The following is a 55,805-nucleotide window of genomic DNA, read 5'->3' on the forward strand; positions in this document are numbered from 1 at the left end:
CTGCGCCAGCGCGATAAAGGCCTTCATGTCGGTGGCCTTGACCGACGGGTGGATGCTCATCACGTTCGGCACCGAGGCCAGGTTGGTGATGGGGGTGAAGTCCTTGGTGGCATCGTAGGACAGGCGCGGGTACACCGCCGGGTTGATGCCATGGGTCGAGGCCGTGGCGATGCCCAGCGTGTAGCCGTCCGGTGCGGCCTTGGACAGGAAGGTGGTGCCGATGCTGCCGCCGGCGCCGCCGCGGTTGTCGACCACCACGGCCTGGCCTAGCTGCTGGCCGAGCTTGTCGGCGACGATGCGCGCGACGATGTCGGTGGTGCCGCCGGCGGGGAACGGCACCACCAGCGTGATCGGCTTGGTGGGGTAGCCGGACTGGGCGGCGGCACTGAACGACAGGCCGGTGGCGAGGGCGGCCGAGGCGGCGGCGAGGACGCGGAGAAGGTGGCGACGTTGCATGATCTTGGTGGCGAAAGGTATCAAGGAAGAGACAAAGGCGTTTTCACGATTCTGCTCGTGCAAGCGGGACCCTCGCAAACGAAATAAAATCCCTAGCTCATTCCATTTGGTCGTGAAGTAGAGGTGATTTATGCGACGCCTATGTCCGTCGCTGACCGAGTTGCACGCCTTCGAGGCGGCGGCGCGCCACAACAGCTTTACCGTAGCCGCCCGCGAGCTGCATGTCACGCAGGGCGCGGTCAGCAAGCAGGTGCGCAGCCTCGAGGCCTACCTCGGCGTCGAGCTGTTCCAGCGGGTGCGCCAGCGGCTGGTGCTGACTCCCGCGGGCGAGCGCTACCTCGAGCGCATCGCGCCCAGCCTGAACGAGCTGGAAGCCGCCACGGTGGAATTGATGGCGGGGCAGGGGCGGGGCGGCGTGCTGCATATCGCCAGCATGCCGACGCTGGGCGCCAAGTGGCTGATCCCGCGCCTGCCGCAGTTCTTCGCGCGGCATCCGGAGGTGACGCTGGAGTTCGTGCCGCATGCGCAGGGCTACGATTTTTCCGAACCCGACCTCGATGCCGCGATCCGCTTTGGCGATGGCGTCTGGCCCGGCAGCCTGGCCGACTACATGACCGGCCGCGAGGTCCTGCCGGTATGCCGGCCGGGCCTGCTGGCGTCCGAGCCCGACGGCGTCGCGCCGACCCCGGCGGCGTTGCTGCGCTATCCGCTGCTGCACCACACCACCGTCCCGGAGGCCTGGCCCGACTGGTTCGCCACGCTGGGGCTGCCCACGCGCGACGCCTGGAGCGGCGCGCGCTTCGACCAGTTTTCGCTGCTGACGCAGGCGGCGCTGTCGGGACTGGGCATCGCGCTGATCCCGCGCTGCCTGATCGAACAAGAGCTGGCCACCGGCGCGCTGGTGGTGGCGCATCCGGCGCAGGTGCTGGCCAAGAAGGGCTATTACCTGTGCTATCCGGAGCAGAAGCAGCACCTGCCGGCGCTGCGCACGTTCAGGGCGTGGGTGATGGAGGGAGCGGACCTGGCGCGGCCCGGGTGAGCCGGACGGACTGAGGCGGCCGATGAGGCTGGCACGCCGGCGGTTTGCTCCCCTCTCCCGCGCGCGGGAGAGGGGCCGGGGGAGAGGGCAGGCGCGTGCAAGACTGACACGCCTGACTTCGTGGACGCTCAGGCCCTCTCCCCACCCCTCTCCCGCAAGCGGGCGAGAGGAGCCGGGTTCGCGCGGCGACGGCTGCGGCGCGCGTTTCGAGTCTTACTTCGACAGCACCTTCATCGCCTGCTCCAGCCCCGCCAGCGTGACCGGGAACATCCGTCCCTTCATCAGCTGGTTGATCACCGTGATCGACTGCCGGTACTGCCACAGCCCTTCGGGCTCCGGGTTGAGCCAGACGAAGTGCGGAAACTGCTCGGTCATCCGGTTCAGCCATACCGCGCCGGCCTCGGCGTTGTTGTACTCGACCGACCCGCCCGGCTGCAGGATCTCGTACGGGCTCATGGTGGCGTCGCCGACGAAGATGATCTTGTAGTCGGGCGTGTACTTGTGCAGCAGGTCCCACGTTGCCAGCTTCTCGGCGTGGCGGCGGCGGTTGTTCTTCCACACGTAGTCGTACAGGCAGTTGTGGAAGTAGTAGTACTCGAGGTGCTTGAACTCGGTCTTGGTGGCCGAGAACAGTTCCTCGACGCGCTTGATGTGGTCGTCCATCGAGCCGCCCACGTCCATCAGCATCAGCACCTTGACCTTGTTGTGGCGCTCGGGCCGCAGCTTGATGTCGAGCAGGCCGGCGTTGGCCGCGGTGGAGTGGATGGTGTCGTCGAGGTCCAGCTCGGTGTCGGCGCCTTCGCGGGCGAAGCGGCGCAGCCGGCGCAGCGCGACCTTGATGTTGCGCGTGCCCAGTTCGACCTGGTCGTCATAGTCCTTGTAGGCGCGCGCCTCCCACACCTTGATCGCGGTGCGGTTGCCCTTGGACGGGCCGCCGATGCGGATGCCCTCGGGGTTGTAGCCGCCATGGCCGAACGGCGAGGTGCCGCCGGTGCCGATCCACTTGTTGCCGCCCTCGTGCTTTTCCTTCTGTTCCTCGAGCAGTTGCTTCAAGCGCTCCATCAGCTTGTCGAGGCCGCCCATGGCCTCGATCTTGGCTTTTTCCTCGGCCGACAGCTCGCGCTCCAGCGTCTTCTGCAGCCAGTCGAGCGGAATGTCGGACTTCCAGTCGACCAGGCTCTCCACGCCCTTGAAGTAGGCGGCAAAAGTCTGGTCGAACTTGTCGAAGTGCTTCTCGTCCTTCACCAGCGTCATGCGCGACAGGTAGTAGAACTCGTCGATGGAAGGCGTGATGACCTGCGCCTTGAGCGCTTCCAGCATGGTCAGGTATTCCTTGACCGACACCGGCAGCTTGGCGTGGCGCAGCGAGAAGAAGAAATCGATCAGCATGGTGCCTCGCTTTCAGTCGGCGCGGCGCGTCAGCGCGGGCGCTCGAGCTGGAATTGCAGGTGTTGCCGCACCGCCGGCCATTCGCTGGCGATGATCGAGAACACCACGGTGTCGCGCAGCGTGCCGTCCGGCATGCGCATGTGGTTGCGCAGCACGCCGTCCTGCCTGGCGCCCAGGCGGGCGATGGCGGCGCGGCTTTGCTGGTTCATCCAGTGCGTGCGGAACTCCACCGCAATGCAGTCGAGATGGTCGAAGGCATGGCCCAGCAGCATCAGCTTGCACTCGGTGTTCAGCGGCGTGCGCTGGACCCGGCGCGCATACCAGGTCGAGCCGATTTCCACACGCCGGTTGGCCGCGTCGATGTTCATGTAGGTGGTCATGCCGGCCAGCTCACCGGCCGCGTCGCGCACCGCGAACGGCAGCATGGTGCCGCGTTGCTGCAGGTCCAGGCGCCGCGCGATCTCGGCCTCCATGCGCTCGGGCGCCGGCACGCTGGTGTACCAGAGCTTCCACAGCTCGCCGTCGGCGCAGGCGGCGCGCAGGCCGTCGGCGTGTTCGGGGCGCAGCGGTTCCAGCGTGGCATGCCGGCCCGCCAGGGTCACGGGGTTGGCAAAAGCGGTCGTGTCGGTCATCGGGCTTGGCCGCGCGCTCAGCGGTTGGCGCGGTTCATGAACACCAGGCGCTCGAACAGGTGCACGTCCTGCTCGTTCTTCAGCAGCGCGCCGTGCAGCGGCGGGATCGCGGCCTTCTTGTCCGGGCTCTTCAGCGCCTCGGGCGGGATGTCCTCGGCCATCAGCAGCTTGAGCCAGTCGATCAGCTCGGAGGTCGACGGCTTCTTCTTCAGGCCCGGCAGGTTGCGCATCTCGTAGAACGATTCCAGCGCTGCGGCAACCAGCTCGCGCTTGATGCCGGGGTAGTGCACGTCGACGATCTGCTGCATCGTCTCGGCATCGGGGAACTTGATGTAGTGGAAGAAGCAGCGGCGCAGGAAGGCGTCGGGCAGTTCCTTCTCGTTGTTCGAGGTGATGATCACCAGCGGACGGTGCTTTGCCTTGACCAGCTCGCGGGTCTCGTAGACATAGAACTCCATGCGGTCGAGTTCGCGCAGCAGGTCGTTGGGGAATTCGATGTCGGCCTTGTCGATCTCGTCGATCAGCAGCACCACCTGCTCGTCGGCCTCGAAGGCCTGCCACAGCACGCCCTTGACGATGTAGTTGCGGATGTCGTGGACGCGGTCGTCGCCCAGTTGCGAATCGCGCAGGCGCGACACCGCGTCGTACTCGTACAGGCCTTGCTGCGCCTTGGTGGTCGACTTGATATGCCATTGCAGCAGCGGCATGCCCAGCGCGGCGGCGACTTCCTCGGCCAGCATGGTCTTGCCGGTGCCGGGCTCGCCCTTGATCAGCAGCGGGCGCTGCAGCGTGCGCGCGGCATTGACGGCCAGCTTGAGGTCGTCGGTGGCAACGTACTGGTCGCTGCCTTCGAAGCGGACCGGCTGGGAGGAGGCTTGGGCGTTGGCGGTGTTTGACATGAGGCAACCTGAGGTGGCGGCCGCTCGGGCGAGGGCCGGGTTGGCGTGCTGGGCGCGGTCTCTTCGCGCTGTGATGCGCGCTTTCGTTATGGAAAACTGGGTCCGTGGCGGGCGCCCGCGTGCCGCTGGCGGAGCGTCCGCGAACGGTCGTGCGGATTCCCGGGATGGGCCAGTATAAAAGACCTTTGCGGTTCGTGTTGGGGCGCGCCGACAGGGTTCCGCCGGCACTGGCCGCTGGCTGGACTGGCAGGTGCCGGCTGCGGTACAATGCGGCGGTTTGACGCGCCCCCACGTCCAGTTCTCCAGTATCCGGCAGTCCGCGTTCAGAAGTCCCAGCGGCCCTTCCGGGTCGCGGCGATTGCGCGAGGTGGTTCCAGAATGGTGTTCCACACCCCGGCAAACCGACCGGAAGCGACATCTCTGGCGGGTTGCACCCCGGCCATCCGACTGGCTGCCCTGGTTGCTCCGCAGAAGCATTCTGAAACCGTCTCCGCCCGGCAGGGCAGGTCACACGGTTTAACTTCCAATCCGCAAAGACAATGAAAAAGCTCCTCACGATGGTGGTGCTGGGCGCGGCTGCAACGGCCGTGCAGGCACAGGAAGTCAAGGGCAATGGAGACGCTGCCAAGGACAAGGTTGCAATGTGCATCGGGTGCCACGGCATTCCGGGCTACCGTGCGTCCTTCCCCGAGATCTATGAAGTGCCGCTGCTGGGCGGCCAGAGCGCCAAGTACATCGAGAATGCGCTGAAGGCCTACCAGAAGGGCGAGCGCAAGCACCCCACCATGCGCAGCATTGCCGCGACGCTGACCGAGCAGGACATCGCCAACGTGGCGGCGTACTACTCGCAGCAGACCGCCGGCACGCAGAACAATTCCCTCAAGTAAGAGACCCCACATGAAGACGCTCAAGACGCTTTCGTTCGCGCTCGGCGCACTCGTGCTGGGTGCTGCCGCCATGCCGGCCTCGGCCGCCGACCTTGCCAACGGCAAGACCCTGGTCGAAAAAGGCAACTGCGTGGCCTGCCATGGCGCCGGCATGAACAAGCCGATCTCGCCCGACTACCCCAAGCTGGCCGGCCAGCATGCCGACTACCTGTATCACGCGCTGATGTCCTACCAAGTATCGGGCAATGCGCTGGTGGGCCGTTCCAACGCGATCATGGCGGGTCAGGTCAACGCCAACCCGGCGGTCACCGACAAGGATGGCAAGCCGCGCCCGTTCACCCGCAAGGAGCTGAAGGACATGGCCGCCTACATCGAGTCGCTGCCGGGCGACCTGGTGCTGAAGAAGTAACGGCGACGGCCGCGGCGCTGGCCGCCTGCACGCAAGCAAGCCGCTTCACTGGAAGCGGCTTTTTTTTCGTCCGCGGCCCGCGTTCAGGCCCGCCGCAGCCGCTGGGCCATGCCTGGCGAGATCCAGCGGCCACGGTCGCCTACCACCAGCCCATCGACGCCGGCGAGCCCGCCCGCCAGCCGGTCCCAGGCAGCCTGGCCGGCCACCATCAGCGCCGCGCCCATCCCGTTGACCGCCGCGGCGGTCGGCGCCACCAGCGTCACCCCGCGCGGTCCGGCAGACGGCAGGCCGGTGGCGGGATCGAGCACATGGTGATAGCGCCGGCCATCGGCGACAAAGCAGCGCTCGTAGTCGCCGGAGGACGCCACCACGGCATCGGACACCTGCAGCACGCCTAGCAGCCGTGCCGGCGCGAGCGGGTCGCGCACGCCGATGCGCCAGTCGCGTCCCTGCAACTTCCCCATGGCCAGCACATCGCCGCCACCGTTGACCATCGCATTGGCCAGGCCATGGCGGCGCAGCACCTGCATGCCCGCGTCCAGGATCGGCAGCTTGGCAATGCCGCCCAGGTCCAGGCGCATGCCAGCGCGGGCCAGCATGGCCTCGCCGCGGCGGGCGTCGAGCATGACCTGCCGGTAGTCCACCAGCGCTCGCTCGCGCGCCAGTTCGGCGGCGTCGGGCAAGCGGTTGCCATCCGTGCCGAAGCGCCAGCCGGCGAACGCTCCGACGGTGATATCGAAGGCGCCGCGGGATCGTGCCGAAACCGCCGCGGCGGCCTGCAGCACCGTCATCAGTTCCGGCGCCACGCGCACCGGATGGCGGCCCGCCGCGCGGTGCAGGGCGCTGACCTGGCTGTCGGGCCGGTAGCGGCTCATCAACTGCTCCAGCCGCATCATCTCTGCAAAGGCCGCGGCGATGGCCGCCTGCGCTACGCCGTGGCGGTCGCCTTGCACGACCATGTCCACGCGTGTGCCCAGCAAGCGGCGCGATGCATGCGTGACCGTGGGATCGGCCAGCGCGGGCCGCACGAACATCGCGGTGGCGAGCAGCGGCACGCTCGCGGCGCCGCGAACGATGGCGCGGCGCCTGTGGTCGATGTGGTCGATGTGGTCGATGTGGGGAATGGAAGGCTGCGTGGGCAGTAGGGCCTTGAAGCGCATGGCGAGGATGGTGTCGATCGCGAAAGCGGCAGTGGGACTTGCCGTGCCGCCCATTCTGTCCGCGGCGCTGGCCAAAAACATGCATCGCGAATGAATATTCAAGAGAACCATGACGATCATCAACCTCGATCGCGCCAACTGCTTCGACCATCTGTAGCCGGCAGCAGCAAGCCACCACAAGACAACTCAAGCAGAAAGCCGGCGGAGCTGACTCCGCCTTTGCCATGACGGTTCGAGGAACGAAGATGACCAGGCATACGCAGCATCCCCTGCCACCCCACGATGCACCGGCCGCGCCCGGACGGCGGCGCTTTATCCATACCGCGGCGCTCGCCGGCGTTGCCGGTGTGGCCGCCTGCACCGACAACGGCGGCGCGCCGGTGGCAGCCACGCCGGCCAGCGGCGCCGGTGCCCATGCCACTCCGGCGGGCAGCACCGCCGCCGGCGCGGTGCACCTGAAGCCAGGCGAGCTGGATACCTACTACGGCCTGTGGAGCGGCGGCCATGCCGGCGACATGCGCGTGTTGGGCCTGCCCTCCGGGCGCGAGCTGCACCGGATTCCGTGCTTCGTGCCGGACGCGCTGACGGGGTGGGGCATCACCAATGAATCGAAGCGCGTGATGGGCACCCGCCCCGATGGCAGCCTGCAATACACCGTCGGCGATACCCACCACGTGCACGCCTCGTATAAGGACGGCAACTACGACGGCCGCTATGCGTGGATCAACGACAAGATCAATGGCCGGCTGGCGCGCGTCCGGCTCGACTACTTCATCTGCGACAAGATCACCGAGCTGCCCAATGTGCAGGGCTTCCACGGCATCTTCCCGGACAAGCGCGATCCCGTCGACGCCAGCATCAACTACACCACGCGCGTGTTCTGCGGCGCCGAGTTCGGCGTGCCGCTGCCCAATACGCCGACCGAAGACGGCAGCAAGTACCGCTCGCTGTTCACCTGCGTCGACGCCGAGTCGATGGCGGTGCGCTGGCAGGTGCTGATCGACGGCAACTGCGACCTGGTGGCGACCTCGTACGACGGCAAGCTGGCCGCGACCAACCAGTACAACGTGGAAATGGGCGTGCGCTTCGAGGACATGATGTCGGCCGAACGCGATGCCTGCCTGTTCTTCAACATCGCCCGCATCGAGGCGGCGGTCAAGGCCGGCAAGTTCAAGACTATCGGCGACTCCAAGGTCCCGGTGGTCGACGGCACGCATGCCGCCAATCAGGATCCGGCCACGGCGCTGACCGCCTACGTGTCGGTGCCCAAGAACCCGCACGGTGTCAACGCCAGCCCCGACCAGAAGTACTTCATCTGCGCCGGCAAGCTGTCCCCCACCGGCACGGTGATCGAGCTGGCCAGGGTGCTCGACTGGTTCGACGGCAAGCTGGCCAGGCTGGACGACGCCATCGTCGCTGAAGTCGAGCTGGGCCTGGGGCCGCTGCATACCGCCTTCGACGGCCGCGGCAATGCCTACACCACGCTGTTCCTGGACAGCCAGGTGGTCAAGTGGAACATCGACGCGGCGATCCGCTTCCACCGTGGCGACAAGAGCGCCAGGTACGTGGTGGACCGGATCGACGTGCAATACCAGCCTGGGCACCTCAATGCCTCGCAATCCGAAACCGTGGCCGCCGACGGCAAGTTCCTGGCGGTGGGCTGCAAGTTCTCGAAGGACCGCTTCCTGCCGGTGGGTCCGCTGCACGCCGAGAACGAGCAGCTGATCGACATCTCCGGCGACAAGATGGTGCTGCTGGCGGACCATCCCGTGCACAGCGAACCGCACGACTTCATCATCTTCCGGCGCGAGCTGCTGCGGCCCAAGCAGGTCTACGCGCTCGACGAATTCCCGCTGGCGATCAAGGATGCGCAGGAATCGGGCGTGTTTCGCAACGGCCGCAAGGTGACGGTGAAGCTCACCTCGCAGGCGCCGGTGTTCAGCCTGCGCGAGATCAAGCTGAAACGGGGCGACGAGGTCACGCTGATCCTGACTAACCTGGACAAGATCGAGGACCTGACGCACGGCTTTGCGATCCCGAAGTACAACATCAACTTCATCGTCAATCCGCAGGAGACGGCGTCGGTGACCTTCGTTGCCGACAAGCCCGGCGTGTTCTGGTGCTATTGCACCCACTTCTGTCACGCGCTGCATCTCGAGATGCGCAGCCGCATGATCGTCGAGGCCTGAGCCGGCTTGGCGTAGCGTTGCGCGCGGCGCATCGGCCTCGCGCAGCGCTACGGCTGCTGCCTTTCCATGATGCTGGCTATCTTCAAAGGACTCGTCGCGGTCCTCGCCGCGTGGCTGCTCTCGCTTGGCCTGCTCTCGCCTGCGCATGCGGGCGCCTACGAGGCCGAGCTGCCGCCGCAGCTCGCCACCGCCCCCGACCTGTGCGCGCTGGTGCCATGCGCGCAGGTGTTGCCCGGCGCCACGCATTTTTCGTCGCGCATGGGCCAGCCGCCCTATGTCGAGGGCTATCGCACCGGCCCCGGCGGCAAGCGTGAGCTGGTCGGCTACGTCATGCTGTCCACCGATATCACCGATACGCCGGCGTACTCGGGCAAGCCGGTGGTGACGCTGATCGGCATGGATACGCAGGGCCGCTATGCCGGCATCAGGGTGCTGAAGCATTCGGAGCCGATCCTGTTGCTGGGCATTCCGGAAGCGGCGCTGCTGGATTTCAACCGGCAGTACGTCGGCAAGTCGGTCACCGACAAGATCGAAGTGGGGCAGTCGCGCCCCGACGAAGGCGTGGTCGGCGTCGATGCGATTTCGGGCGCCACGGTGACGGTGATCGCGCAGAACCAGGTGCTGACCACGGCGGGTGCGGCGGTGGCGCGGCAGGTCGGCATCCTGGCGCCAACCCAACGCGCGCCGGCTCGCTACGTTGAAAGCGGCATGCACTATAGCTGGCCGCAACTGGTAGGGATGGGCGCGGTGCAGCGCCTGCTGGTGCAGCCGGCGCAGGCCGGCATAAGCGGCGGCCTGCGGGGCGGCGGCGGGCCGTTTATCGAGTTGTGGTTCGGCGACCTCAACCATCCCGACATCGCGCGCAGCGTGCTGGGCGATGCCGGCTGGCAGGGCCTGCGCGCGCAGCTGCGGCCGGGCGAGCACGCCATCTTCGTGATCCGCACCGCGGGCACCGAGTCGTTCAAGGGTTCGGGCTTCGTGCGTGGCGGCATCTATGACCGGGTGCAGGTGCGCCAGGACGCCGACGCCTTCACCTTCCGCGACCTCGATTACCTGAACCTCTATGGCGTGGCCGCGCCGGGCGCGCCGGTGCCGACCGAGTCGGCGATCTTCGTGGTCCGTTCCCCAGCCTTTTCCGCGGCGTATCCGTGGAAGCTGTCGTTCCTCGGCAACCGGGTCGACCGCGCCACCGGCACGCGCAGCTTTGCCAGCTTCGACGCGCCGTACTGGCTGCCGGCGGCGCTGTTGCAGGGTGGCCGCCCCCATATCGACGTGCCCGAAGCACCGTGGCGCAAGGTCTGGCGCCGGCAGGCCGGCACCATCGCGCTGTTCGTGGCGCTGCTGGGCGCGGTCACGCTGGTCTACGCGCTGCGCGAGCGCCTGACACGGCGTGCCACCCACAAGAACAAGTGGCCGGTAAATGCGTTCAAGTACACGGCATGGGCCATCAGCATCGGGTTGGTGGGGTTTGGCGCGATGGCGCAGCCGTCAATCACGCAGGTGCTGACGTGGTTCCATGCGCTGCTGCTGCGCTGGGACTGGGCCTTGTTCCTGAGCGATCCCTTTATCTTCTGCTTCTGGATCTTCATCATCGTCACGGTGCTGCTGTTCGGCCGCGGGCTGTTCTGCGGCTGGCTGTGCCCGTTCGGCTCGCTGTCCGAGGCGATCTACAAGCTCGGCGGCTTCCTCGGGCTGAAACGCTGGCAGCGGCAGTTGCCGCGGCGCTGGCACGACCGGCTCAAGTGGGTCAAGTACGGCGTGTTCGTCGGGCTGCTGGCGGTCTCGGTGTTCTCGATGGCGCTGGCCGAGAAGCTGGCGGAGATCGAACCGTTCAAGACCACCTTCCTGGTCGGCATCGCGAACCGCGCGTGGCCGTACGGGCTGTTCGCGTGCGCGCTGCTGGGGCTGTCGCTGTTCATCGAGCGGCCTTACTGCAAGTACCTGTGTCCGCTCGGTGCGGCGCTGGCCATGCCAAGCACGTTCCGTTGGTTCGGGCTGCGGCGCAAGCCCGACTGCAACCGCTGCAAGGCGTGCGCGGCGGGTTGCGGCGCGCAGGCGATCGATGCCGACGGCCGCATCGACCAGCGCGAGTGCCTGCACTGCCTCGACTGCATGGTGCTCTATACCGATACCCACGGCTGCCCGCCGCTGGCACGCGAGCGCAAGCGGCGCGAGCGCGACGGGCTGCCGCTGACGCCGGTGGCTCGCAACGGGTATTTCATTCCACTGGTGCCGGTGACGGCCGCTGCGGCGCAACCGTCGGGCCCCGATCCGCGCATGCCGACCGACCCCGTGACGCCGCCCTACGCCGCCACGACGGGCGCCGCGCGCTGCTTCGCCGAGCTGTGGGACCACCTGTGGCCCTGGAGCGGGCAGGGCTGGCGCTCCGCCGCGGCGTTGCAGCTGGCGGGCGTGGCGGTCGCGCTGGCGGCAACCGTGGCGTGGGCGCTGGCGGCCAGCGGACAACTGCGCGTCGGCGCGGTGATCGGCTGGTGGCTGGGCTGGAGCCTCTACGAGGTGATGATCCGCCTGTCGGCAAAGCGCTATGTCAAGGATGGGCCATGGTGGCGCGGCCGCCATCGTCGCGCCACCGTGATGGACATGCTGAGCTATGTCGGCTTCAAGAACCTGCTGGTCGGTGCCGTGCTGTTCCTGGCGCTGAAGGCGATGGGGATGCTGTCCGCATGAAGCTGCTGTCCGGTATCCCGTTGCTATGGCTGGCCTGCGGCATCACCGGCGCGCCGGCGGCGACCTGGCGCGTGCAGCCCGGCCAGTCGCTGCAGGCGGCGATCGATGCCGCGGCTGCCGGCGACACCATCGAGATCGCGCGCGGCCACTACACCGGCAACTTTACCGTCGGCAAGCCGCTGGTGCTGCGCGGCATCGCGCGGCCCACGCTCGGCGGCGCGCTGCGCGGCGATACGCTGCGTATCGCCGCGCCCGACGTGACGGTCGAAGGACTGATCGTGCGCGACTCCGGCGACAGCCTGAAGGACCAGAACGCCGGCATCTACATCGCGCCCGGCGCGCACCGCGCCGTGGTGCGGCACTGCGAGCTGACCTACAACCTGTTCGGCCTGTGGATCGAAAAGGCCGACGAGGTCCGCGTCGAGGCCAACACCATCACCGGCAAGCGCGACTACAACTCGGCGCAGCGCGGCAACGGCGTGCAGCTCTACAACACGCGCGGCGCCCGCATCCTGAACAACCACATCAGCTTCGTGCGCGACGCGCTCTACGTCGACGTGTCGCACCATGCCGTGTTTCGGGGCAACCGGCTGCACCATAGCCGCTACGGCACCCATTACATGAACTCATACCACAACCTGTGGGAAAACAACGACAGCTACCGCAACCGCGGCGGACTGGCGCTGATGGAAGTGCGCGACCAGGCGGTGCGCAACAACCGCACCTGGGCCAATGCCGACCACGGCATCATGCTGCGCACACTGCAGGATTCGGTGATCGAAGGCAACGTGGTCGCGCACAACCAGCGCGGCTTCTTTATCTACGATGTCGAATATGCGCAGCTGCGCGGCAACCTGGTGCTCGGCAACGCCATCGGCGTGCACCTGTCGGCCGGCTCGACCCGCAACGTGGTGCAGGGCAACGACTTCATCGGCAACCGCGAGCCGGTGCGCTATGTCGGCGCGCGCGACGAGGCCTGGGGCGGACGCAATCCGGCCGAAAGGCAGCAGGGCAACTACTGGGGCAACTACCTCGGCTGGGACCGCGATGCCGATGGCGTGGGCGATCTCCCGTACCGGGCCAATGACCTGGTCGACCGGCTCAGCTGGCGCTATCCGGGCGTGGCGCTGCTGCTGGGCAGCCCGGCGCTGCAGGCGCTGCGGGTGGCCGGGCGCCAGTTTCCGGTGATCCGGGCGCCGGGGGTGGTCGACGAATATCCGCGCATGCGTCCGGCGCGCGCCAACTGGAGGCAATGGCATGAGCCGGCCGACGCCAGCCGCTGATCCGGCCATGGATGCCATCGTGCTGTCCAACGTCAGCAAGCACTTCGGCGCGCTGCGCGCCGTCGACGATGTCAGCCTTGGCGTGGGGCAGGGCGAGCTGCTCGGGCTGATCGGCCATAACGGCGCGGGCAAGAGCACGCTGTTCCGGATGATGCTGGGCCTGTTGCCGCCGACACATGGCACCTTGCGCGTGGCCGGTGCCAATGTGGGCAGCCGCGCGTTTCGCGCGGCACGCCGCGGCATTGGCTACCTGCCCGAACATCTGGTGCTCCATGACAACCTGAGCGGCCAGGAGACGCTGCGCTTCTTCGCGCGGCTGAAGGGCGTGAAGGCAGAAGCCTGCGCGCCGATGCTCGACCAGGTGGGCCTGTCTTCTGCCGCCGCGCGTCCGGTGCGCGAGTACTCGAAAGGCATGCGCCAGCGGCTGGGCTTTGCGCAGGCGCTGCTGGGCGCACCGCGCGTGCTGTTCCTCGACGAGCCGACCAATGGCCTGGACCCCGCCGCGATCCGCGACTTCTACGCCATGCTGAACGCGCTGCGCGCGAACGGGGTGACCATCGTCATCACCTCGCACATCCTGGCCGAACTGCAGCAGCGCATCGACCGCTTTGCGATCCTGTCCGCGGGCCGGCTGCAGGCCGCGGGCAGCCTCGAGGCGCTGCGCGCCCGGGCCGGCCTGCCGCTGACGCTGGTGCTGCGGGTCGAGGCGGGCGCGCGTGACGAGGCGCTGCGCCGGCTGCGCGCGCTGCCCGCGCTGGAGATCGAAGGTGCGCCGCCCGGCGCGCTGACGGTGCGCTGTGCGCCCACCGCCAAGATGGCGGTGCTGGCCGCGGTGCAGCCGCTCGCCGGGCGGCTGCTGGACCTGCAGATCCACGAGCCGTCGCTCGAGGACCTGTTTCTCGGGATGAGGGCATGAGCATGGGCGATTGGCTCGACGCGCGGCAGGTGGCCGCGCTGGCCGGCAGGGAATTCCGCGAGCGCATGCGCAACCGCTGGGTGCTGGCGGTGGCGGCGGTGTTCACGGCGCTGTCGCTGGCGATCGGCTACTTCGGCGGCGCCGAGCAGGGCGTGCTGGGCCCGCGCTCGCTGGAGTTCGTCATCACCAGTCTGGCCAGCCTGGTGATCTACCTGGTGCCGATGATCGCGCTGCTGCTCGGCTTCGACGCCGTGGTGGGCGAGCGCGAGCGCGGCTCGCTGGACCTGCTGCTGTCGCTGCCGCTGACGCGTGCCGAGCTGCTGCTGGGCAAGTACCTCGGCCTCGCCGCCGCGCTGGTGCTGGCCACGGCCGGCGGCTTTGCGCTGATGGCGCTGCTGCTGGCGCGCCAGTTCGGCTGGGCGGGCCTGTATCACTACCTCGGCTTTGTCGCCAGCGCGGTGCTGCTCGGGCTGGCGTTCCTGAGCCTGGCGCTGTGGCTGTCGGTGCTGAGCCGCGACCGCGCGCAGGCCTCGGGGCTGGCGATCGGGCTGTGGTTCTTCTTCGTGCTGGTGTTCGACCTGCTGCTGCTCGGCATGCTGGTCGCCGGCAGCGGCGCGGGCGAACAGCATGCCGCCACCGACTGGATCGCGTGGCTGCTGTTGCTCAACCCCGCCGACCTGTTTCGCATCGTCAATGCCTTTTCATTGGACCAGCTGCGCAGCGCCGGGGGCGTTACCAGCATCGTGCCGCCCGCGCTGGCCAGCCCGTGGCCGACCGGCGCGGCGCTGCTGGCGTGGATCGCCGTGCCGCTGGGCCTTGCCGCCAGGAGTTTCCGCTGATGTGTACCTCGCTGTGTACCCCGTTCTCATGGCATCGCCGCCACCTGTTGCTGACCCTTGCCGGCAGCGCCGTCCTGATCGCCGGCTGCGGCGGCAAGCCGCAAGCGCCGGCACAGCCGCAGGAGTTCGACGCCGCCACCGCATGCGCGCTGGACGGCATGCTGCTGGCCGACTACGCCGGGCCCAAGGCGCAGGTGTTCTATGCGGGTGACGCGCGACCGCACTGGTTCTGCGATACGGTGGAAATGTTCCACGCGCTGCTGCGGCCGGAACAGCTGCGACCGGTGCGCGCGGTGTTCGTGCAGGACATGGCACGCGCCGACTGGGAGCAGCCGCGCGGCCACTGGTTCGATGCCACCACCGGCATCTACGTCGCCGGCAGCCGGCGCCACGGCGCGATGGGGCCGACGCTGGCAAGTTTCCGGACGGAAAGCGATGCCGCCGCCTTTGCCGGCCGCCATGGCGGGAAACTGCTGCGCTACGCCGAGGTGACGCCGGAACTGGCCGACCTCGGCGGCGGGGCCATGCAGGACAGCCGGATGTAGCACGGCGGGCCGAGTGCCCGCCGTCCGTGCCCGCTGTCAGTTGCCGCTGCCCGACACCAGCCGGCGCTGGCGCACCGATTCGGCCAGGCCCTCGAGCACCTTGACCGAGTCGTCCCAGCCGATGCAGGCATCGGTCACGGACTGGCCATAGGTCAGCTCGTCGACCGGCTGGCCCTGGACGTGGTCCTGGCGGCCGGCCACCAGGTGCGATTCGACCATCACGCCGATGATGCGCTGGTCGCCGGCGGCAATCTGGCGGCCGATCTCGGCGCACACCGGGATCTGGTTCTCGTGCTTCTTGCTGCTGTTGGCATGCGAGGCGTCGATCATCAGGCGCGAGGCCAGGCCGGCCTTGGCGATGGCATCGCACGCTTCCTGCACGCTGGCGGCGTCGTAGTTGGGCGCCTTGCCGCCGCGCAGGATCACATGGCAGTCCTCGTTGCCCGAGGTCGACACGATCGCCGAATGGCCGCCCTTGGTCACCGACAGGAAATGGTGCGGCTGCGACGCGGCCTTGATCGCGTCGACCGCGATCTTGACGTTGCCGTCGGTGCCGTTCTTGAAGCCGACCGGGCACGACAGTCCCGACGCCAGCTCGCGGTGCACCTGCGACTCGGTGGTGCGCGCGCCGATCGCGCCCCAGCTGACCAGGTCGGCGAGGTACTGCGGGCTGATCATGTCGAGGTACTCGGTGCCGGTGGGCACGCCCATTTCGCTGATGGTCAGCAGCAGCTCGCGCGCGGTGCGCAGGCCGTCGTTGATCTTGAAGCTGCCGTCCATGTGCGGGTCGTTGATCAGGCCCTTCCAGCCCACCGTGGTGCGCGGCTTTTCGAAATACACCCGCATCACGACCTCCAGCTCGCCGGCGAAGCGCTCGCGCTGCACCTTGAGCAGCTTGGCGTATTCCAGCGCGGCGCGGGTATCGTGGATCGAGCACGGGCCGATGATGACGATCAGGCGGTCATCCATGCCGTGCAGGATGCGGTGCATGGCCTGGCGCGCGCCGTAGATCACGTCCGAAGCCTGTTCGGAGCAGCCGAACTCGCGGATCAGGTGCGCGGGCGGCAGCAGCTCCTTGAGTTCGCGGATGCGCAGGTCGTCGGTGTTCTTCAGCATGATGGCTCCAGGATTCTTGTGAGGTCGTGAGTGTGTGGGAAAACAAAGGGGTATAAAAAAACCGCCAGGGTCGCTGGCGGTTTCTTTTGTATTCGGGGCGCTGCTTACAGCCATCCCTCCCTATCCGCCAGCGGTGTGAGATCGCTAAAAAAGTAAAAGTAAAACTTAGCGGACATGGCGGAAAAAGGCGTTGGCTTGGGTCAGCTTGAAACGATTTTCTTCGCGGGCGCTGGATTTATGCTGCACTGCGTGGCAGAAAGGCAGGAAATTGCGCGCCGCTTCGATAATTTTCGTTGCGCATTGGCTGCTGCCCGCGCGACGAAGCATCTTTATAGCGCCTTTTGCCAGGGTTGGCAAGTGTCGCCGCAGCCATGCCGTGCGCTGGCGCACCAACCCGCCTTGCCTTTCGGCGATGCCTTGCGAGCCTGGTGCCGCCGCCGCTTTTCGGCTTTTCCAGGCATGGCCGATGGCTATATTGGAAGCGGGGAGCAGTCGCACGGGGAGGTGCATCATGAGCGTCGATGAAGCGAGGCTGAATGCCTTCATGGAAAAATTCGTCGGCGATATCGGCGCGGTGATGCATGCCGCGACCGTGGTCGTCGGCGATGAACTCGGCCTGTACAAGGCGCTGGCGGAAAAACCGATGACCGTTGCCATGCTGGCGGCCAAGACCCATACCGACGAGCGCTACCTGCGCGAATGGCTGTCGGCGCAGGCGGCCAGCGGCTATGTCGACTATGACGCGGGCTCGAAGCAGTTCAGCCTGAACGAGGAACAGGCCTATGCGCTGGCGCAGGAAGGCAGCCCGGCCTTCATCCCGGGCGCGTTCCAGATTGCGGTGGCGCAGTTCCGCGCGATTCCGAAGATGATCGACATCTTCCGCAATGGCCGCGGGCTGGGCTGGCACGAGCACGACCCCGCGCTGTTCCACGGCACCGAACGCTTCTTCCGGCCCGGCTATGCGGCGCACCTGGTGTCGGAATGGATCCCGGCGCTCGACGGCATGGCGGCGCGGCTCAAGGCGGGGGCCATGGTGGCGGACGTGGGCTGCGGCCATGGCGCGTCGACCATCATCCTGGCGCAGGCGTTTCCGGCGTCGCGCTTCGTCGGCTTCGACTACCACGAGCCTTCGGTGCGCCATGCGGCCGAGGCCGCGCGCCGCGCCGGCGTGTCCGAGCGCGTGCGCTTCGAGGTGGCCAGCGCCAAGGACTACGGCGGCAAGGACTATGACCTGGTGGCGGTGTTCGACTGCCTGCACGACATGGGCGATCCCGTGGGCGCGGCGCGCCACGTGCGCGAGACCCTGCGCGCCGACGGCGCCTGGATGATCGTCGAACCGTTTGCCAACGATGCGCTGGAACAGAACCTGAACCCGGTGGGCCGGGTGTTCTATTCCGCGTCGACCTTCATCTGCACGCCGGCATCGCGTTCGCAGGAAGTGGGCCTGTGCCTGGGCGCGCAGGCGGGCGAGGCGCGCCTGCGCGCGGTCGCGGAGCAGGCGGGCTTCAGCGGCTTCCGGCGGGCGGCGCAGACGCCGTTCAATCTGGTGTATGAAGTGCGGCCGTGAGGGCTGGCCGTCTTGCTTGCTGATTGCGTGCTCCCTCTCCCGCTTGCGGGAGAGGGTTGGGGAGAGGGCGGGAGTATCGACGAAGTGAGACGTGCCGGTATGCCAGTGCCTGCCCTCTCCCCCGGCCCCTCTCCCGCGAGCGGGAGAGGGGAGCAAACCGGCAGTAGGGAGCAGGCACCAGCCTCAGGCCGTCCCGCCCACCGTCATGTTCTCGATGCGCAGCGTCGGCTGGCCCACGCCCACCGGCACGCTCTGGCCTTCCTTGCCGCACACGCCCACGCCCGAATCCAGCCGCATGTCGTTGCCGATCATGGTCACGTCCTTGAGCGATTCCGGGCCGTTGCCGACCAGGGTCGCGCCCTTGACCGGGTAGGTGATCTTGCCGTCCTCGATCATGTAGGCCTCGCTCGCCGAGAACACGAACTTGCCGTTGGTGATATCGACCTGGCCGCCGCCGAAATTGACCGCATACAGGCCGCGCTTGACGCTGGCGATGATCTCCTGCGGGTCCTTGTCGCCGTTGAGCATGTAGGTGTTGGTCATGCGCGGCATCGGCAGCGCGGCATAGCTTTCGCGGCGCGCGTTGCCGGTGACCGGCATTTTCATCAGGCGCGCGTTGAGCGTGTCCTGGATGTAGCCGCGCAGGATGCCGTCCTCGATCAGCGTGGTGCACTGGGTCGGGTTGCCTTCATCGTCCAGGTTGAGCGAGCCGCGGCGGTTGGCCAGCGTGCCGTCGTCGACCACGGTCACGCCCTTGGCAGCGACGCGTTCGCCCATGCGGCCGGCGAACGCCGACGAGCCCTTGCGGTTGAAGTCGCCTTCAAGCCCGTGGCCGACCGCCTCGTGCAGCAGCACGCCGGGCCAGCCCGGGCCCAGCACCACGGTCATGGCGCCGGCCGGGGCCGGGCGCGCATCGAGGTTGACCAGCGCCGACGACACCGCCTCGTCCACGTACTGCTGCAGCAGGTCGTCGGTGAAATAGCCGTAGGCATAGCGGCCGCCGCCGCCGGACGAGCCGATCTCGCGGCGCCCGCCCTGTTCGGCGATCACCGTGACCGAGACCCGCACCAGCGGGCGCACGTCGGCGGCGATCACGCCGTCGCTGCGCGCCACCAGCACCACGTCGTATTCGCCGGCCAGGCCCGCCATCACCTGGACCACGCGCGGATCCTTGGCGCGCGCCATGCGCTCGATGCGCTCCAGCAGCGCCACCTTTTCCGCCGCGCTCATCGAGTCGAGCGGGTCGTTGGGCGTGTACAGGTTGCGCCCCGCATGCGTGGCCAGCTCGCCGGCGACCTTGACGCGGCCGCTGCCGGCGCGGCCGATGGTGCGCGTGGCGGCTGCCGCCTGCGACAGCGCGGGCAGGCTGATTTCATCCGAATATGCGAAGGCGGTGCGGTCGCCCGAGACGGCGCGCACGCCCACGCCCTGGTCGATGCTGAAGCTGCCCGACTTGACGATGCCTTCCTCCAGGCTCCAGGCCTCGTTGCGGGTGTACTGGAAGTACAGGTCGGCGTAGTCGACCTTGTGCGTGAAGATATCGGCCAGCACGCGCTGGAGCCTGGCTTCGTCCAGGCCGTACGGTGCCAGCAGCAGTTGCTGCGCGGTGGCCAGGTTGCGGATTCCGAGATCGCCGGCGTTCATGAGAGGTCCTTTTTTTCCTTGTGCCGCGCGGGCTGGCCGGCGCGGCAAACAATCCTGTGGGCGAGGGCGCCATCGGCCCCCGCGCTTGCGTACATGCTACAGCACCCGGTGCCGCAATGCCGGCAGGTTCTGCCGGACTTCTTCCAGCCGCGCCGGGTCGATCACGCCGCCGACCACGCCTTCGCCTTCGGGCAGCATGGCCAGCACTTCGCCCCACGGGTCCACCAGCATCGAATGGCCCCAGGTGCGCCGGCCGTTCTCGTGCTTGCCGCCCTGCGCCGCCGCCAGCACATAGCACTGGTTTTCGATGGCGCGGGCGCGCAGCAGGATTTCCCAGTGGGCCTGCCCGGTGGTGTAGGTGAAGGCGGCCGGCATCAGGATCAGGCTGGTGCCGCCGTCGGCGGCCAGGCCGCGGTACAACTCCGGAAAGCGCAGGTCGTAGCACACCGACATCGCCACCCGGCCGCACGGCGCGTCGAAGCTGACCGGCGAGCGCCCGGCCAGGATGGTGCGGGATTCGTCATAGCTTTCGGTGCCGCGAGTGAAGCCGAACAGGTGGATCTTGTCGTAGCGCGCGATGCGCTCGCCGCGCGGGTTGAAGGCGAGCGAGGTGTTGTACACGCGCTGCGGGTCGTCGCACCACATCGGCAGCGTGCCGCCGACCAGCCAGATGCCATGGCGGCGCGCCGCGTCGGCCAGGAACTGCTGCACCGGGCCGTCGCCGTCGTGCTCGCGCACGGCCACCTTGTCGGATTCGGCGCGGCCCATGATGCAGAAGTATTCGGGCAGCAGCACCAGTTCGGCACCGCCGGCGGCGGCTTCGGCGATGCGCGCCTCGGCGCGCGCCAGGTTGGCGTCTAGCGAGGTGCCGGTCACGGTCTGGACGGCGGCAACGCGGAACGGGGCAGGGCTGGCTGGTGTCATGGGCGCGGCATCTTCTTCTAGCGCGGGAAGGCCGGGTCCGCGCGGTTCTGGAAGGTTGGGCCTTGCGCCTTATTGTCCTCCACTTTGCCGACCTGTGGGTTGGCCCAGCTGCCCGAGATGCGGTAGTGCTGGGTGAACATCTTGGAGAACTCGTCGGCGAACAGCAGTTGCGCGGCGAGCGTGCCGATGCCCAGTGCCGGGTTGATAAAGGCGGCAGCGATCGACGTGGTGGTGGCGTTGATGCGCGGCACCACCTCGACCTGCAGGTCCTGGGTCTCGCGCAGCAGGTTGGCGGTGCCGCTCATGCTGGCGATGATCTGCGGGCTGCGCAGCCGGAAGTCCTGGATCGTGCCGACGCCGTTCTCGATGGTGCCGGTGCCGGTGATGCGGTCGAACAGCAGCCCGCGCCCCGAGAGCGTGCGGAAGTCCAGCGTGGCAAAGCGCAGCAGGCCCTGCAGGCTGAGCACGCCGAGCAGGCGCGCGGCGCCCGGATCGACGCTGAGGATCTGGCCGTTCTCCAGGTCCAGCGACAGCTTGCCGGTCAGCGTCGGGTAGTCGATCGACAGCGGCGAGCCGCGCCACGCCACGCGGCCCTCGAGCTTGCCCTTGCCGTCGCTGAGCGTATGCGGCAGCCCCAGCCGGTCCAGCGTCGCGCCGGCATCGCGCACGTCGATGGCGAACGACAGCAGCGTGCGGCGCTCGGCGCTGGCGTCGGCGCTCAGGCGGCGCGGCACGCGCCAGCTGCCGTTGCCGGTCAGGGTGGCGCCGGGCTGTTCGATCTGCAGCTTGTCCAGGGTCCAGACCGGATCGGTGCCGCCGGCACCGGTGTCGGTATGCGCCTTGACCTCGAGCTTGCCGAAGTCGTGGCCGCGCAGCATGAACTGGTCGGCGACCAGGTCGATCGCGGGCAAGGTGTCGATGCTGCTGGCCAGCGCATCGACCACGTTGTGCTCGTCGTTGGCATCGGGCACGTTCAGGCGCGCCAGGCGCAAGCGCAGCGAACCGGCGGCAGGCGTCGCGCCCGGGCGCCATTGCGCCGCGCCGGCGATCTGGCGCGAGTCGACCCTGGCGTTCCAGCCATCGGCTTCGCGGCTGGCGTCGAGCGCGACCTCGTCCAGCGTGCGGCCCATGCCATGCAGCGTGCGCGCGCGCAGCGCGATGCGGTTGGGCAGGAACGGCGAGGGCGGCTCGCTGGCGCCCGCGCCGGCGCCGCCGCCGGCAAAGGCCGCGCGCCAGGCATCGATATCGAGCTGGTCGAAGGTGGCCGCGGCGCTGACGCCGGCAGCCGGCAGCGGCGCCGCCTGCTGCACGCCGATGCCACCCGCCAGCACTTCGAAGCCGCTGCTGCCGTTACCACTGCCATCGCGGCGCAGCAGGTAGCGGGCGTTGAGCACATTGCCCAGCTGCAGCGCCAGCTCGTCGGTGGCGGCACGCGCGGCATTGGCCGCAGGCGCGGCCGGGCGCAACTCCACGCGCAGCGGCAATGACGGCGCGGCGGCCTTGACCAGGGGCGCCGGCAGCTGCAGCGCCATGCCGTTGAGATCAGAGTGCAGCTGGACCTGCAACTGCCGCTCGCGCACGCCGATCACGGCGCTGTAGCCGGTGCTGCCTTCCATCCGCGCCGCCAGCGGCGCCAGCGCCGTGCCCGCCGCGGCCTCGCGCAGCCCGGCGGCCGAGGCCTGGCCAGTCGCGCTCACGCGCGTGGCGCCGTCCGGCTGCGTGCCGCCGGCAAGGCGCAGCTCGCCGCCAAGAAAGCGCGCGCGCAGGTTCTCCAGCCCGAAGCCACGCTCGTTGAAGGTGATGACGCCGCTGGCATTGCCCAGCGGCGGCAGCTGCGGGCTGAGCACGACATCGTTGCCGGGAAAGCGGAAGCGGCCATCGACCTTGGCCGCGTCGGCGTGCTCGAGCGGCATCTCGAGCTTGAGCTTGAGCTCGCCGTTGCCGCCGGCCCGGGCCGCGTCGGCCACGTGCCCGGTCCACTCGCGCACCGGCGAGGCGTTGATGTAGCGCACGAAGCCTTGCACAGGCCCGGTGGCGCTGCCGTCGATGGCGAGCTTGCCGCGCGGGCTCAGGTCGTCGATGCGGCCGCTGACATCCTGCAGCGTGACGCCGGCAATGTCCTGCACCGTGGCGCGGCGTGCCAGGAAGGTCATGCCGCCGCGGTCGAACACCACGCGCCCGGCGATGTCGGTGAACACCGGCCACGACGATGTACCGGCGGCGCCGTGGGCCGGCTCGTGGCCCGCGTCATGCGGCGCGATCTGGTAGCTGACGTGTTCGATCGGTACCTCGACGCGGAACTCGCCCGCCTGCTCGTGCGGCGCCTGGAACGGGAAGTGCGCGAGGTCGCCGCGCAGCACGAAGCTGACCCCGGCGGCCTCGCCGCCGGTGAGCGCGCCGGACAGGTAGTGGCGGGTCGCGGCGGGAATGCTCAGCGGCAGGTAGCGCGGCACGCGCGCCACCCTGGCGCGCGTCATCTCGCCGGCCAGGTCGGCGATGCCCGAGACGCCGTCGCCGCCTTCGCGCCAGGTGCCGCGCACCGCGCCGGCGGCGTCGGCATTGGCAAAGCGCACCCCGTCCAGCGTCACCGCGAGCTTGCCGTCGCGGTGCTGCCAGCGCACGTCGCCGGCGATCTGGTCGAACGGCAGGCGCGGGTCTTCGAACAGCCCCGGCAGCACCAGCGCCGCGTCGTTGCCCTCGAAGCGCGCGCTGCCCTGCTGGTCGTCGAGCGAGAAGGTGCCGGACAGGTGCGAGAAGCCCGGCGTGCCCAGGCGCGGATGCCCGGCGGCGTCGAGCGCCGGCACCGCGGGCTGGCCGTTGACGGAGACATCGCGCAGCGTGCCCTGGATGCTGTAGTGGGGCTTGCCGCCGCCGCGCTCGAGCATGCCGGCGCGCGCGCGGGTCCAGCTGACGTTGAGGTTGTCGAGGTGGCCGGCCGGCTGCAGCGCGCGCAACCGGCGCAGCACCGCGGTGTCGATCGGCATCGAGGTGGCCAGCGCGCGCACCGTGTTCAGGTCCAGCGAGGGCGCCTTCAGCGAGAACTTGTTCAGGGTGCCGTCCTTGGCCCGGGCCCAGCCGATGGCGACCTTGCGCATGCCTTCGCGCCAGCTGCCGTCGGCCACCGCGGGCGCGTGGCTGGCGTCGGGCACCGCCGGCTGCTGGGCCTGCAGCGGCTGCCACAGCAGCGTGTCGACGGTCAGCAGGTTGCTGCCGTCGCGCTCGGTCCGGTGCAGCAGCAGGGCCTGCGCATTGGCCAGCCGCAGCGGCGCGGCGGCGCCGGCCAGTTGCAGGTCGACACCGCTGGCGCGCAGCCGGGTCTGGCTGCGCACGATGCGCCCCTGGCGGAATTCGATGCTGCCGTCGGTGCTGAAGGTGCCGCTGGCGACGCGCTCGAACATCGCCAGGTAGCGCTGCAGCACCGGCAACTGCAGCTGGCCCAGGTCCCAGGTGGCCTGGCCGGTCCAGTGGCGCCAGTTGCCGGCGCTGTGCAGGTAGTCGTCGCGGAAGGCCGAGCGCACCTCGAGCGGGCGCGGACCCAGTGCCGGCGAGCGCGCTTCCAGGTGGAAGGTGTGGCGCGCGCCGTCGCGGCGGGTGTCGAGGCGGATCTCGCCGATGTCGAGCCGCGGCAGGCGCGCCTTTTCGTCGAGCCAGCGCAGCTTGCCGTCGGACAGCGCCACGCGCCCCTGCGACATCAGCCAGCCCAGGAAGCGATCGTCGTCCTGCTGGCCGCCGGTGGCATCGACCACCATGCCGGCGACCAGCAGCCGCCCCTCGGCGGTGCGGCGCACCAGGATGTCGGTGCCGCTGGCGCTCAGGCTGACGAACTGCAGGTTCATGCTGATCAGCGAACGCCACGCCAGCTTGCCGTCGAGCGTGGCCGCCGACAGCAGCGCGCGCTGCTGGCCGTCCACCGCGCTCAGGCCGCGTGCGCGGAAGGCGGGATGCCAGCCGTCCCAATAGGTATCGAGCGAGCCGATGCTGACCTGGGCCGACAGCGCCTGCGAGCCGCGCTGTTCCAGCCACTCGCGCGCGGCGGAGGCCTGCGGCCACAACACGAAGCGGATCAGCAGCCCTGCCGCCAGCGCCAGCACGGCCAGCACCAGGGCCACGCGCACCAGCGCGCGCCCCAGGCCGCGCCAGAACGGATGGCGCACGGCCGCCGCGGCGGTGCGGGCAGCGGTGCGGCCCAGCGCCCCGGCGCGCGCCCACGTGGAGCTCCGGCGGGGGGCGTCAGGGGTGTCGATGCCAAGGGAACCGGTGGGCGCAACGGGTAGCGTGGTGGCGGCCTCGTGCCCGCCCGCGCCGCCATTGGGGGGAGAACCGTCAGCGGGTTGTGGGGCGCGGCTGGACATGCGCAGATTATCCGACAATACTAGCCGCTCTCCAATCTGGTGCCCGGCCGGCTAAAACAAGAAATGCGCAAGCTGCGCGCACCGCAGCGGCGCTGGCGCGTCCGCGGCGCAAGCGGCGGGGCGTCGCAGCGGGGTACCCCTGGCCGCACCTTTCGCACCTTGCTTGCATTTCAAATACTGGAATGACTGCCTCTGATCCGACGAGTTCCGCCGCTGGCGCCGCTGCTGACCAACATGGCGCGCGCGCCACACCGGAACCCGCCCATGCGGCGTCCGTCGCACCGGGGCAGGGCCCCGGCACCATGGCTGCCGGCGCCTTTGCCGTCACCGCGACGCAGGCGCTGCAGCCGGACGGCGAAGGCCCCCGGGCAGGCGGCGACGTATTGTACTCGGCCGCGTACTCGCACTACGCCCGGCGCGTGCTGCAGGCCCGCCCGGACCTGCCCGAGATCCTCGCCGCCGCGGTGGCGCAGCCGCTCACGCGCGCCTGGATGGAAGCACGGCTGCAGGCGCTGCATGCGCCCTCGGCCGACACCGAAGATGCCGCCAAGCGCGCGCTACGCCGGCTGCGGGCCGAGGTCATGTGCGCGGTGATCGAGCGCGACCTGCGCGGCCTGGCGACGCTGGGCGAGGTTACCGGCGCCATGACCGACCTGGCCGAACTGGCGATCCAGTACGGCCTGGCGGTGCTGGGCGACGATCTTGCCGCCACCTTCGGCCGCCCGGTCGGCGCCCACAGCGGCGAGGTGCAGGAGCTGGTGGTGGTGGGCATGGGCAAGCTGGGCGGGCGCGAGCTCAATGTCTCGTCCGATATCGACCTGATCTTCCTCTACGACGAGGACGGCGAGACCCAGGGCGGCCCGCGCAGCCTGTCCAACCACGAGTACTTCATCCGCCTGGGCCGCCGGCTGATCAACCTGCTCGCCGACGTGACCGCCGACGGCTACGTGTTCCGTGTCGACATGCGGCTGCGTCCCAACGGCGATGCCGGTCCGCTGGCCTGCAGCCTGGGCATGCTGGAGGAATACCTGGTGGTGCAGGGCCGCGAGTGGGAGCGCTATGCCTGGATCAAGGGCCGCGTGGTGTCGGCGCTCGAGTCGCCCCATGCGCAGCGCACCGCCGGCCTGCTGGCGCGGCTGACCTCGCCGTTCGTGTTCCGGCGCTACCTTGACTACGGCGTGATCGCGGCGATCCGCTCGCTGCATGCGCAGATCCGCAGCGAGGCCGCCAAGCGCAGCGGCGGCCTGCCCGGGCACGGGGTCAACCAGCGCTCGTTCAATATCAAGCTGGGCCGCGGCGGCATCCGCGAGATCGAATTCATGGCGCAGGTGTTCCAGCTGATCCGCGGCGGCCAGGACCCCGCGCTGCGCATCCGGCCGACGCTGGAGGTGCTGGCGGTGGCGGTCGAGCGCGGCCTGCTGCCCCCCGGCCAGGCCGGACAGCTGGGCGATGCCTACCGCTTCCTGCGCCAGCTCGAACACCGCCTGCAATACCGCGACGACGCCCAGACCCACCACCTGCCGACGTCACCGGACGAGCAGCGGGCGGTGGCGCAGATGATGGGCTGCAGCGACTGGCCGGCCTTGCTGGCGCGGCTTGCCGCGCTGCAGGAACCGGTCGCGCAGCAGTTCGAAGCCACCTTCTCCGACCCGGACGCCGGCCCGTGCGAGGCGCTGTGGCCGGACATCGTCATCCACGACAGCGCCGCGCGCGCGCAGGACAACGCCCAGGACCCGTCGCACGCTGAAGGCGACAGCGCGGTGCCGTGCCAGCGGCTGCAGGCGGCCGGCTTTACCGACTGCAATGCGCTGCTGGACCGGCTGCGCGCGATCGCCGCGTCGCTGCGCTATCGCGCGCTGTCCGAAGCCAGCCGCGCGCGCTTCGACCAGCTGGTCAACCGCGCGCTCGACCTGGCCGCACGCCAGGACGATCCCGACAGCACCATCGGACGCTTTATCGACTTCCTCGAGGCGATCAGCCGGCGCGCCTCCTACCTGTCGCTGCTGTCCGAATACCCGCAGGCGATGGACCGCGTCGCGCAGACGCTGCATGCCTCGCGCTGGGCCGCGGCCTACCTGACGCGCCATCCGCAACTGCTCGACGAGCTGCTCGACAGCGACGCGCTGGCCGGCGCGCCCGACTGGGCCGCGTTCCGCAAGCGCCTGCATGAACGGCTGCTGGCCGCCGAGGGGCAGATGGAGCAGCAGATGGACATCCTGCGCCGCGAGCACCATGCCGAGACCTTCCGCGTGCTGCTGCAGGACCTGCAGGGCATGCTGACGGTGGAGCAGGTGGCCGACCGCCTGTCGGACCTGGCCGATGCCATGCTCGACGCAACGCTGGAAACGGTGTGGCGCCAGCTCGCCACGCGCCACCGCGAGGCGCCGCGCTTCGCCGTGATCGCCTATGGCCGGCTGGGCGGCAAGGAACTGGGCTATGCCTCCGACCTGGACATCATCTTCCTGTACGACGACGAGCACGAGCGTGCGCCCGAGGTCTATGCCGCCTATGCGCGCCGCCTGATCACCTGGCTCACCAGCCATACCGCGGCCGGCGCGCTGTTCGACGTCGACACGCGGCTGCGCCCCAATGGCGCGGCCGGCCTGCTGGTGACCAGCTTCGACGCGTTCCGCCGCTACCAGCTGCGCGAGGGCGACAACACCGCCTGGGTCTGGGAACACCAGGCGCTCACGCGCGCGCGCTTCTGCGCCGGCGACGCCGCCATCGGCGCGCGCTTCGAGGCGCTGCGCTGCGAGGTGCTGTGCCACGAGCGCGACGCCGCGGCGCTGCGCGGCGAGATCGCGCAGATGCGCCGCAAGGTGGCCGAAGGCCATCCCAATCCCACCGAGCTGTTCGACCTGAAGCACGATCGCGGCGGCATGGTCGATATCGAATTCACGGTGCAGTACCTGGTGCTGCTGCACAGCCGCGCCCATCCGCAGCTGACGCGCAACGCCGGCAATATCGCGCTGCTGCGCGAGGCCGGCGAGCTGGGCCTGATCGATGCCGCGCTGGCGCTGGCGGTGGGCGACGCCTACCGGCTGTTCCGCGCGCGCCAGCACCAGATGCGCCTCGACGGCCAGGTCCATGCGCGCGTGGCGCCGGCATCGATGGCCGCGCAGACCGCGGCGGTGGGCACGCTGTGGCGGGCCGTGTTCGGTGAGGACTGACGCCGCGGGGCGGCCGGCACCCGCCGGCGCATCGTGGCCGGGGCTGCTGGCAGCGGTGGCGCTGGTATGGGCGCTGTCGGCGGCGTTCACCTTCCTGCCGTGGTGGCACGCTCACGGCCTGTACCTGCGCGATGCGGTGCGGGTGGACGGGCAGTGGTGGCGCCTGGCCACGGCGATGTGGGTGCACCTGGACGGCCATCACTGGCTGGCCGACATGCTCGCCGCCACCGGCGTGCTGGCGATCTGCGCGCGCGTGGCGCGGGTGCGCAGCCTGCTGCTGGTGCTGGTGGTATGTGGCATCGCGGTGCAGCTGGCGCTGCTGCGCGTGCCGGCGATTGCCTGGTACGGCGGGCTCTCGGGCGCGCTGCACGGGCTGGCGCTGTGGGGTGCGCTGGGGCTGCTGCGCGCGCCGGGACTGGCGCGCATCACCGGCGTGCTGCTGTGCCTGGGCGTGCTGGCCAAGATCTGGGTGGAACAGTCGTGGCTGGCGCCGGTGGTGTTCGATCCGGCGTGGGGCTTCGGCGTGGTGCGCGTGGCGCATGCGGCCGGCGCGGTGGCCGGCCTGCTGTGCTGGGTCTTGCAGGAGTGGTGGCTGGCGCGGCGGCCGGCGCGCGATAACGGCGCCGCCGCCTGAGTGCCACCGCTGCCGCTAGCCGCGGCGGCGCAGCGCGAAGCCGCTCAGTCCCGCCAGGGCGAGCAGCAGCCCGCTCCACAGCGGCACCGCGCCGCCGCCACCGCCGCCATCCGCGGCCGGTGCCGGCACGGCCTGCGCCGGCGGCATGCCCAGCGCGGCCAGCAGCGCGCCGTCGGCATCGAGCAGGCCCGCGCCGCACACACCCGGATTGGTGGTGCAGAAGGTGCCGGAGGGATGCGGGCGCGCCGAGCTCTTCAGCGCCGCGGTGACCTGCGCCGGCGTCAGCGAGCCGTTGAGCGTGAACATCATCGACACCACGCCCGAGACCATCGGCGCGGCGAAACTGGTGCCCGCCGAAGACGCCACCACGTAATTGCCCAGCGCCGTCTTGCCGTCGTTGCTGAGCGTGCGGATCACCGAAGGCGTGACCGTGCAGCGGCCGTCGACCACCTGCGAGTTGCCGCAGCCCCCGCCCGGCGCGCTGATCGCCACCTGCGGGCCGACGTTGGCATAGCTGGCGTTCTCGCCGCCGTTGGCGTGCGCGGTGACCGCGATCACGCCGCTGCAGTCGGCCGGCGCCTCGACCGCGCCGCGGTTGTTGCCGGCCGCGGCCACCACCACCACGCCGCGCGCATTCAGGTCGTTGACGGCCTGCTGTTCGATGCCGCTGCAGGTGCCGCCGCCCAGGCTGATATTGACCACGCGCGCCGGGTTAGGGTTGTCCGGCACGTTCGGCACCGGCAGGCCGCCGGCCCAGCGCATGCCGTCGACGGTGTCGGACAGCAGCGCGCCGCAGCGTCCCGAGACCCGCACCGGCAGGATGCGCGCATTCCAGTCGACGCCCGCGATATCGCGCGAGTTATTGGTCAGCGCCCCCAGCACGCCGGCCACGCGCGTGCCATGCCAGCTGTTGTTGGTCGGCTCGGGCGTGGGCGTGCTGCTGCCCGGGCAGGTGAAGCCGGCCGGCAGGTTGTCGCCGGCATCGGTCGGATCGCCGTCGCGGCCGTCGCCGTCATTGGAGACCGTGGTGGTGCTGATGAAGTCGAAGCCGGACAGCAGCCGGCCCTGCAGATCGGGATGGGGCAGGATGCCGGTGTCCACCACCGCCACCACCATGCCGCTGCTGCCGCCGGTGCGGTCCCACGCGCGCGGCAGGTTGACACCACCCACGGCGGTGCCGGTGCCCTTCAGGTACGGCTGGTTGACCTGGAACTCGGGATCGTCGGGCAGGGTGTCGTGCAGCCGCAGCCAGCGGTCGGGCACGGCGTCGGCCACGCGCGGGTCCTGGCGCAGCCGTGCCGCCGCCGCTTCGGGGTCGGCGGCGAAGGCGTCGGGGAGTTGCAGCAACTGCAGGTTGCCGCCCATGGCGCGGCGTGCCGAGACGGCGATGCCGGTGCGTTCGCTCAGCTGCTTGAGGGCTTCGGCGGCAGCCGGCGACTTGACGGCGCCGTTGCCATCGACTGCGGTGGTGCCGTCGCGCCAGCGCACGATGACTTGGCCGGTATAGGCCGGTGCGGACTGCGCGCCGGCTGCGAGTGCCGTGCCGGTCGGGACCGCGCCGCAGGCAGCGGCGGCGGCCATGGCGATGGCCCGCCAGCGGCGGGCCGCGAAGTTGCGGCAGAACACGGACAGCGCGGATTGCGGCATGGATTTCCTCCTCCCTGGGGCGTAGCGCGCGGGCCGGGACCGGCGCGTGGGCATGTTATGTAGCGAATACGATCCAGCCGGGTTGTGCAAGGGCGGTTTTTGGTCTTGTCCCCGTTCGTTAGTGCGGCATTCCGTACAGATTTCCAGCCTTAGCGCGGTGGCATGTCGCGGCTGGTTGGAATATTGCGGCTGGGCTTGAGCAGCCGGTCCGGTTCGGCGGTCTCGATGCGCGGCGTGGCGCGCAGCGTGTCGACGGCCTGGTCGAGGGTGGCCTCCGCCGACGGCGAGATCGCCGTGACCAGCCAGACCCCGCCCGACATCGGCCGCTTGACCACGTAGCGGATCGGGCCCGTGATCTCGGCCAGCAGCTTGCCGGCGTCTTCGGACAGGTCCACCGCGGGCGGCTTGAAGCGGACCATGATGTCGCCAAGCGCACGGTCATCGCTGATGCTGCCAGGCGGCGGTGCCGAGGCCTTGGGCTGGGCCTGGCAGGCGGACAGCGCCAGCAGTGCGGCCGAGGCGGCGGTGGCAATGGCCAGCACCGCGCGCAGCGAGGCGCGCGGGCGGTGGCCGGTGGGCGGCGCTGGGCGGGTCATGGGGAAGCTCCTGTCGATTGATAAATTGGCACGATGCCACGCAAGGCCGCGCAAGGTGGCGCGAGCGTTGGCCTTAGCCTTACTTGGCCTTAGCCGGCGGCGACGCGGCGGCCGCGCTTGCCGTCCTTGCCCGCGCGCGCGGGCTGGCCGGCGCCGCTGTCGGCCATGCCCTGCGCCAGCATCTCCTCGGCATGTTGCAGCGTCGTGGCGGTGACGGTGGCGCCGCCCAGCATGCGCGCGGTCTCGACCACGCGTCCGGCCGGGTCGAGCACGCGGATGCGCGAACGCGTCACCGAAGCATCGGCCTCGGCCGTGGTTTCCTTGCTGACCAGCAGGTGGGTGCCGGCCTGCGCCGCCACTTGCGGCAGGTGGGTCACGCACAGCACCTGGCGCGCGCGGCCGAGTTCCTGCAGGCGCCGGCCCACTACCTCGGCGACCGCGCCGCCGATGCCGGTGTCGACCTCGTCGAAGATCAGCGTGGGCGTGGGCGAGGCTTCGCTGGTGATCACCGAGATCGCCAGGCTGATGCGCGCGAGCTCGCCGCCGGAGGCCACCCGGGCCAGCGGCCGCGCGCTGACGCCGGCGTGGCCCGCCACCAGGAACTCGACTTGCTCGAGGCCGTAGCTCTGGCCTTCGTCGAGGGCATTGAGCGCCGCGACAAAGCTGCCGCCGGCCATCGACAGGCCCTGCATGGCGTCGGTGACCGCGCCGGACAGCGCCTGCGCGGCTTGCTTGCGGGCATGGCTGAGATGCTGCGCCAGCGTCAGGTAGGCGGCCTTGGCGGCGGCCTCGCGCGCCATCACCTTGTTCAGGTCCTGCGCGGCCTGCAGGTCGTCGAGCTGCTGGCGGCGCGCGACCAGCTCATCGGCGAGCTGCTCGGGCGGCAGGCGGTACTTGCGCGCGGTGGCGTGCAGCGCCTGCATGCGCTCTTCCACCACCTGCAGCCGCTCGGGATCGAGCTCGAGCCGGTCGACATAGCGCGTCAGCGAATGCGCGGCTTCCTCGGCCTGCACCTGCGCCGGCTCGAGCGCGGCCAGCACGTCGCGCAGCGCGGGATCGACGTCGGCCAGCTGCTGCAGCCGGTGCACGATGCCGTTGAGCGCCGACAGCACCGAGCCGTCGGCCTCGGACAGCGCGTCGAGCGCGGCGCGGCTGCCGTCGATCAGGCCGGCGGCGTGCGAGAGCCGGTTGTACTCCGACTGGATCTCGTCCCATTCGCCCGGCTGCGGGTTGAGCTTGTCCAGTTCCCCCACCTGCCATTCGAGCCGCTCGCGCTCGAGCTGCATCTCGCGCGACTGGTGCTCGACCGCTTCGCGCTGGCGCACGCAGGCACGCCAGGCACGCCAGGCCTCGGCCACCGCGGCGGCCTGCTGGGTCAGGCCGGCGTGGGCGTCGAACAGCAGCCGCTGCGCATCCGGGCGCAGCAGTTGCTGGTGCGCATGCTGGCCATGGATGTCGACCAGCTGGTCGCCGACTTCGCGCAACTGCGCCAGGGTGGCGGCGGCGCCGTTGATAAAGGCCTTGCTGCGGCCGCCGGCATCGACCGTGCGACGCAGCAGCACGGTCGGCACGCCGCCGTCTTCTTCGCTGTTGAGCTCGCGCTCGGCCAGCCACGCATCGAGCGCGGCATGGGTCGAGAAGATGGCGCTGACGCTGGCGCGCGGCGCGCCTTCGCGCACCACGCCGGCATCGGCGCGCTCGCCCAGCACCAGCGCCAGGGCGTCGATCAGGATCGACTTGCCGGCCCCGGTCTCGCCGGTGAACACGGTAAAGCCGGAGGCGAAGTCCAGGTCGAGGGTGTCGACGATGACGAAATCACGGATGGACAGGCTGCGCAGCATCGTGGCGGGAAAGGTGGTCGGTCCGATGAAGGGTCGGGCTCGGGCTGAGGGGCGACTGGAAAGCGCTCAGAGGCGGTTGTCTTCGGACGGGTATTCGTGCCAGTGCAGCTTCTTGCGCAGCGTGGCGTAATAGTTGTAGCCCACCGGGTGCAGCAGGTTGATGGTCTTCTGCGAGCGCCGCACCACGATGCGGTCGCCCGGCAGCAGCGAGGTCAGCGACTGCATGTCGAAGTTGACGCTGGCGTCGCGCGCGCTGGCCACCTCGATGGTGACCTCGGCGTCGTGCGGCAGCACGATCGGCCGGTTCGACAGCGCGTGCGGAGCGATCGGCACCAGCACCACGCCCGACAGCGTGGGATGCAGGATCGGGCCGCCGGCCGACAGCGCGTAGGCAGTCGAGCCGGTCGCGGTCGACACGATCAGGCCGTCGGAACGCTGGTTGTACATGAAGTGGCCGTCGACCGAAACCGCCAGCTCGACCATGCCGGAGATGCCGGAGCGGTTCACCACCACATCGTTCAGCGCCAGCGCGGAGAAGATGTCCATGTCGTCGCGCACCACGCGCGAGGCCAGCAGCAGGCGGGTCTCGGACTCGTAGCGGCCGTCGAGCATGTCGGGCAGCACGGTGTGCGCGTCTTCCAGCGCAATATCGGTCATGAAGCCGAGACGCCCGTGGTTCACGCCGATCAGGGGCACGTCATAGCCGGCAAGCTGGCGGGCGATGCCCAGCAGCGTGCCGTCGCCGCCCAGCACCACGGCCACGTCGGCCTGCGTGCCGATCTCTTCGGCGGACAGGGCGGGGTAGGCGGTCAGCCCGGTGGCCAGCGCGGTCTCGCGCTCGAACACCACATCCTGGCCGTTGCGCAGGATATAGGAGGCGATTTCTTCCAGCGGCCCGTCGATGCCGGCGGTGGAGTACCTGCCCACCAGGGCGACGGTCTTGAATGGAGTGCGCACGGCGCTGGCTTTGGCTGGGGCGGACATGCCGGGATTAGACCATACCGCCGTGACGGTTGTCAGCAGGCGCCGGCGGCCCATCCGGCCGGTCCGCCAGAAGGTCCAAAACTTGCGTAAAATCGGGGCATCATGGATGAACGTTCCAAAACGCTGCTCAAGACCCTGATCGAGCGCTACATTGCCGAAGGCCAGCCGGTCGGTTCCCGCACCCTGTCCAAGTATTCGGGGCTGGACCTGTCGCCGGCGACGATACGCAATGTGATGTCCGATCTCGAGGAAATGGGCTTTATCGCCAGCCCGCACACGTCGGCCGGCCGGATCCCGACGCCGCGCGGCTACCGGCTGTTCGTCGACTCGATGCTGACCGCCAAGCCGCTCGAGCGCAACGCCGACCTGGCCGAGCTGACCGGGCAGATCCAGGACCAGCTCGGCGGCCAGCAGCTGGCCCCGCAGCGCATGATCACCGCGGCCGCGCGCACGCTGTCGAACCTGTCGCATTTTGCCGGCGTGGTGATGACGCCGCGCCGCGCGCAGGCGTTCCGGCAGATCGAGTTCATGCGGCTGTCGGACAAGCGCATCCTGCTGATCATCGTCAGCCCCGAGGGCGACGTGCAGAACCGCATCATCCAGACCGAGCTCCCCTACACGCCGGCGCAGCTGATCGAGGCCGCCAATTTCTTCAACTCGCACTATGCCGGCATGAGCTTCGACACCGTGCGCAGCCACCTGCGGCTGGAGCTGCAGGACCTGCGCCGCGACATGTCGCAGCTGATGCAGGCCGCGGTCGAGGCCGGCAGCGCCGCCGAGGACGAGGACGACGACCACGTCTACATCAGCGGCGAACGCAAGCTGCTCGAAGTCGACGACCTCGCCTCGAGCATGGACAAGCTGCGGCGCCTGTTCGACGTGTTCGAGCACAAGACCAGCCTGCTGCAGCTGCTGGACGTGTCCAGCCATGCGCAGGGCGTGCAGATCTTCATCGGCGGCGAAAGCCAGCTGGTGCCGATCGAAGACATGGCGGTCATCACCGCGCCGTACGAGGTCGACGGGCAGATCGTCGGCACGCTGGGGGTGATCGGCCCCACGCGCATGGCCTACGAGCGCGTGATCCCGATCGTCGACATTACCGCGCGGTTGCTGTCCAGCGCGCTGAGCCAGAACTAGTGGTCCGGCGTTCCGGTCTGACCGGCGGCTCCATTCCCGCCGCACGGGCCCGGCGCCAGTGCGCCGCGCCCGTCCCATCCCGGCATCGCGCCAACCCGGAAGCGACATGACGTTTTCTCCCGAACCGGCCTACCAGCACGGCCAGGCGCCGCGCACGGCGATCCTGCTGGTCAACCTGGGCACCCCCGATGCCCCCACGCCCAAGGCGGTGGGGCGCTACCTGAAGCAGTTCCTGTCCGACCCGCGCGTGGTGGAGATTCCGCGCGCGGCGTGGCTGCCGCTGCTGTACGGCGTGATCCTGCCGCTGCGCTCGCGCGCGTCGGCTCTCAAGTACGAATCGATCTGGCTGCGCGAGGCCCATATGACGGGCTCGCCGCTGCTGGTCTACAGCGAGCGCCAGGCGCACGCGCTGCAGCGGCTGCTGCACCAGAACGGCCACGACGTGACGGTGGCGTGCGCGATGCGCTACGGCAACCCGTCGATCGCCTCGGTGATGGAAGCGCTGCGCCGCCAGGGCTGCGAGCAGGTGCTGGTGCTGCCGATGTATCCGCAATACTCGGGCACCACCACGGCCACGGCCTTCGACGAGGTGTTCCGCGTGCTGGGCCAGTGGCGCAACCAGCCGGAACTGCGGCTGGTCAAGCATTTCCATGACCATCCCGCGTATATCTCGGCGCTGCAGCAGCAGGTCGGCGCCTACTGGAGCCGGCACGGCATGCCGGATTTCGGCCAGGGCGACAAGCTGATCCTGTCGTTCCACGGCGTGCCGCGGCGCACGCTCGAGCTGGGCGATCCCTATCACTGCGAATGCCTGAAGACCGGCCGCCTGCTGGGCGAGGCGCTGGGCCTGCAGCCGGGGCAGTACCAGGTGACGTTCCAGTCGCGCTTCGGCAAGGCCGAGTGGCTGCAGCCCTATACCGCGCCGACGCTGGCGGAACTGGGCAAGGTCGGTGCCGGGCGCGTGGACGTGTTCTGTCCGGGCTTTCCGGCGGACTGCATCGAAACGCTGGAAGAAATCGCCATGGAAGGCCAGACTGAGTTCAAGGTCGCGGGCGGCAAGGACTTCCATTTCATTCCATGCATGAACGATGCCGCGCCGTGGGTGGCGGCGATGGCGGAGATCGCGCTGCAGCACCTGCAGGGCTGGCCGCTTGCCACGCCGCATGCGCATGATCTGGAGGCGCGGCGCACGCGTGCGCAGGCGCGGGGAGCGGCGGCATGAACGTGGATTTCGACGCGGATGCGCGCCAGCGCATCGACAAATGGCTGTGGTGCGCGCGTTTCTTCAAGACGCGCTCGCTCGCGGCCGAAGCGGTGGAGCGCGGCAAGGTGACGGTGAACGGCCAGCTGTGCAAGAACTCGCGCGAGGTCAAGCCCGGCGACAAGGTTGCGCTGGAAGCACACCAGCAGCGCTGGGAGCTGGAAGTGAAGGGCATCGCCGCGGCGCGCGGGCCGGCGCCGGTGGCGCAGACCCTGTATCAGGAAAGTGCCGAGAGCCAGTCGCGCCGGGCCGCCGACGCCGAGCGCCGGCGCCTGCAGCCCGAGCCCTCCGCGCAGCTTCAGGGGCGCCCGACCAAGCGTGACCGCCGCCGCATCGACGATTTCAACAGCTGAGATGGCAGCGCGGCGGCACCGTTGCCGGTGCCGCCGCGCGATGGATCGCCAGGTGGGGCAGCTTATTCCTGCGCGACGTCCTGGCTGACGAAGGGAACGATGTAGTGCTTGAACACCGCCTTGCCACTGCCATACTCCGTATCGCGCGGGGTGAAGGCGCCGGACACGCAGATAAAGACGGTCATGACCGCCAATGCGGCCACGAGGCACAAAGTCACGACTGGGAGCTTATGCATGGCCAACCTTTCGGAAGCGGCACAAAAATGAACCATCTCCAAGGCCCTCGACATTTTTGTCATTTTTCTTACTAGGAATCTTAGTGAGGGCGCTGGCGCAAAGCAATAAGGCGTCGATTGCATCGGGCCGGGCTTTGTAACCGTGTGTTTCGGCGTCGCGCCGGCGCCACTCTTGAAATGCGGCGAGCTGCCACCACCTGCATCGGGCACACGCCGATTTACCACCCGCGGCCAGCTGACGGCGGGCCGCGACACTGCATTGATACGGATCGACATGGAAGACCAGAAGCAGACGCCATCCAACCAGACTGCGACGCCTGCGGGCGATGAGGTGGCCAGCACCGCCACCGCCAGCCCGGAGACCGGCGCGCCCGACACCGCGGCTACCGCCGTGGACGACGTGGCGGCCCAGCTGGCCGCCCTGGAAGCCAAGGCCAGCGAGCATTACGACCTGTACATGCGCGCCGTGGCCGAAGGCGAGAATATCCGCCGCCGGGCGCAGGAAGATGTCGCCAAGGCGCACAAGTTCGCCATCGAGAACTTTGCCGACAACCTGCTGCCGGTCATGGACAGCCTGCAGGCCGCGCTGGCCGACGGCTCCGGCGATATCGCCAAGCTGCGCGAAGGCGTGGAACTGACCGCGCGCCAGCTGGCCGCCGCCTTCGAGCGCGGCAAGATCGTCGAACTCAACCCGGTAGGCGAGAAGTTCGACCCGCACCGCCACCAGGCCATCTCGATGGTGCCGGCGGAGCAGGAGCCCAACACCGTGGTGACCGTGCTCCAGCGCGGCTACACCATTGCCGACCGCGTGCTGCGCCCGGCGCTGGTCACGGTGGCGGCGCCGAAGTAAGCCGCCGGCCGTGCCGGCCAGACGCCCGGTGCCTGCCGGCCCGGGCGTTCGTCATTGGCAGCGAGCCTCAGCCGGGGCGAACCGCATCAGGAGCGAATCATGAGCACCGAACCGCAAGCCGGCGCGCCGGATCCGTCCGCGGCCCCGCATCTGGACCACCGCGCCTTTGACGCCTTTGCCATGCGCGAGGTCGACGAGGCCACCATCGACGGCGCCATCGCCGCGGCCGGCGACGCGCTGGTGTGCGTGTTCTTCTGGGGCGTCGACTGCTTCAATTGCGAAATGGCGAAGAAGGCGATGCTGGCCAATCCCGGGCCGGTGCGCGCGCTGGATCTGCACTGGCTGCACGCCAACGTCTATGCGCACCCGGAACTGGGGCGGCGCTTCGGCCTGCACGGCATCCCGGTGTTCATGTTCTTCCAGAACGGCAAGAAGCTGGGCCGGGCCACCGGCTGGCACGGACACGGGCAGTTCGCCGCGGCCGTGGCCAATGCGCGCCTGAAGGCCAGCGGCAAGCCGCTGGCGGGCTAGCCGCCCGGCTTCAGCGCATCAGCGCGTCAGCGCGTAGCCGATGCGGAACTGCCAGGGCAGCTTGTGGTTGTAGTCGAGCAGGCTCTCGCCATAGCCGACGAAATATCCCGCCATCAGGTACCCGGCCGTGCCGGGGATCAGCCGCGCCATCGGGTAGGTCAGCTGCGCGTCGACGCTGCCGTACCACTTGCGCGTGCCCTTGCGCAGCGTTGCCGAAAGCTCCCATGAGTCCGGCCGCCCATAGGCGATGCCCAGGTCCATGAAGCCGCGGTAGTGGGCGATGTCCGGGTTGTCGGCCTTTTCCACATAGGCGTAGAGCTTGGGCGCGACGCGCCAGTGCCAGTCGTTCTGGTCGCCAAAATAAAAGGTCGGCTTGACGAACACCGTGTTGATGCTGCGCGACTCCACGCCGTTGCGGCCGTTGGACTCGTGCTCCAGGCCGGTGGCCAGCGACATCCGGCTGATCACGCTGTTGCGCACCCCGGTATCCGACAGGTAGTAGAACAGGCTGGGCCGGTAGTTGGTGTCGCGGAACGGCGCCGAATCCTCGCTCAGGTCCCACAGCGAGAACTGGGTGTAGCTGAAATAGAGGTTGTCGAACAGGCGCTTCGAGGCAGGGTCCTCGCCCTCGAAGATGCGGTACTTGAAGCTGAACTGGAACTTGGCGTTGGCGCCACCGTGCGCGCCGGCCAGGAAGTACATCGGGTCGTGGAACGACAGCCGGGCGCTGTCGCGCAGGTCGGCCGGGGCGGGCGCCGTGGCCTCGGCCGTGGTGATCCCCGTCACCGGGACGGGCGCGCTGTCGGCGGATTCAGGGCTGTCCACTGTGGCCGGCGCCTGGCTGGCCACCGGCGGCGTCGACGTGGCCGTCTCGCCCGGCTGGGGCAGCCGGTTCAGCGTGACCAGCACCGGCGCGGCGTCGATGCCGGTGGCATCCAGCCGCACGTGGCCGCGCAGCACCGGCGGCAGCGCCACCGTGTAGCGGATGGCGCGATGCTCGCCGCGGCGCAGGTTGACCACGGCGGGGCCGGAGACCTCGCGCCACAGCACCAGCCGCACCGGTGCCAGCAGGTCGCCGGAGGCGGTCACTTCCAGTGTGTCGGGAATACGGTAGCGGCGCGTGGTGTTGTCGGCCGACACCACCAGGGTCAGCGTCAGCGGCTGGTTGCCGTCGATCACGCGTGGCGGCTGCAGCAGCGCCACGCCGGCATGGCCGGCCAGCGGCCAGGCAAGCATCAGCGACAGGCAGAGCGGGGCGACGGCACGGCTGGCTGGCGCCAGGCGCTGCCGCGGGAAAAGGGCATTACGGGGCATGAAGATGAGCGACGTTGCCGGGTGATGGCAACGCAACTAGGGGAAAACTCGGAGCCCAAAGCCTACCACGCACGCCCAAAAGGATTGTGAGGAATTGTACGCTGCACTTTTTGCGCGTACCTGCGGGCGGCCGTCAGCGGTTGGCGCGGCGCTTGACGCAATCGACGTAGTGGTCGCCGTCCGGCGGCTGGCCGCTGCGCTGGGCCTGCCACAGCATCTCGCCCAGGCATTCCATCACCTGGTGCTGGGCTTCGTGCGGGGAATCGAGCCGGCGCGCCAGTGCCTCGTAGGCCTGGCGGATGCCGCGCGGCTGGTCGACCGAGACCTGCTCCGAAATCGACAGGTGCATCGCCAGGTGCAGGAAGGGATTGGTCTGTCCTTGCTCGGGCGTGTAGTCCTGCGCCAGCGCGCCTTCGGTGTCGCGCAGCAGCGCGTGGTACTCGGGGTGCTCGCCGATCCAGTCGACGGCGATGGCTTCCAGCGGGGTCAGCACGCCGCCTGCGATCTGCTTCTGCCAGGCATCGCAGAAGAACCGGCGGACTTCTTCTCGTGAGGGATTGAACATGGTGGCGCCATTGTAGACGACGGGGGCAAGCCTTGCCGGCGGCCCGACCGTGGCGATGGCGCCAAGTAGAATGCGGGATCGCCGACTCCCTGCCCGCCCGATGAGCGCTTCCGCCCCCACCGCCCCGACCGCTGCCCGCGACAAGCTGGCCGGCGTGCTGCTGATCGCGGTCTCGGCCAGCGCCTTCGGCGCCATGGCCATCTTCGCCCGTTTTGCCTACGCTGCCGGCGCGGACGTGTACGGGCTGCTGCTGGTGCGCTTCGTGCTGGCCGCGGCGGCGCTGGCGTGGGTGATGCGCACGCGCGGCATCGCGCTGCCGCGGTGGCGCCGCGTGCTGGCCCTGGCGGCGATGGGGGGCATCGGCTATGTCGGCCAGTCGTTCTGCTTCTTCAGCGCGCTCAACCACGCGCAGGCCAGCCTGGTGGCGCTGCTGCTGTACCTGTACCCGCTGTTCGTGACCATCCTCGCGGCCATCTTCCTGAAGGAGCGGCTGACCACTGCCGCGGTGGTGGCACTGGTGCTGTGCTCGGTCGGGGCCGGGCTGACGGTCGGGGGCGGCGCGGGCTCGCCCCTGGGGATTGCGCTGGGGCTGGCGGCGGCAGTGATCTATTCCGTCTACATCATCGTCGGCGCGCGCCTGACCGCCGGCGTCAATCCGATCGCCACCACCACCGTGATCTGCACCGCGGCGGCGCTGGTCTACGGCGTGGTCGGCGTGCTGCGCGCCGGCGCCGGCGCGCCGCCGCAGTTCCCGGCCGATGCCGGCGGCTGGCTGGCGCTGGCGGGGATCGCGTTGCTGTCCACCGTGCTGGCGATCCTGACCTTCTTTGCCGGGCTGCAGCGCCTGGGCGCGGCGCAGGCGTCGATGCTGTCGACGCTGGAGCCGGTGGTCACCGTGGTGCTGGCGGCCTTGCTGCTGGGCGAGCAGATCGGCGCGGCGCAGGCGCTGGGCGGTGGCCTGATCCTGGCGGGGGTGCTGTGGCTGACCCGCCGCGGCAGCGCGCCGGCGCCGGCGCGGGCCGACATGCAAGGGAATTGAACGGGTTGCTCAAAGGCGCTGTCGCGAGGCGCGCCAGCGCTTGGGTACAATCGCGCCTTCTCTCACCTCCCGTACAGAAAGGACGCGCATGTCCCAGATCGACCACGCCGCGCTGGCACAACTGTTCACCGAGGCCCGCACGCACAACGTGTGGCAGGACCGCCATGTGGACGACGCCGTGCTGCACCAGATCTATGAAGCGATGAAGTTCGGCCCGACCGCTGCCAACAGCAGCCCGGCGCGCATCGTGTTCGTCAAGAGCGCCGCCGAGAAGGCGCGCCTGGTGGACTGCGTGTCGGCCGGCAACGTCGACAAGACGCGCTCGGCGCCGGTGACCGCGATCATCGCCTTCGACACCGCCTTCCACGACCAGCTGCCCAAGCTGTTTCCGCACGCCGACGCGCGCTCCTGGTACGCCGGCAACGACGCAAAGATCGCCCGCGACGCGCTGATGAACAGCTCGCTGCAGGGCGGCTACTTCATCCTGGCGGCGCGCGCGCTGGGCCTGGACTGCGGTCCGATGGGCGGCTTCGACGCCGACAAGGTCAACGCGGCGTTCTTCCCGGATGGCAAGTGGCAGGTCAACTTCCTGTGCAACCTGGGCTATGGCGTGGCCGACAAGCTGTATCCGCGTGGCCCGCGCCTGTCGTTCGACGAAGCCTGCCGCATCGTCTGAGCACGCCCGGCACCGGCAAACAAAAAAGCGACCCGCGTGGTCGCTTTTTTTATCGCGGCTTGCCAGGCGTGCGATCAGGCCGTCCATTGCTGCATCGGATTGCAGGCCAGGTAGCGGCGCGGTTCGCCGATCCCGAGCCGCGCGCGCGCCGCGTCGATCGGTTCGTGCAGCAGCTTCTCGTAATCCTCGCCCAGCAGCCAGCCGGCGCGGCGGCCCAGCCGGTAGCCTTCCAGCACGGCGCGCGCAAAGGCCAGGCTGCCGCTTACGCGCAGGCTCTTCAGCGACGCCGCGATGGCGATGAAGGCCCAGCCCCTGCCGCCGGTCTGCGCATAGCTGAACGCCACCAGCGCGGCCTCGCCCAGGCTTTCGTCGGCGCGGTAGCCGGTGAGCACGTGCCAGATATCGTGGATGTCGCGCGTGCGCCGGCCGAACCACAGGTAGGCGTCCTCGAGCAACGGTTCCTGGTCGAGGTTCGACACCCTGGCCAGTCCGTCCGCGCTGTATCCGGTCTGTTCGAGGAATGCGCGATAGGCGGCGCCGACCGTGCCCGGCGCGAAGGCGGCCACGTAAGCGGGATCGGACAGGCGCTCGGCCAGTTCGATGCGCTGGTAGACCATGCGGCGCCCGTCGTGCGTGGCCAGCAGGCGGCTGAAGTTGCGCGGCATCGACGGGCCGTTGAGCGCGCGCATGATGCGGAATACCTGCTCGGTGTCGTTGCCGTCCGCCATCAGCTTGCGCACGGCGCGGAACGCGGCGAAGAGATCCTGCTTGTAGGGGTTGGAACCGGTCGTGGTGGCCATGGGCAGTCTCCTTGGATCAAGCGGCCTGTGCCGGCCGCGGCGGGGACACCTGCATCCGCGCGGCGGCGGCGCGCACGAAATCGACGCTGGTGGCGATGGCGGTCACCGGCAGCATATGCCCGCCGCTGACCAGGGTCAGCGAGGCGCCGGGCACCCTGGCCACCAGCGCTTCGCCATGCTCGGCGAAGTCGAGGATGCGGTCGTCGCGGCCGTACAGCACGCTGACCGGCACGCGCAGCGTGCCGTAGTCGCGCAGCAGCGCCGGCAGGCTCTGCGCGGCGCCGATCAGGTCCTCCGACGCCGCCAGGAAATGGCGCGGGCGCAAGGCCAGCAGGCCGCCGCCGCGGGTCGGGAAGTCGTCCGGCACCGGGTCGGGGCCGAACACGATGTCCATGACCTCGGCGCGATGACGGAGCGACATCGGCACCACCAGGGTCCAGGCCAGCAGCCGGCGCTGCCATGCGCGCGGCACGGTCATGGCCCTGAACACCGGCGAGATCTCCCTGGGCGGGTGCGTCAGCGGCGCGATCAGCGCCAGGCCGCCGACGCGTTCCGGATGGCGCACTGCCAGAGCCAGCGCAATGGCGCCGCCCAGCGAATGGCCCACCACCAGCGGCCGTTCCAGGCCCAGCCGGTCGCACAGTGCGGCGAGCGCGTCGGCCTGCGCGGGCAGGTCGGCGGCGCTGCCGGGCGTGCGCGTGGAATGGCCCGCGCCGGGGCGGTCGACCGCGATGACACGGAAGCTCTCGGCCAGCGGCGCGATCATGCCGTAGCTGAAGTTCTCGAGCTGGCCCGACAGGCCATGTACCAGCAGCAGCGCGGGGCCTTGCCCGCGCTCCACCACATGCAGCCGCGCGCCGGGCACGTCGATAAAGCGGCCCGGCGGCGGCATCGCGGCTTCGATGCGCCGGACGGTGCGCCACGTGTACAGCCATAGCGCGGCGCCGGACAGCAGGAGCAGCGCCAGCACCACGGCCACGGCGATGAGCGCGAAGGTCATGGCTGCACCTCGCCGGCGGCGACGGCTGCGACCGTGTTGGCGCCCGTTGCCTCCTGCGCGTTGCGCGGCTCGCGCAGCGCCGGCGGCGCGCCGAACTGCAGCACGCCATCGGCGATGCGCCCGTGCCGGATCGTCAGCAGGTCTCTGAAGTAGTTCTGGTGCACGCGCCACGGCTTGCGGTCGCCTTGGCGCGGCAGCACGCCGGCGGCGCGCTGCACATAGCCCGAGGTGAAGTCGAGGAACGGCGTCGGCTGCACCGCGGCGGGCGCGCGCGGCACCGCGATGCGGTGGCCATGGCGGTCCATGTGGCGCAGCAGGCGGCAGACGTACTCGGCCGTCAGGTCGGCCTTGAGCGTCCACGAGGCGTTGGTGTAGCCGAACGCCAGCACCAGGTTGGGCACGTCGCTGAGCATCATGCCCTTGTAGGCCAGGCATTCGGCGGGGCGGCGCGGCTGGCCGTCGACGGTGAGCGCAATGTCGCCCAGCATGTTCAGCTTCAGCCCGGTTGCCGTCACCACGATATCCGCGTCCAGCGACTTGCCGCCGGCCAGCTCGATGCCGTTTTCGGTGAAGCGCTTGATGGTGTCGGTCACCACCGAGGCGCGGCCCTCGCGCAGGGCGCGGAACAGGTCGCCGTCGGGCACCAGGCACAGGCGCTGGTCCCAGGGCTTGTAGCGCGGCGTGAAATGCGTCGCCACGTCGAAGCCCGGCGGCAGCTGCGCCGCCGCCATGCCGACCAGGCGCGTCTTGACGCGTTGCGGCCGGCGCCGTGCCAGCTGGAAGAAGGTCATGCCAAGCAGCACGTTCTTCCAGCGTGTGGCGGTGTAGGCCAGCCGCTCCGGCAGCACGCGCCGCAGGGTGCGCGCAATGGCATCCTCGCCGGGGCGCGACACGATATAGGTGGGCGAGCGCTGCAGCATGGTCACGTGCGCCGCGCTGGCGGCCATCGCCGGCACCAGCGTGACCGCGGTGGCGCCGCTGCCGATCACCACCACGCGCTTGCCGGCGTAGTCCAGCGACTCGTCCCAGAACTGCGGATGCACGATGCGGCCGCGAAAACGGTGCTCGCCGTCGAACGCGGGACGGTGGGCCTCGGCATAGCTGTAATAGCCGGCGCAGACATAGAGCAGGCGCGCGCGCAGCCGCACCCGGCTGCGGTCAGTGCTGCGTTCGGCTTCGACGGTCCAGCATGCGTCGGCGCTGTCCCAAGCCGCGCTGACCACTCGGTGGCCGAAGCGGATCTGGCGCGTGATGCCGGCTTCCGCGGCGGTCTCGCGGATATAGGCGCGGATCGACGGGCCGTCGGCGATGGCCTTGGCGCCGCGCCAGGGCTTGAAGCGATAGCCCAGCGTGTACATGTCAGAGTCCGAGCGGATGCCGGGGTAGCGGAACAGGTCCCAGGTGCCGCCGATGGCGTCGCGCGCCTCGAGGATGGCGTAGCGCTTGCCGGGACAGCGCCTCTGCAGCTGGCGCGCCGCACCGATGCCGGACAGGCCGGCGCCCACGATCAGGACATCGAGAACTGCGTCATCGGAACTGGCATCGCGCATGGGAAGGCATCCGGACGAGTGACGTTTCTGACAACATAGATTGTCAGAAGCGATCCGGCAAGTTTTCCGCGCGTTTTGTGGCCATAGGGAATGCCATAATGGCGCACATGACCCCCGAGCTGACTCCCGCGCGCCGCTACCGCGGCGCGGAAGCCGAAGAGCGCCGTGCCCAGCGCCGCGCGCAACTGATCGCCGCGGCCGTGCAGGTCTACGGCGAGCGCGGTTACCAGAACGCCACCGTCAAGGCCGTGTGCGAGGCCGCGGGCCTGACCGAGCGCTATTTCTACGAGTCATTCGCCAACAGCGAGGCCTTGCTGCTGGCATCGTTTCAAACAGTGACCCAGCGCCTGCTGCACATCCTGGTGCAGGCAGGGGAGGCGGCCGGCCACGACGGCGCGCAACAAGCGCTGGCAATGCTGCGCGCCTATTTCGGCGCGCTGCAGCGCGAACCGCGCTCGGCGCGGGTGTTCCTGGTGGAAATCCGTGGCGTCAGCAAGCTGGTCGACGGCGCGCTGGCCGATTCGCTGGATGAATTTGGCGGGCTGCTGGCGCAGGCGCTGCTGCCGCCGGGGCGCGAGCGCGATCCGTTGCTGACGGCGGGCGTGGCGGGCGGCGTGGTCCATCTTGCCGTGCGCTGGATCCGCCACGGCTACAGCCCCGGGGTCGAGGTGGTCGCGCGCACCGCGCTGCAGCTGGCGCTGGTGCTGGCGCACGCGCCAGCACCAGCGCCGGTCGCGGCTACAGCTGCGGCGCCGGGGTTTTCTCCCTGAACTCGCACAGCGTTTCGATCGCGCAGTGCCAGCATTCCGGCTTGCGTGCCTTGCACACGTAGCGGCCGTGCAGGATCAGCCAGTGATGGGCGTCATGCAGGAATTCATGCGGCACGCACTTGAGCAGCTTCTGCTCGACCATGTCGACGTTCTTGCCCGGCGCCAGGCCGGTGCGGTTCGAGACCCGGAAGATATGCGTGTCGACCGCGATGGTCGGCTGTCCGAACGCGGTGTTGAGCACCACGTTGGCGGTCTTGCGGCCCACGCCCGGCAGCGCCTCCAGCGCCTCGCGCTCCGCCGGCACCTTGCCGCCATGGCGTTCGACCAGGATGCGGCAGGTCTCGATCACATGCTTCGCCTTGGTCTTGTACAGGCCGATGGTCTTGATGTATTCGCTCAGGCCGGCTTCGCCCAGCTCCAGCATCTGCCGCGGGGTATGCGCGACCGGGAACAGCCGGCGCGTGGCCTTGTTCACGCCCACGTCGGTAGCCTGCGCCGACAGCAGCACGGCGATCAGCAGCTCGAACGGCGAGCTGTACTCCAGTTCCGTGGTCGGCGCCGGATTGACTTCGCGCAGCGTCTCGAAGATAGCACGGCACTTGGCAGCGTTCATGATTCTTTTTTCGGGTCGTTGGCCGGGTCCTGGGCGGGATTGGGGTCATCCTGCCGCGTCGTCAGCCCGGCGCGCGCGCGCCGCGCTTCGGCGGCGTCGATCTGCGCCTGCACCGCGGCCGACACGTTGTCGGTATTGCGCGGCCGCGCGGCCTGCTGCTTCTGCCGCGCGCGTTCGATCGCGGCCTGGATGATGGCGCGCTTGCGTTCCTGCGCGGCGCGCTCGGCGTCGTTCTCGGGCGCTTCGGCCTGCACCGCGGCAAGCTTGGCGGCGGCCTTGGCGGCCAGGCGCGCATCGTTTTCCTCGCGCTCGCGCACCAGCCGCGCGTTGCGCGCCAGGTAGCGCGCCTGCGCGGCATCGGCCTGCGCCTGCGACCACGCGTCCCAGCCGGTGCGGGTGCCGGTGACAGGGACCATGTCGATGCAGTCGACCGGGCAGGGCGGCACGCACAGGTCGCAGCCGGTGCACAACTCGGGGATCACGGTATGCATCTGCTTGGCGGCGCCGGCGATGGCGTCGACCGGGCAGGCCTGGATGCAGAGCGTGCAGCCGATGCACAGGCTCTCGTCGATGCGGGCGACCGCGCGCGGCTGCTCGCTGCCGCGCTCCGGATCGAGCGGCAGCGGTTCGGTGCCGAGCAGCGCGGCCAGGCGCGCGATGCCCTGCGCGCCGCCGGGCGGACAACGGTTGCAGGCGGCTGCGCCGCTGGCCATGGCTTCGGCGTAAGGGCGGCAGCCATTGAAGCCGCACTTGGTGCACTGGGTCTGCGGCAGCAGCGCCTCGAGACGGTCGGCGAGGGACTTGACGGCGGGATTCACGACAACGGACAGCTATTCAGGGGACAAGAGCGGGGTCAAAAAGGCGCACCAGCAGCGGCACCAGCGCGGCGCGGCCACGGGCAAAGCACGAAATTTGCGCGATGCTGTGAGCGGTTGGCGACATAACGGCGGCCCTTCCGGGGCGGACAATGTGCTGGCGGCCCCTGCGGCACCGGGGTCTCTGCGGACCCTGCGGTTTTCGCGCCGCAAGGATTATCCCCGATTTCGCCGGCGGACAGAAACGGCGATGATGCGCGTCGCGCGGCCGGATTGCCGCATTCCGGCCTGTGCCATAATCCGCGCAACGATCGACCACACCTCATGTCAACAGAGCCCAAGACCAAACGCGACCCGGAAGGGACGCGCCGACGCATCCTCGCTGCGGCCACCGAGGAATTCGCCAAGGGTGGTCTGGCCGGCGCCCGCGTCGACCAGATTGCCCGGCGCGCGGAAACCAACGAGCGCATGCTGTATTACTACTACGGCAGCAAGGAGGGCCTGTTCCTGGCGGTGCTGGAGAAGCAATACGCCAACTTCCGCGCCGCCGAAGAGCAACTGCACCTGGTCGACGAAGATCCGGTCGAGGGCGTGCGCACGCTGGCCCGTTTCGTCTGGGACTGGTACTACGAACACCCCGAGTTTATCCGCCTGGTCAACAGCGAGAACCTGCACGAGGCGCGGCACCTGAAGAAATCGTCGCAGCTGCAGCAGCTGATCAACCCGGTGGTCGACGTGCTCGCCGACGTGATCCGGCGCGGCCAGCAGCAGGGACTGTTCCGCGACCATATCGACGTGCCGCAGTTCTACCTGACGATTTCCGCGCTGGGCTACTACGTGCTGTCGAACCGCTACACCATCAGCGCCGTGATCGGCCGCGACGTGGCGTCGCAGCAGGAGCACGAGCGCTTTGCCGAACTGCACACGGACATGCTGCTGAGCTACCTGAAGAAGCCCTGAGCCGCCGGCAGCGCTGCCATAAGGAAACGCCCGCTTGCGCGGGCGTTTTTTACTTGCTGGCCACGGCCACCGGGGCCTGGTGATACTTGCGGATAAAGTCGCGCAGCTGCGGGTAGATGTCCTCGCGCCAGCGCCGGCCCGAGAAGATCCCGTAGTGGCCGCAACGCTCCGCGTTCAGGTGCTGCTTGCGGTTTTTCGGGATGCCGGCGCACAGGTCGTGCGCGGCGGCGGTCTGGCCCGCGCCGGAGATATCGTCGAGCTCGCCCTCGATCGTCATCAGCGCCGTGGCCTTGATGTCCTGCGGGCGCACCGGCTTGCCGTCGATGGCCCAGGTGCCGTTGGCCAGGCGGAATTCCTGGAACACCTCGCGGATGGTGTCGAGGTAGTACTCGGCGGCCATGTCGAGCACCGCGTTGTATTCGTCGTAGAAGCGCACGTGCGCCTCGGCGTCGTCGGCATCGCCCTCGACCAGGCTCAGGTAGTAGTCATAGTGCGACGACAGGTGCCGGTCCGGGTTCATCGCGACAAAGCCGGCATGCTGCAGGAAGCCCGGGTAGACCCGGCGGCCGTGGCCGGGGTAGTTGGCCGGCACGGTGTAGATGACGTTGTTCTCGAACCACTCGTAGGACTTGTTGGTCGCCAGCGAGTTGACCGCGGTCGGGCTTTTGCGGGCATCGATCGGGCCGCCCATCATGGTCATGGTGCGCGGCGTCTTTTCGCCGGCGGAAGCCATCAGCGAAATCGCGGCCAGCACCGGTACCGTGGGCTGGCACACCGAGATCACGTGCAGGTTCTCGGCGCCGATATGGCGGATGAATTCCTGGATGTAGTAGATGTAGTCCGACAGGTGGAAGGCGCCTTCCTCGACCGGCACCATGCGCGCGTCGATCCAGTCGGTGACGTAGACCTTGTGGTCCTGCAGCAGCGTGCGCACGGTATCGCGCAGCAGCGTGGCATGGTGGCCCGACAGCGGCGCCGCCACCAGCACCACGGGTTCGTCCTTGAGCAGCTTGATGGTCTCGGGGTCGTCGGCATAGCGCTTGAAGCGCAGCAGCTTGCAGAAGGGCTTCTCCAGCACGGTCTGCTCGACGATGGGGATGTCGCGCCCGTTGGAGCGCACCGACTTGATATCGAACGCCGGTTTTTCGTATTCCTTGCCGAGCCGGTACAGCAGTTCGTAGCCGGCGGCGAGGCGGGGCGCGCCAGGTACCAGCGACATCGGGCTGAGGGGGTTGGTGAAGGTCTTGGCGGTCGCCTGGGCCCACGCTGTCAGCGGGTGCAGGATCGAGCGCTGGAACTCATGCAGTTGATAGAGCATGCCGTTTCTGCCTGGTCTTACTGAGAATGCGTACCACCAAGTAACAATGTACTGACAATACACCTTGGATCGTGTGCGCCGATTATGCCTGAATCGAACGACCGTGCTAACGATCTTGCTTTGCAGCATATACCTTAAAGTACTTCCGTATGCGCGGAACACAATAAGGCATAGGCCTGATTTTTCCGTGACAACGTCCTACAACATCGCAAACAAATGCAAAAAGCGGCCGAAGCCGCTTTTTTTTTATGGCATTGTGATGCATACGCCAGTTGCCGGCCGTTGCGGCGCGGCAACTGATGCGGTGTTACATCACCGCTGCGATCGCGTCGACCACCGCATCGATGTTGCGGCTGTTCAGCGCCGCCACGCAGATGCGGCCGGTGCTGACGGCATAGATGCCGTGCTCGTTGCGCAGGCGGTCGACCTGGGCCGAGGTCAGGCCCGAGTACGAGAACATGCCGCGCTGGGCCTTGACGAACGAGAAGTCGCCCGGCACGCCCTTGGCGGCCAGCTTGTCGACCAGCGCGTGGCGCATCAGCTTGATGCGGTCGCGCATTTCGGCCAGTTCTTCTTCCCACATGGCGCGCAGTTCCGGGCTGTTCAGCACGGTTGCGACCACGGTGCCGCCGTGGGTCGGCGGGTTGGAATAGTTGGTGCGGATCACGCGCTTGACCTGCGACATCACGCGCTGCGCTTCTTCCTTGCTGGTGGTGACGATCGACAGCGCGCCGACGCGCTCGCCGTACAGCGAGAAGCTCTTCGAGAACGAGCTCGACACGAAGAACGGCAGGCCTGAGTCCGCGAACAAACGCACCGCGGCGCCGTCGGCGTCGATGCCGTCGGCAAAGCCCTGGTAGGCCATGTCGAGGAACGGAATCAGGTTGCGTTCCTTGACCAGTTCCACCACCTGTTGCCACTGCTCGGGCGACAGGTCGACGCCGGTCGGGTTGTGGCAGCACGCGTGCAGCACGACGATGGTGTTGGCCGGGAACGACTTCAGCGATTCCACCATGCCGGCGAAGTTCAGGCCGTGGCTGGGGGCGTCGTAGTAGGCGTAGTTGACCACCGGGAAGCCGGCCGATTCGAACAGCGCGCGGTGGTTTTCCCAGCTCGGGTCGCTGATGGCGACCTTGGCGTCCGGGTACAGGCGCTTCAGGAAGTCGGCGCCGATCTTCAGCGCGCCGGTGCCGCCAAGTGCCTGGGCCGTCACCACGCGGCCTTCCGTGATCAGCGGCGATTCCTTGCCGAACAGCAGCGTCTGCACCGCCTGGTCATAGGCCGCGATGCCCTCGATCGGCAGGTAGCCGCGCGGGGTGGCGGTGGTCAGACGGGCTTTTTCTGCCTCCTGGACGGCGCGCAGCAGGGGGATTTTCCCTTCGTCGGTGAAGTACACGCCAACGCCCAGGTTGACCTTGGTCGCGCGGGTGTCGGCATTGAAGGCTTCGTTGAGGCCCAGGATCGGGTCGCGCGGGGCCATCTCGACGGCAGAAAACAAACTCATTTGGAATCTCGTGGTCGGCTATGTGAAAAACGGAAGGCGTAGAATGCTCCGTACTGCGCTGGAGGCTGGCAGGCCCGGCCGCGCTCTTCTTGGCTTGAAGCGGGGGCTGACAACCCCAAGATTCTAGCGTAATCCGCCCGTTTTCCTCAGGTATTTCCCTAGTCACGCCCCTATGACGAACCTTGCCGAAGCCGCGCCGGCCCTGGACGAAGACAAATTCGTCACATTTCCCGGCTCCCCGTTCCAGTTGTACCAGCCGTTCCCGCCCGCCGGCGACCAGCCCGAGGCAATCCGGCAGCTGGTGGAGGGGGTGGAGGACGGCCTGTCGTTCCAGACCCTGCTGGGCGTTACCGGTTCGGGCAAGACCTTCACCATGGCCAACGTGATCGCCCGCATGGGGCGGCCGGCCATCGTGTTCGCGCCCAACAAGACGCTGGCGGCGCAGCTCTACGCGGAATTCCGCGAGTTCTTCCCGCGCAATGCCGTCGAGTACTTCGTCAGCTACTACGACTACTACCAGCCCGAGGCCTACGTCCCGCAGCGCGACCTGTTTATCGAGAAGGACTCGTCGATCAACGAGCATATCGAGCAGATGCGGCTGTCGGCGACCAAGAGCCTGCTGGAGCGCCGCGACACGATCATCGTCGCGACCGTGTCGGCGATCTACGGTATCGGCAACCCGACCGAATACCACCAGATGATCCTGACGCTGCGGGCCGGCGACAAGATCAGCCAGCGCGACGTGATCGCGCGCCTGATCGCGATGCAGTACACCCGCAACGAGACCGACTTCCAGCGCGGCACCTTCCGCGTGCGCGGCGACACCATCGACATCTTCCCGGCCGAGCATGCCGAGATGGCGGTGCGGCTGGAGATGTTCGACGACGAAGTCGAGTCGCTGCATTTCTTCGATCCGCTGACGGGGCGGGTGCGGCAGAAGATCCCGCGCTTCACGGTCTACCCGTCGAGCCACTACGTGACCCCGCGCGAGACCGTGCTGCGCGCGATCGAGGCGATCAAGGACGAACTGCGCGAGCGGCTGGAGTTCTTCCACAAGGAAAACCGGCTGGTGGAGGCGCAGCGGCTCGAGCAGCGCACCCGCTTCGACCTCGAGATGCTGTCCGAGCTCGGTTTCTGCAAGGGCATCGAGAACTATTCGCGGCACTTGTCCGGCGCGCGCCCCGGCGATCCGCCGCCGACGCTGGTCGACTACCTGCCGCCCGACGCGCTGATGTTCCTGGACGAGTCGCACGTGCTGATCGGCCAGCTCAACGGCATGTACAACGGCGACCGCGCGCGCAAGACCACGCTGGTCGAATATGGCTTCCGGCTGCCGTCGGCGCTGGACAACCGGCCGCTCAAGTTCGACGAGTTCGAGCGCAAGATGCGGCAGGTGATGTTCGTCACGGCCACGCCGGCGCAGTTCGAGCGGGAGCACGCCGGCCAGGTGGTGGAGCAGGTGGTGCGGCCGACCGGCCTGGTCGACCCGGTCATCATGGTGCGCCCCGCGACCACGCAGGTGGATGACCTGCTGTCGGAGATCCATGCCCGCGTCGGTGCCGGCGAGCGCGTGCTGGTGACCACGCTGACCAAGCGCATGGCCGAGCAGCTGACCGAGTTCCTGACCGAGAACGGCGTCAAGGTGCGCTACCTGCACTCGGATATCGATACCGTCGAGCGTGTCGAGATCATCCGCGACCTGCGCCTGGGCACCTTCGACGTGCTGGTGGGGATCAACCTGCTGCGCGAGGGGCTGGATATTCCCGAGGTATCGCTGGTGGCGATCCTCGACGCGGACAAGGAGGGCTTCCTGCGCGCCGAGCGCTCGCTGATCCAGACCATCGGCCGCGCCGCGCGCAACGTCAACGGCACCGCGATCCTGTACGCGGACCGCATGACCGACTCGATGAAGAAGGCCATCGACGAGACCGAGCGCCGCCGCGCCAAGCAGATCGCCTTCAACGAAGCCAACGGCATCACGCCGCGCGGCGTGGTCAAGCGCATCAAGGACATCATCGACGGCGTCTACAACGTCAGCGACGCCCGGGCCGAGCTGCAGGCGGCGCAGGAGCAGGCACGCTACGAGGAGATGAGCGAGAAGCAGGTCTCGAAGGAGATCAAGCGGCTGGAGAAGCTCATGCTCGAGCATGCGCGCAACCTGGAGTTCGAACAGGCGGCGCAGGTGCGCGACCAGCTGGCCAAGCTCAAGGCGCAGGTGTTCGGCGCCAGCGGCGAGGGCGCGCTGCCGCCTGCCTCGCCTGCCTGATACGCCGCAACGCCGGGCGCGCTTCGCCTATAGTGAAATCCTCGGCGGCGCCGGCAGGGCAGGGCAACAGACCGCTGCAAAGGAGGCACGATGGAACGCCAGTTTGAATACGGCGGCTACGCGGTGGTCGTCACCGCGGTCCCGAATGCCGCCGGCGGCTTTGCCGCGCAGATGCGCATCGCCGACGCCTTTGGCGAACCGACCGGCCCGAGCTTCGAGGCAATCGCCGGCGACGCGCCCACGCCCGAAGCCGCCATTGCCTTGGCCGAGGCGGGCGCGATGCGCGCGATCGACGCGGGCGAGGTCAGCTAGCGCGCCGGCGGCACCCCCATTTCCCGTGGAGAAACCACAATGACCGACATCGGCGAATGGAAGAAGAAGGTCTATGAAACCCACGAAGTGCAAGTGCAGGTCAGGCAGCGATCACAGAGCGAATGGTCGTACACCGTGCGCGTGTGCCGCCCCGGCACTAACATCCGGGCCGCCGGCACGCTGACCGACAGCTCGCGCATCACCGACCACTACAAGTCGGCCGAGGCCGCGCAGGTAGCCGGGTTTGCGCACGGCGAGCGGCTGGCCAAGCAGCTCGCCTAGCGTCGCGGTCCGTCGCGATCCGCGGCAAGCCGGGCCGGCGCAAAGGGCGGCAGGTAGAATCGCGCCTCCATGCCACCTTGCCAAGCCTTGATCCGATGAAGCCATACGCCATCCTGATGTGTTGCATGGGGAATATCTGCCGTTCCCCCACGGCGGAGGGCGTGCTGCGCGCCAAGCTCGATGCCGCCGGACTGGCGGCGCTGGTGGAGCTGGATTCGGCCGGCACGCATGAATACCACCTCGGCCGCGCCCCCGATCCCCGCACCCAGCGCCATGCGTTGCGGCGCGGCTATGACCTGTCGGCGCTGCGCGCGCGCAAGGTCGGCGTGCCCGACTTCGACCGCTTCGACCTGATCCTGGCGATGGACCGCGAGAACCTGGCCGGCCTGCTGCAGCTGCGCCCGGATGCCGGCGACAAGGTGCGGCTGCTGATGAGCTTCGCCACCCGCCATCACACCGACGAGGTGCCGGACCCGTATTACGGCGAAGGCGACGGCTTCGAGCGCGTGCTCGACTACATCGAAGATGCCTGCGACGGCCTGGTGGCCGAACTGCGCCAGCGCCTGCAGCATCCGGCCGGCTGAGCCGGTCCGCCATCCAGTCTTTCCCGGCCCCGCCGCGGCGCGCTGCGCCTGCGGCCGGTGGCCCGATCCCGACGAGAACCCATGCTCCGCAAACTGTTCCGCAAATGGCGCGAGTCGCGCAATGCCAGCCTGCAGCTCGACGCCATCCTGGCCGCGGCCGATCCGCAGGCGCCGCTGGCCGAGCGCAACGGCTGGCTGATCGAGCTGGCCTTCTGGATCCGCCGCGACGGCGGCCTCGGCAGCGATGCCGACAGCCAGGAAGACGGCGCGCCGCGCCGCCACCCGGAACTCGTGCGCGTGCGCTATCTGCTGCAGGTGCTGGAGCGGCATCCGGACTGGGCCGCGCGCTTTGCGCTGACGGTGCGCAGCCTGCTGCGCGAGAACGACCCCACCGGCCTGTTCTGCGATACCGGCGTGGCGCAGCATCCCGGTTTCGTCAGCGAGATGGTGAGCCGGCTGCAGAGCCGCTTTTTGCCGCCGCCGCCGAACCGCAGCGACATGGCGGCGCTGTTTGCGCTGGTGTTCGTCGGCGACGAAGATGCCGACTGGGTCGAGGCCATCGACGATGCGCTGATGGCGCGGCTGGCACGCGTGCTGGAGGCCGGCCGCGCCGATGGCGAGGCGGCGGGCCTGGCGCGCTATCGCGAGGCGCTGGGGCAGACCCTGGCCACCAGCATCGCGGTGCTGGTCAGCCAGGTGCGCGCCACCGGCCTGAGCCAGGCGATCCGCTCGCGGCTGGCGGGGCGTGTCGAGGACACCCCGTTCTTCCGCCTGGACGAGGCCATCCAGGCCTTGCGCGAGGACGGCCTGCGCCGCGACGACCACAGCTTCGGCCATCGCCTGAACTACTTCCGCGCGCTGCTCGATGGCTGCCACGCCGCCGCCCGCCATGTGTACGAAGAGCTGGAGGAAAACGGCGTATCGGTCGAAGTGGTGTTCCAGATCGAGCGCATGAAGGTGCAGCTCGGCCGCATCGAGCTGCTGCTGGCGGCGTGGGTCGAGCCGGGGCGTCCCGGCATGCCGGCGCACCTGGTGGCCGAGCTGATCCGCTCGACCCAGGCGCGGCGCAGCATTGCGCATCTGGCCGGCACCTCGTTCGCACAGCTGGCGCGCAAGGTGGTGGACCGCTCGGCCGAAACCGGCGAGCACTACATCGCGCGCGACCGCCGCGAATATGCCGAGCTGGTGCGCGCCGCGGCGGGCGGCGGCCTGGTCTCGGTGGCCACGGTGTACCTGAAGTTCCTGATCTACGGGCTGCACCTG

The 55,805-nt window shown here is 69.0% G+C and carries 50 protein-coding genes (2 of these 50 only partly in view); 26 read left to right on the forward strand and 24 right to left on the reverse strand.

Features of this window, described 5'->3' with window-relative positions:
* A protein-coding gene (locus tag FHX60_RS11970) for a tripartite tricarboxylate transporter substrate binding protein BugE (RefSeq protein ID WP_112775478.1) crosses the window boundary here: on the reverse strand, nt 1-456 show its 5' end (the start). The gene continues 531 nt to the left of window position 1, outside the view; only the first 456 of its 987 coding nucleotides appear in the window; it begins with the start codon at nt 454-456; the stop codon falls past the left edge of the window.
* Nucleotides 457-586: 130 nt separating this feature from the next.
* On the opposite strand from FHX60_RS11970, the gene FHX60_RS11975 reads away from it, so the two are divergent.
* On the forward strand, nt 587-1,495 hold the full coding sequence (locus tag FHX60_RS11975; RefSeq protein WP_092313960.1) for a LysR substrate-binding domain-containing protein: 909 nt from the start codon (nt 587-589) through the stop codon (nt 1,493-1,495).
* 213 nt (nt 1,496-1,708) lie between these two features.
* Here the strand turns inward: FHX60_RS11975 and FHX60_RS11980 are convergent, their stop codons facing one another.
* The 3 genes from FHX60_RS11980 to FHX60_RS11990 are packed head-to-tail and all read right to left on the reverse strand — an operon-like array spanning nt 1,709 to nt 4,415.
* Entirely contained in the window at nt 1,709-2,884 is a 1,176-nt protein-coding gene (locus FHX60_RS11980) for a vWA domain-containing protein (protein ID WP_092313958.1), read from the reverse strand.
* A gap of 29 nt (nt 2,885-2,913) precedes the next feature.
* Nucleotides 2,914-3,516 (reverse strand): GNAT family N-acetyltransferase, encoded by a 603-nt coding sequence (locus tag FHX60_RS11985; protein WP_112775325.1) that lies wholly within the window; start codon nt 3,514-3,516, stop codon nt 2,914-2,916.
* 17 nt (nt 3,517-3,533) lie between these two features.
* Nucleotides 3,534-4,415, reverse strand: a complete 882-nt coding sequence (locus FHX60_RS11990) for an AAA family ATPase (RefSeq protein WP_062797882.1) — start codon at nt 4,413-4,415, stop codon at nt 3,534-3,536.
* A 539-nt stretch (nt 4,416-4,954) separates the two neighbouring features.
* Here FHX60_RS11990 and FHX60_RS11995 point away from each other — a divergent pair.
* Together FHX60_RS11995 and FHX60_RS12000 are read left to right on the forward strand one after the other, a co-directional pair.
* On the forward strand, nt 4,955-5,302 hold the full coding sequence (locus tag FHX60_RS11995) for a c-type cytochrome (protein WP_018005502.1): 348 nt from the start codon (nt 4,955-4,957) through the stop codon (nt 5,300-5,302).
* Nucleotides 5,303-5,312: 10 nt separating this feature from the next.
* Entirely contained in the window at nt 5,313-5,711 is a 399-nt protein-coding gene (locus FHX60_RS12000; RefSeq protein WP_012352395.1) for a c-type cytochrome, read from the forward strand.
* An 83-nt stretch (nt 5,712-5,794) separates the two neighbouring features.
* Here the strand turns inward: FHX60_RS12000 and FHX60_RS12005 are convergent, their stop codons facing one another.
* A complete protein-coding gene (locus tag FHX60_RS12005; RefSeq protein ID WP_375790540.1) occupies nt 5,795-6,745 on the reverse strand; it encodes an FAD:protein FMN transferase in 951 nt (316 codons plus the stop codon).
* Between the two features lie 371 nt (nt 6,746-7,116).
* Between FHX60_RS12005 and nosZ the strand changes: the two genes are divergently transcribed.
* The 6 genes from nosZ to FHX60_RS12035 all read left to right on the forward strand — a co-directional run bounded on the left by nosZ (nt 7,117) and on the right by FHX60_RS12035 (nt 15,331).
* Complete coding sequence (nosZ, locus tag FHX60_RS12010) at nt 7,117-9,060, forward strand: TAT-dependent nitrous-oxide reductase (protein ID WP_183283489.1); 1,944 nt, start codon at nt 7,117-7,119, stop codon at nt 9,058-9,060.
* A gap of 69 nt (nt 9,061-9,129) precedes the next feature.
* Complete coding sequence (locus FHX60_RS12015; protein WP_183283791.1) at nt 9,130-11,748, forward strand: 4Fe-4S binding protein; 2,619 nt, start codon at nt 9,130-9,132, stop codon at nt 11,746-11,748.
* Entirely contained in the window at nt 11,745-13,031 is a 1,287-nt protein-coding gene (locus FHX60_RS12020) for a nitrous oxide reductase family maturation protein NosD (RefSeq protein WP_183283490.1), read from the forward strand. Before FHX60_RS12015 ends, FHX60_RS12020 begins: the two co-directional genes overlap by 4 nt.
* On the forward strand, nt 13,006-13,947 hold the full coding sequence (locus tag FHX60_RS12025; protein ID WP_183283491.1) for an ABC transporter ATP-binding protein: 942 nt from the start codon (nt 13,006-13,008) through the stop codon (nt 13,945-13,947). Before FHX60_RS12020 ends, FHX60_RS12025 begins: the two co-directional genes overlap by 26 nt.
* A 2-nt stretch (nt 13,948-13,949) precedes the next feature.
* The gene (locus tag FHX60_RS12030) at nt 13,950-14,786 is read left to right on the forward strand and encodes an ABC transporter permease (protein WP_183283792.1); all 837 of its coding nucleotides are present in this window, start codon (nt 13,950-13,952) and stop codon (nt 14,784-14,786) included.
* Nucleotides 14,786-15,331, forward strand: coding sequence for a nitrous oxide reductase accessory protein NosL (locus FHX60_RS12035; RefSeq protein WP_183283492.1), 546 nt, complete (start codon nt 14,786-14,788; stop codon nt 15,329-15,331). Before FHX60_RS12030 ends, FHX60_RS12035 begins: the two co-directional genes overlap by 1 nt.
* A 36-nt stretch (nt 15,332-15,367) precedes the next feature.
* Here FHX60_RS12035 and aroG read toward each other — a convergent pair whose 3' ends face one another.
* Entirely contained in the window at nt 15,368-16,447 is a 1,080-nt protein-coding gene (gene aroG / locus FHX60_RS12040; RefSeq protein ID WP_112775331.1) for a 3-deoxy-7-phosphoheptulonate synthase AroG, read from the reverse strand.
* A 165-nt stretch (nt 16,448-16,612) separates the two neighbouring features.
* Entirely contained in the window at nt 16,613-16,993 is a 381-nt protein-coding gene (locus tag FHX60_RS12045; RefSeq protein WP_183283493.1) for a hypothetical protein, read from the reverse strand.
* Between FHX60_RS12045 and FHX60_RS12050 the strand changes: the two genes are divergently transcribed.
* The gene (locus FHX60_RS12050; protein WP_092313939.1) at nt 16,959-18,014 is read left to right on the forward strand and encodes a class I SAM-dependent methyltransferase; all 1,056 of its coding nucleotides are present in this window, start codon (nt 16,959-16,961) and stop codon (nt 18,012-18,014) included. The two genes, FHX60_RS12045 and FHX60_RS12050, sit on opposite strands and share 35 nt — an antisense overlap.
* 183 nt (nt 18,015-18,197) lie before the next feature.
* On the opposite strand, the gene tldD is transcribed toward FHX60_RS12050, so the two are convergent.
* The 3 genes from tldD to FHX60_RS12065 all read right to left on the reverse strand — a co-directional run bounded on the left by tldD (nt 18,198) and on the right by FHX60_RS12065 (nt 24,934).
* Nucleotides 18,198-19,658 (reverse strand): metalloprotease TldD, encoded by a 1,461-nt coding sequence (gene tldD / locus FHX60_RS12055; RefSeq protein ID WP_092313937.1) that lies wholly within the window; start codon nt 19,656-19,658, stop codon nt 18,198-18,200.
* 96 nt (nt 19,659-19,754) lie between these two features.
* Entirely contained in the window at nt 19,755-20,582 is an 828-nt protein-coding gene (locus tag FHX60_RS12060) for a carbon-nitrogen hydrolase family protein (protein ID WP_092313935.1), read from the reverse strand.
* Between the two features lie 17 nt (nt 20,583-20,599).
* Nucleotides 20,600-24,934: a YhdP family protein gene (locus FHX60_RS12065; protein ID WP_183283494.1), complete on the reverse strand. Its 4,335-nt coding sequence runs from the start codon at nt 24,932-24,934 to the stop codon at nt 20,600-20,602.
* Between the two features lie 302 nt (nt 24,935-25,236).
* On the opposite strand from FHX60_RS12065, the gene glnE reads away from it, so the two are divergent.
* Entirely contained in the window at nt 25,237-28,104 is a 2,868-nt protein-coding gene (gene glnE, locus FHX60_RS12070; protein ID WP_375790536.1) for a bifunctional [glutamate--ammonia ligase]-adenylyl-L-tyrosine phosphorylase/[glutamate--ammonia-ligase] adenylyltransferase, read from the forward strand.
* Entirely contained in the window at nt 28,094-28,738 is a 645-nt protein-coding gene (rrtA, locus tag FHX60_RS12075; RefSeq protein ID WP_183283496.1) for a rhombosortase, read from the forward strand. Before glnE ends, rrtA begins: the two co-directional genes overlap by 11 nt.
* Before the next feature lie 15 nt (nt 28,739-28,753).
* On the opposite strand, the gene FHX60_RS12080 is transcribed toward rrtA, so the two are convergent.
* The 4 genes from FHX60_RS12080 to FHX60_RS12095 form a co-directional block, all read right to left on the reverse strand.
* Nucleotides 28,754-30,385 carry a rhombosortase-dependent MprA family serine protease gene (locus FHX60_RS12080; protein ID WP_112775334.1) on the reverse strand — a complete coding sequence of 544 codons (1,632 nt, stop codon included), beginning with the start codon at nt 30,383-30,385 and terminating at the stop codon, nt 28,754-28,756.
* A gap of 149 nt (nt 30,386-30,534) precedes the next feature.
* A complete protein-coding gene (locus FHX60_RS12085) occupies nt 30,535-30,981 on the reverse strand; it encodes a hypothetical protein (RefSeq protein WP_183283497.1) in 447 nt (148 codons plus the stop codon).
* Between the two features lie 89 nt (nt 30,982-31,070).
* A complete protein-coding gene (gene recN / locus FHX60_RS12090) occupies nt 31,071-32,822 on the reverse strand; it encodes a DNA repair protein RecN (protein ID WP_116601746.1) in 1,752 nt (583 codons plus the stop codon).
* Between the two features lie 66 nt (nt 32,823-32,888).
* Nucleotides 32,889-33,806 (reverse strand): NAD kinase, encoded by a 918-nt coding sequence (locus FHX60_RS12095; protein WP_112775337.1) that lies wholly within the window; start codon nt 33,804-33,806, stop codon nt 32,889-32,891.
* Between the two features lie 102 nt (nt 33,807-33,908).
* On the opposite strand from FHX60_RS12095, the gene hrcA reads away from it, so the two are divergent.
* The 3 genes from hrcA (at nt 33,909) to FHX60_RS12110 (ending at nt 36,557) form a co-directional block, all read left to right on the forward strand.
* Nucleotides 33,909-34,943, forward strand: a complete 1,035-nt coding sequence (hrcA, locus tag FHX60_RS12100; protein WP_183283498.1) for a heat-inducible transcriptional repressor HrcA — start codon at nt 33,909-33,911, stop codon at nt 34,941-34,943.
* A 106-nt stretch (nt 34,944-35,049) separates the two neighbouring features.
* Nucleotides 35,050-36,165: a ferrochelatase gene (gene hemH, locus FHX60_RS12105; protein WP_092313923.1), complete on the forward strand. Its 1,116-nt coding sequence runs from the start codon at nt 35,050-35,052 to the stop codon at nt 36,163-36,165.
* Nucleotides 36,162-36,557 (forward strand): Hsp15 family ribosome-associated heat shock protein, encoded by a 396-nt coding sequence (locus FHX60_RS12110; RefSeq protein ID WP_092313921.1) that lies wholly within the window; start codon nt 36,162-36,164, stop codon nt 36,555-36,557. Before hemH ends, FHX60_RS12110 begins: the two co-directional genes overlap by 4 nt.
* Nucleotides 36,558-36,619: 62 nt before the next feature.
* Here the strand turns inward: FHX60_RS12110 and FHX60_RS27705 are convergent, their stop codons facing one another.
* Nucleotides 36,620-36,742 (reverse strand): hypothetical protein, encoded by a 123-nt coding sequence (locus FHX60_RS27705; protein ID WP_260163861.1) that lies wholly within the window; start codon nt 36,740-36,742, stop codon nt 36,620-36,622.
* Nucleotides 36,743-37,067: 325 nt separating this feature from the next.
* Here FHX60_RS27705 and grpE point away from each other — a divergent pair, with 325 nt between their 5' ends.
* Both grpE and FHX60_RS12120 read left to right on the forward strand, forming a co-directional pair.
* Nucleotides 37,068-37,643 carry a nucleotide exchange factor GrpE gene (gene grpE, locus FHX60_RS12115; protein WP_092313917.1) on the forward strand — a complete coding sequence of 192 codons (576 nt, stop codon included), beginning with the start codon at nt 37,068-37,070 and terminating at the stop codon, nt 37,641-37,643.
* A 99-nt stretch (nt 37,644-37,742) separates the two neighbouring features.
* Complete coding sequence (locus FHX60_RS12120) at nt 37,743-38,174, forward strand: thioredoxin family protein (RefSeq protein ID WP_112775339.1); 432 nt, start codon at nt 37,743-37,745, stop codon at nt 38,172-38,174.
* Between the two features lie 18 nt (nt 38,175-38,192).
* Here FHX60_RS12120 and FHX60_RS12125 read toward each other — a convergent pair whose 3' ends face one another.
* Complete coding sequence (locus FHX60_RS12125) at nt 38,193-39,488, reverse strand: phospholipase A (protein ID WP_112775340.1); 1,296 nt, start codon at nt 39,486-39,488, stop codon at nt 38,193-38,195.
* Between the two features lie 133 nt (nt 39,489-39,621).
* On the reverse strand, nt 39,622-40,053 hold the full coding sequence (locus tag FHX60_RS12130) for a DUF1841 family protein (RefSeq protein ID WP_092313911.1): 432 nt from the start codon (nt 40,051-40,053) through the stop codon (nt 39,622-39,624).
* A 100-nt stretch (nt 40,054-40,153) separates the two neighbouring features.
* Here FHX60_RS12130 and FHX60_RS12135 point away from each other — a divergent pair, with 100 nt between their 5' ends.
* Both FHX60_RS12135 and FHX60_RS12140 read left to right on the forward strand, forming a co-directional pair.
* Nucleotides 40,154-41,092, forward strand: a complete 939-nt coding sequence (locus tag FHX60_RS12135) for a DMT family transporter (RefSeq protein WP_183283499.1) — start codon at nt 40,154-40,156, stop codon at nt 41,090-41,092.
* 88 nt (nt 41,093-41,180) lie between these two features.
* The gene (locus FHX60_RS12140; RefSeq protein ID WP_092313907.1) at nt 41,181-41,768 is read left to right on the forward strand and encodes a malonic semialdehyde reductase; all 588 of its coding nucleotides are present in this window, start codon (nt 41,181-41,183) and stop codon (nt 41,766-41,768) included.
* A gap of 74 nt (nt 41,769-41,842) precedes the next feature.
* Here the strand turns inward: FHX60_RS12140 and FHX60_RS12145 are convergent, their stop codons facing one another.
* From FHX60_RS12145 to FHX60_RS12155, 3 genes are read right to left on the reverse strand one after another with little or no spacing between them, the layout of a single operon-like run.
* Nucleotides 41,843-42,568 carry a Coq4 family protein gene (locus FHX60_RS12145; protein ID WP_092313905.1) on the reverse strand — a complete coding sequence of 242 codons (726 nt, stop codon included), beginning with the start codon at nt 42,566-42,568 and terminating at the stop codon, nt 41,843-41,845.
* A gap of 16 nt (nt 42,569-42,584) precedes the next feature.
* Complete coding sequence (locus tag FHX60_RS12150; protein WP_183283500.1) at nt 42,585-43,568, reverse strand: alpha/beta fold hydrolase; 984 nt, start codon at nt 43,566-43,568, stop codon at nt 42,585-42,587.
* Nucleotides 43,565-45,118, reverse strand: a complete 1,554-nt coding sequence (locus tag FHX60_RS12155; RefSeq protein ID WP_183283501.1) for a flavin-containing monooxygenase — start codon at nt 45,116-45,118, stop codon at nt 43,565-43,567. The genes FHX60_RS12150 and FHX60_RS12155 overlap by 4 nt, the downstream gene beginning before the upstream one ends.
* 98 nt (nt 45,119-45,216) lie before the next feature.
* On the opposite strand from FHX60_RS12155, the gene FHX60_RS12160 reads away from it, so the two are divergent.
* Nucleotides 45,217-45,888: a TetR/AcrR family transcriptional regulator gene (locus FHX60_RS12160; protein WP_183283502.1), complete on the forward strand. Its 672-nt coding sequence runs from the start codon at nt 45,217-45,219 to the stop codon at nt 45,886-45,888.
* Here FHX60_RS12160 and nth read toward each other — a convergent pair.
* Entirely contained in the window at nt 45,857-46,501 is a 645-nt protein-coding gene (gene nth / locus FHX60_RS12165) for an endonuclease III (protein ID WP_112775345.1), read from the reverse strand. The two genes, FHX60_RS12160 and nth, sit on opposite strands and share 32 nt — an antisense overlap.
* Entirely contained in the window at nt 46,498-47,319 is an 822-nt protein-coding gene (rsxB, locus tag FHX60_RS12170) for an electron transport complex subunit RsxB (protein WP_183283503.1), read from the reverse strand. Before rsxB ends, nth begins: the two co-directional genes overlap by 4 nt.
* Before the next feature lie 321 nt (nt 47,320-47,640).
* Between rsxB and FHX60_RS12175 the strand changes: the two genes are divergently transcribed.
* On the forward strand, nt 47,641-48,276 hold the full coding sequence (locus FHX60_RS12175; RefSeq protein WP_092313893.1) for a TetR/AcrR family transcriptional regulator: 636 nt from the start codon (nt 47,641-47,643) through the stop codon (nt 48,274-48,276).
* A gap of 49 nt (nt 48,277-48,325) precedes the next feature.
* On the opposite strand, the gene FHX60_RS12180 is transcribed toward FHX60_RS12175, so the two are convergent.
* Nucleotides 48,326-49,594, reverse strand: a complete 1,269-nt coding sequence (locus FHX60_RS12180; RefSeq protein ID WP_092313891.1) for a polyhydroxyalkanoate depolymerase — start codon at nt 49,592-49,594, stop codon at nt 48,326-48,328.
* Nucleotides 49,595-49,901: 307 nt separating this feature from the next.
* Nucleotides 49,902-51,098, reverse strand: a complete 1,197-nt coding sequence (locus FHX60_RS12185; RefSeq protein ID WP_112775347.1) for an amino acid aminotransferase — start codon at nt 51,096-51,098, stop codon at nt 49,902-49,904.
* 172 nt (nt 51,099-51,270) lie between these two features.
* On the opposite strand from FHX60_RS12185, the gene uvrB reads away from it, so the two are divergent.
* From uvrB to FHX60_RS12210, 5 genes are all read left to right on the forward strand, one after another.
* Entirely contained in the window at nt 51,271-53,364 is a 2,094-nt protein-coding gene (gene uvrB / locus FHX60_RS12190; RefSeq protein WP_092313887.1) for an excinuclease ABC subunit UvrB, read from the forward strand.
* A gap of 90 nt (nt 53,365-53,454) precedes the next feature.
* Nucleotides 53,455-53,676 (forward strand): hypothetical protein, encoded by a 222-nt coding sequence (locus FHX60_RS12195; protein ID WP_111519641.1) that lies wholly within the window; start codon nt 53,455-53,457, stop codon nt 53,674-53,676.
* A gap of 39 nt (nt 53,677-53,715) precedes the next feature.
* Nucleotides 53,716-53,958 carry a hypothetical protein gene (locus tag FHX60_RS12200; RefSeq protein WP_062797958.1) on the forward strand — a complete coding sequence of 81 codons (243 nt, stop codon included), beginning with the start codon at nt 53,716-53,718 and terminating at the stop codon, nt 53,956-53,958.
* Nucleotides 53,959-54,053: 95 nt separating this feature from the next.
* Nucleotides 54,054-54,542, forward strand: coding sequence for a low molecular weight protein-tyrosine-phosphatase (locus FHX60_RS12205; protein ID WP_183283504.1), 489 nt, complete (start codon nt 54,054-54,056; stop codon nt 54,540-54,542).
* 81 nt (nt 54,543-54,623) lie between these two features.
* Nucleotides 54,624-55,805, forward strand: the 5' portion of a protein-coding gene (locus FHX60_RS12210; RefSeq protein ID WP_183283505.1) for a site-specific recombinase. 915 nt of this gene lie beyond the right edge of the window; 1,182 of the gene's 2,097 nt are visible here — the first part of the coding sequence; it begins with the start codon at nt 54,624-54,626; its stop codon lies beyond the right edge, outside the window.

The sequence above is a fragment of the Cupriavidus alkaliphilus genome, from assembly GCF_014191175.1.
Taxonomy (GTDB): domain Bacteria; phylum Pseudomonadota; class Gammaproteobacteria; order Burkholderiales; family Burkholderiaceae; genus Cupriavidus; species Cupriavidus alkaliphilus.

Excerpts from the sequence above, each read along its gene's own strand:
- FHX60_RS11975 (WP_092313960.1), top strand. The coding sequence starts at position 587 with ATGCGACGCCTATGTCCGTCGCTGACCGAGTTGCACGCCTTCGAGGCG.
- FHX60_RS11980 (WP_092313958.1), bottom strand. The coding sequence starts at position 2,884 with ATGCTGATCGATTTCTTCTTCTCGCTGCGCCACGCCAAGCTGCCGGTG.
- FHX60_RS11985 (WP_112775325.1), bottom strand. The coding sequence starts at position 3,516 with ATGACCGACACGACCGCTTTTGCCAACCCCGTGACCCTGGCGGGCCGG.
- FHX60_RS11990 (WP_062797882.1), bottom strand. The coding sequence starts at position 4,415 with ATGTCAAACACCGCCAACGCCCAAGCCTCCTCCCAGCCGGTCCGCTTC.
- FHX60_RS11995 (WP_018005502.1), top strand. The coding sequence starts at position 4,955 with ATGAAAAAGCTCCTCACGATGGTGGTGCTGGGCGCGGCTGCAACGGCC.
- FHX60_RS12000 (WP_012352395.1), top strand. The coding sequence starts at position 5,313 with ATGAAGACGCTCAAGACGCTTTCGTTCGCGCTCGGCGCACTCGTGCTG.
- FHX60_RS12005 (WP_375790540.1), bottom strand. The coding sequence starts at position 6,745 with ATGTTCGTGCGGCCCGCGCTGGCCGATCCCACGGTCACGCATGCATCG.
- nosZ (WP_183283489.1), top strand. The coding sequence starts at position 7,117 with ATGACCAGGCATACGCAGCATCCCCTGCCACCCCACGATGCACCGGCC.
- FHX60_RS12015 (WP_183283791.1), top strand. The coding sequence starts at position 9,130 with ATGCTGGCTATCTTCAAAGGACTCGTCGCGGTCCTCGCCGCGTGGCTG.
- FHX60_RS12020 (WP_183283490.1), top strand. The coding sequence starts at position 11,745 with ATGAAGCTGCTGTCCGGTATCCCGTTGCTATGGCTGGCCTGCGGCATC.
- FHX60_RS12025 (WP_183283491.1), top strand. The coding sequence starts at position 13,006 with ATGAGCCGGCCGACGCCAGCCGCTGATCCGGCCATGGATGCCATCGTG.
- FHX60_RS12030 (WP_183283792.1), top strand. The coding sequence starts at position 13,950 with ATGGGCGATTGGCTCGACGCGCGGCAGGTGGCCGCGCTGGCCGGCAGG.
- FHX60_RS12035 (WP_183283492.1), top strand. The coding sequence starts at position 14,786 with ATGTGTACCTCGCTGTGTACCCCGTTCTCATGGCATCGCCGCCACCTG.
- aroG (WP_112775331.1), bottom strand. The coding sequence starts at position 16,447 with ATGCTGAAGAACACCGACGACCTGCGCATCCGCGAACTCAAGGAGCTG.
- FHX60_RS12050 (WP_092313939.1), top strand. The coding sequence starts at position 16,959 with ATGAGCGTCGATGAAGCGAGGCTGAATGCCTTCATGGAAAAATTCGTC.
- FHX60_RS12045 (WP_183283493.1), bottom strand. The coding sequence starts at position 16,993 with ATGAAGGCATTCAGCCTCGCTTCATCGACGCTCATGATGCACCTCCCC.
- tldD (WP_092313937.1), bottom strand. The coding sequence starts at position 19,658 with ATGAACGCCGGCGATCTCGGAATCCGCAACCTGGCCACCGCGCAGCAA.
- FHX60_RS12060 (WP_092313935.1), bottom strand. The coding sequence starts at position 20,582 with ATGACACCAGCCAGCCCTGCCCCGTTCCGCGTTGCCGCCGTCCAGACC.
- FHX60_RS12065 (WP_183283494.1), bottom strand. The coding sequence starts at position 24,934 with ATGTCCAGCCGCGCCCCACAACCCGCTGACGGTTCTCCCCCCAATGGC.
- glnE (WP_375790536.1), top strand. The coding sequence starts at position 25,237 with ATGGCTGCCGGCGCCTTTGCCGTCACCGCGACGCAGGCGCTGCAGCCG.
- FHX60_RS12080 (WP_112775334.1), bottom strand. The coding sequence starts at position 30,385 with ATGCCGCAATCCGCGCTGTCCGTGTTCTGCCGCAACTTCGCGGCCCGC.
- FHX60_RS12085 (WP_183283497.1), bottom strand. The coding sequence starts at position 30,981 with ATGACCCGCCCAGCGCCGCCCACCGGCCACCGCCCGCGCGCCTCGCTG.
- recN (WP_116601746.1), bottom strand. The coding sequence starts at position 32,822 with ATGCTGCGCAGCCTGTCCATCCGTGATTTCGTCATCGTCGACACCCTC.
- FHX60_RS12095 (WP_112775337.1), bottom strand. The coding sequence starts at position 33,806 with ATGTCCGCCCCAGCCAAAGCCAGCGCCGTGCGCACTCCATTCAAGACC.
- hrcA (WP_183283498.1), top strand. The coding sequence starts at position 33,909 with ATGGATGAACGTTCCAAAACGCTGCTCAAGACCCTGATCGAGCGCTAC.
- hemH (WP_092313923.1), top strand. The coding sequence starts at position 35,050 with ATGACGTTTTCTCCCGAACCGGCCTACCAGCACGGCCAGGCGCCGCGC.
- FHX60_RS12110 (WP_092313921.1), top strand. The coding sequence starts at position 36,162 with ATGAACGTGGATTTCGACGCGGATGCGCGCCAGCGCATCGACAAATGG.
- FHX60_RS27705 (WP_260163861.1), bottom strand. The coding sequence starts at position 36,742 with ATGACCGTCTTTATCTGCGTGTCCGGCGCCTTCACCCCGCGCGATACG.
- grpE (WP_092313917.1), top strand. The coding sequence starts at position 37,068 with ATGGAAGACCAGAAGCAGACGCCATCCAACCAGACTGCGACGCCTGCG.
- FHX60_RS12120 (WP_112775339.1), top strand. The coding sequence starts at position 37,743 with ATGAGCACCGAACCGCAAGCCGGCGCGCCGGATCCGTCCGCGGCCCCG.
- FHX60_RS12125 (WP_112775340.1), bottom strand. The coding sequence starts at position 39,488 with ATGCCCCGTAATGCCCTTTTCCCGCGGCAGCGCCTGGCGCCAGCCAGC.
- FHX60_RS12130 (WP_092313911.1), bottom strand. The coding sequence starts at position 40,053 with ATGTTCAATCCCTCACGAGAAGAAGTCCGCCGGTTCTTCTGCGATGCC.
- FHX60_RS12135 (WP_183283499.1), top strand. The coding sequence starts at position 40,154 with ATGAGCGCTTCCGCCCCCACCGCCCCGACCGCTGCCCGCGACAAGCTG.
- FHX60_RS12140 (WP_092313907.1), top strand. The coding sequence starts at position 41,181 with ATGTCCCAGATCGACCACGCCGCGCTGGCACAACTGTTCACCGAGGCC.
- FHX60_RS12145 (WP_092313905.1), bottom strand. The coding sequence starts at position 42,568 with ATGGCCACCACGACCGGTTCCAACCCCTACAAGCAGGATCTCTTCGCC.
- FHX60_RS12150 (WP_183283500.1), bottom strand. The coding sequence starts at position 43,568 with ATGACCTTCGCGCTCATCGCCGTGGCCGTGGTGCTGGCGCTGCTCCTG.
- FHX60_RS12155 (WP_183283501.1), bottom strand. The coding sequence starts at position 45,118 with ATGCGCGATGCCAGTTCCGATGACGCAGTTCTCGATGTCCTGATCGTG.
- FHX60_RS12160 (WP_183283502.1), top strand. The coding sequence starts at position 45,217 with ATGGCGCACATGACCCCCGAGCTGACTCCCGCGCGCCGCTACCGCGGC.
- nth (WP_112775345.1), bottom strand. The coding sequence starts at position 46,501 with ATGAACGCTGCCAAGTGCCGTGCTATCTTCGAGACGCTGCGCGAAGTC.
- FHX60_RS12175 (WP_092313893.1), top strand. The coding sequence starts at position 47,641 with ATGTCAACAGAGCCCAAGACCAAACGCGACCCGGAAGGGACGCGCCGA.
- FHX60_RS12180 (WP_092313891.1), bottom strand. The coding sequence starts at position 49,594 with ATGCTCTATCAACTGCATGAGTTCCAGCGCTCGATCCTGCACCCGCTG.
- FHX60_RS12185 (WP_112775347.1), bottom strand. The coding sequence starts at position 51,098 with ATGAGTTTGTTTTCTGCCGTCGAGATGGCCCCGCGCGACCCGATCCTG.
- uvrB (WP_092313887.1), top strand. The coding sequence starts at position 51,271 with ATGACGAACCTTGCCGAAGCCGCGCCGGCCCTGGACGAAGACAAATTC.
- FHX60_RS12195 (WP_111519641.1), top strand. The coding sequence starts at position 53,455 with ATGGAACGCCAGTTTGAATACGGCGGCTACGCGGTGGTCGTCACCGCG.
- FHX60_RS12200 (WP_062797958.1), top strand. The coding sequence starts at position 53,716 with ATGACCGACATCGGCGAATGGAAGAAGAAGGTCTATGAAACCCACGAA.
- FHX60_RS12205 (WP_183283504.1), top strand. The coding sequence starts at position 54,054 with ATGAAGCCATACGCCATCCTGATGTGTTGCATGGGGAATATCTGCCGT.